The 57,671-nt window shown below is 71.5% G+C and carries 46 protein-coding genes and 2 pseudogenes (2 of these 48 only partly in view); 27 read left to right on the top strand and 21 right to left on the bottom strand.

The genetic code is table 11. The features are described from left to right. The 6 genes and pseudogenes from RNB18_RS20175 to RNB18_RS20150 form a co-directional block, all read left to right on the top strand. Window positions 1-14, top strand: the final stretch of a protein-coding gene (locus RNB18_RS20175; protein WP_311715468.1) for an SAM-dependent methyltransferase. It extends 784 nt beyond the left edge of the window; only the last 14 of its 798 coding nucleotides appear in the window; its start codon lies off the left edge, out of view; the stop codon is at window positions 12-14. A gap of 253 nt (window positions 15-267) precedes the next feature. Beyond that, a complete protein-coding gene (locus RNB18_RS20170; RefSeq protein WP_311715467.1) occupies window positions 268-1,278 on the top strand; it encodes a substrate-binding domain-containing protein in 1,011 nt (336 codons plus the stop codon). A 69-nt stretch (window positions 1,279-1,347) separates the two neighbouring features. Next, window positions 1,348-3,273 (top strand): annotated as a pseudogene (locus RNB18_RS53715) (nitrate- and nitrite sensing domain-containing protein); the annotation flags it as partial. Between the two features lie 1,357 nt (window positions 3,274-4,630). Next, on the top strand, window positions 4,631-5,053 hold the full coding sequence (locus RNB18_RS20160; RefSeq protein WP_030313681.1) for a roadblock/LC7 domain-containing protein: 423 nt from the start codon (window positions 4,631-4,633) through the stop codon (window positions 5,051-5,053). 1 nt (window position 5,054) lies between these two features. Continuing rightward, window positions 5,055-5,414, top strand: coding sequence for a DUF742 domain-containing protein (locus tag RNB18_RS20155; RefSeq protein ID WP_311715465.1), 360 nt, complete (start codon window positions 5,055-5,057; stop codon window positions 5,412-5,414). Beyond that, complete coding sequence (locus tag RNB18_RS20150; protein ID WP_311715464.1) at window positions 5,401-5,994, top strand: GTP-binding protein; 594 nt, start codon at window positions 5,401-5,403, stop codon at window positions 5,992-5,994. Before RNB18_RS20155 ends, RNB18_RS20150 begins: the two co-directional genes overlap by 14 nt. A 9-nt stretch (window positions 5,995-6,003) precedes the next feature. Here RNB18_RS20150 and RNB18_RS20145 read toward each other — a convergent pair whose 3' ends face one another. Next, window positions 6,004-7,512: a M81 family metallopeptidase gene (locus tag RNB18_RS20145; RefSeq protein ID WP_311715463.1), complete on the bottom strand. Its 1,509-nt coding sequence runs from the start codon at window positions 7,510-7,512 to the stop codon at window positions 6,004-6,006. 52 nt (window positions 7,513-7,564) lie between these two features. Continuing rightward, the gene (locus RNB18_RS20140; RefSeq protein ID WP_311715462.1) at window positions 7,565-8,758 is read right to left on the bottom strand and encodes an ROK family transcriptional regulator; all 1,194 of its coding nucleotides are present in this window, start codon (window positions 8,756-8,758) and stop codon (window positions 7,565-7,567) included. A 180-nt stretch (window positions 8,759-8,938) separates the two neighbouring features. Here RNB18_RS20140 and RNB18_RS20135 point away from each other — a divergent pair, with 180 nt between their 5' ends. The 5 genes from RNB18_RS20135 to RNB18_RS20115 are packed head-to-tail and all read left to right on the top strand — an operon-like array spanning window position 8,939 to window position 15,054. Next, window positions 8,939-10,684: a peptide ABC transporter substrate-binding protein gene (locus RNB18_RS20135; protein WP_311715461.1), complete on the top strand. Its 1,746-nt coding sequence runs from the start codon at window positions 8,939-8,941 to the stop codon at window positions 10,682-10,684. Next, window positions 10,684-11,643: an ABC transporter permease gene (locus RNB18_RS20130; protein WP_311715460.1), complete on the top strand. Its 960-nt coding sequence runs from the start codon at window positions 10,684-10,686 to the stop codon at window positions 11,641-11,643. Before RNB18_RS20135 ends, RNB18_RS20130 begins: the two co-directional genes overlap by 1 nt. A 26-nt stretch (window positions 11,644-11,669) precedes the next feature. After that, the gene (locus tag RNB18_RS20125; RefSeq protein ID WP_311715630.1) at window positions 11,670-12,542 is read left to right on the top strand and encodes an ABC transporter permease; all 873 of its coding nucleotides are present in this window, start codon (window positions 11,670-11,672) and stop codon (window positions 12,540-12,542) included. Beyond that, window positions 12,539-14,158: an ABC transporter ATP-binding protein gene (locus RNB18_RS20120; RefSeq protein WP_311715459.1), complete on the top strand. Its 1,620-nt coding sequence runs from the start codon at window positions 12,539-12,541 to the stop codon at window positions 14,156-14,158. The genes RNB18_RS20125 and RNB18_RS20120 overlap by 4 nt, the downstream gene beginning before the upstream one ends. Next, complete coding sequence (locus RNB18_RS20115) at window positions 14,155-15,054, top strand: ROK family protein (RefSeq protein ID WP_311715458.1); 900 nt, start codon at window positions 14,155-14,157, stop codon at window positions 15,052-15,054. Before RNB18_RS20120 ends, RNB18_RS20115 begins: the two co-directional genes overlap by 4 nt. A gap of 102 nt (window positions 15,055-15,156) precedes the next feature. Here RNB18_RS20115 and RNB18_RS20110 read toward each other — a convergent pair whose 3' ends face one another. After that, on the bottom strand, window positions 15,157-16,122 hold the full coding sequence (locus tag RNB18_RS20110) for an ABC transporter substrate-binding protein (RefSeq protein ID WP_311715457.1): 966 nt from the start codon (window positions 16,120-16,122) through the stop codon (window positions 15,157-15,159). A 369-nt stretch (window positions 16,123-16,491) separates the two neighbouring features. Here RNB18_RS20110 and RNB18_RS20105 point away from each other — a divergent pair, with 369 nt between their 5' ends. The 4 genes from RNB18_RS20105 to RNB18_RS20090 are packed head-to-tail and all read left to right on the top strand — an operon-like array spanning window position 16,492 to window position 20,668. Beyond that, complete coding sequence (locus RNB18_RS20105; RefSeq protein WP_311715456.1) at window positions 16,492-19,170, top strand: ATP-binding protein; 2,679 nt, start codon at window positions 16,492-16,494, stop codon at window positions 19,168-19,170. After that, the gene (locus RNB18_RS20100; protein ID WP_311715455.1) at window positions 19,167-19,643 is read left to right on the top strand and encodes a roadblock/LC7 domain-containing protein; all 477 of its coding nucleotides are present in this window, start codon (window positions 19,167-19,169) and stop codon (window positions 19,641-19,643) included. Before RNB18_RS20105 ends, RNB18_RS20100 begins: the two co-directional genes overlap by 4 nt. A 19-nt stretch (window positions 19,644-19,662) precedes the next feature. Continuing rightward, a complete protein-coding gene (locus tag RNB18_RS20095) occupies window positions 19,663-20,079 on the top strand; it encodes a DUF742 domain-containing protein (protein ID WP_311715454.1) in 417 nt (138 codons plus the stop codon). Continuing rightward, the gene (locus RNB18_RS20090; RefSeq protein WP_311715453.1) at window positions 20,066-20,668 is read left to right on the top strand and encodes a GTP-binding protein; all 603 of its coding nucleotides are present in this window, start codon (window positions 20,066-20,068) and stop codon (window positions 20,666-20,668) included. The genes RNB18_RS20095 and RNB18_RS20090 overlap by 14 nt, the downstream gene beginning before the upstream one ends. A 37-nt stretch (window positions 20,669-20,705) precedes the next feature. Here the strand turns inward: RNB18_RS20090 and RNB18_RS20085 are convergent, their stop codons facing one another. The 5 genes from RNB18_RS20085 to RNB18_RS20065 all read right to left on the bottom strand — a co-directional run bounded on the left by RNB18_RS20085 (window position 20,706) and on the right by RNB18_RS20065 (window position 25,980). Next, window positions 20,706-21,374, bottom strand: a complete 669-nt coding sequence (locus tag RNB18_RS20085; protein ID WP_057611116.1) for an ABC transporter permease — start codon at window positions 21,372-21,374, stop codon at window positions 20,706-20,708. Further along, the gene (locus RNB18_RS20080; RefSeq protein WP_311715452.1) at window positions 21,371-22,060 is read right to left on the bottom strand and encodes an ABC transporter permease; all 690 of its coding nucleotides are present in this window, start codon (window positions 22,058-22,060) and stop codon (window positions 21,371-21,373) included. The genes RNB18_RS20085 and RNB18_RS20080 overlap by 4 nt, the downstream gene beginning before the upstream one ends. After that, window positions 22,060-23,202 (bottom strand): ABC transporter ATP-binding protein, encoded by a 1,143-nt coding sequence (locus RNB18_RS20075; protein WP_311715451.1) that lies wholly within the window; start codon window positions 23,200-23,202, stop codon window positions 22,060-22,062. Before RNB18_RS20075 ends, RNB18_RS20080 begins: the two co-directional genes overlap by 1 nt. A 72-nt stretch (window positions 23,203-23,274) precedes the next feature. Beyond that, the gene (locus RNB18_RS20070; protein ID WP_311715450.1) at window positions 23,275-24,465 is read right to left on the bottom strand and encodes an RES family NAD+ phosphorylase; all 1,191 of its coding nucleotides are present in this window, start codon (window positions 24,463-24,465) and stop codon (window positions 23,275-23,277) included. Window positions 24,466-24,522: 57 nt separating this feature from the next. Then, on the bottom strand, window positions 24,523-25,980 hold the full coding sequence (locus RNB18_RS20065; protein WP_311715449.1) for an alpha/beta fold hydrolase: 1,458 nt from the start codon (window positions 25,978-25,980) through the stop codon (window positions 24,523-24,525). A gap of 232 nt (window positions 25,981-26,212) precedes the next feature. Between RNB18_RS20065 and RNB18_RS20060 the strand changes: the two genes are divergently transcribed. Then, window positions 26,213-28,243, top strand: a complete 2,031-nt coding sequence (locus RNB18_RS20060; RefSeq protein WP_311715448.1) for an ArnT family glycosyltransferase — start codon at window positions 26,213-26,215, stop codon at window positions 28,241-28,243. Window positions 28,244-28,314: 71 nt separating this feature from the next. On the opposite strand, the gene RNB18_RS20055 is transcribed toward RNB18_RS20060, so the two are convergent. Genes RNB18_RS20055 through RNB18_RS20045 form a run of 3 tightly spaced genes read right to left on the bottom strand, consistent with a single transcriptional unit; the run spans window position 28,315 to window position 31,109 of the window. Then, window positions 28,315-29,034, bottom strand: a complete 720-nt coding sequence (locus RNB18_RS20055) for an FAD:protein FMN transferase (protein WP_311715447.1) — start codon at window positions 29,032-29,034, stop codon at window positions 28,315-28,317. 10 nt (window positions 29,035-29,044) lie between these two features. Then, entirely contained in the window at window positions 29,045-29,758 is a 714-nt protein-coding gene (locus tag RNB18_RS20050; RefSeq protein WP_311715446.1) for an FMN-binding protein, read from the bottom strand. Window positions 29,759-29,768: 10 nt separating this feature from the next. Beyond that, window positions 29,769-31,109 (bottom strand): ferredoxin reductase family protein, encoded by a 1,341-nt coding sequence (locus tag RNB18_RS20045; RefSeq protein ID WP_311715445.1) that lies wholly within the window; start codon window positions 31,107-31,109, stop codon window positions 29,769-29,771. Between the two features lie 153 nt (window positions 31,110-31,262). On the opposite strand from RNB18_RS20045, the gene RNB18_RS20040 reads away from it, so the two are divergent. The 3 genes from RNB18_RS20040 to RNB18_RS20030 all read left to right on the top strand — a co-directional run bounded on the left by RNB18_RS20040 (window position 31,263) and on the right by RNB18_RS20030 (window position 34,478). Beyond that, a complete protein-coding gene (locus RNB18_RS20040) occupies window positions 31,263-31,952 on the top strand; it encodes a response regulator transcription factor (protein ID WP_266509420.1) in 690 nt (229 codons plus the stop codon). Beyond that, the gene (locus RNB18_RS20035; protein ID WP_311715444.1) at window positions 31,949-33,406 is read left to right on the top strand and encodes a sensor histidine kinase; all 1,458 of its coding nucleotides are present in this window, start codon (window positions 31,949-31,951) and stop codon (window positions 33,404-33,406) included. The genes RNB18_RS20040 and RNB18_RS20035 overlap by 4 nt, the downstream gene beginning before the upstream one ends. A gap of 70 nt (window positions 33,407-33,476) precedes the next feature. Continuing rightward, window positions 33,477-34,478 carry an NAD-dependent epimerase/dehydratase family protein gene (locus RNB18_RS20030; RefSeq protein WP_311715443.1) on the top strand — a complete coding sequence of 334 codons (1,002 nt, stop codon included), beginning with the start codon at window positions 33,477-33,479 and terminating at the stop codon, window positions 34,476-34,478. 90 nt (window positions 34,479-34,568) lie between these two features. Here RNB18_RS20030 and RNB18_RS20025 read toward each other — a convergent pair whose 3' ends face one another. Further along, on the bottom strand, window positions 34,569-35,681 hold the full coding sequence (locus RNB18_RS20025; protein ID WP_311715442.1) for a sensor histidine kinase: 1,113 nt from the start codon (window positions 35,679-35,681) through the stop codon (window positions 34,569-34,571). 3 nt (window positions 35,682-35,684) lie between these two features. Next, on the bottom strand, window positions 35,685-36,398 hold the full coding sequence (locus RNB18_RS20020) for a response regulator transcription factor (RefSeq protein ID WP_311715441.1): 714 nt from the start codon (window positions 36,396-36,398) through the stop codon (window positions 35,685-35,687). A gap of 103 nt (window positions 36,399-36,501) precedes the next feature. Here RNB18_RS20020 and RNB18_RS20015 point away from each other — a divergent pair, with 103 nt between their 5' ends. The 3 genes and pseudogenes from RNB18_RS20015 to RNB18_RS20005 form a co-directional block, all read left to right on the top strand. Next, window positions 36,502-37,212: a glycosyltransferase family 2 protein gene (locus tag RNB18_RS20015; RefSeq protein WP_311715440.1), complete on the top strand. Its 711-nt coding sequence runs from the start codon at window positions 36,502-36,504 to the stop codon at window positions 37,210-37,212. After that, window positions 37,209-37,817, top strand: a complete 609-nt coding sequence (locus RNB18_RS20010) for a TIGR04282 family arsenosugar biosynthesis glycosyltransferase (RefSeq protein ID WP_311715439.1) — start codon at window positions 37,209-37,211, stop codon at window positions 37,815-37,817. Before RNB18_RS20015 ends, RNB18_RS20010 begins: the two co-directional genes overlap by 4 nt. After that, window positions 37,814-38,464 (top strand): annotated as a pseudogene (locus RNB18_RS20005) (class I SAM-dependent methyltransferase); the annotation flags it as partial. The gene RNB18_RS20010 and the pseudogene RNB18_RS20005, both read left to right, overlap by 4 nt. A 176-nt stretch (window positions 38,465-38,640) precedes the next feature. On the opposite strand, the gene RNB18_RS53710 reads toward RNB18_RS20005, so the two are convergent. Both RNB18_RS53710 and RNB18_RS20000 read right to left on the bottom strand, forming a co-directional pair. Next, window positions 38,641-39,078, bottom strand: coding sequence for a hypothetical protein (locus tag RNB18_RS53710; protein ID WP_359376970.1), 438 nt, complete (start codon window positions 39,076-39,078; stop codon window positions 38,641-38,643). Next, complete coding sequence (locus RNB18_RS20000) at window positions 39,078-40,304, bottom strand: molybdopterin-dependent oxidoreductase (protein ID WP_311715437.1); 1,227 nt, start codon at window positions 40,302-40,304, stop codon at window positions 39,078-39,080. The genes RNB18_RS53710 and RNB18_RS20000 overlap by 1 nt, the downstream gene beginning before the upstream one ends. A gap of 114 nt (window positions 40,305-40,418) precedes the next feature. Between RNB18_RS20000 and RNB18_RS19995 the strand changes: the two genes are divergently transcribed. Then, window positions 40,419-41,741 (top strand): hypothetical protein, encoded by a 1,323-nt coding sequence (locus RNB18_RS19995; protein WP_311715436.1) that lies wholly within the window; start codon window positions 40,419-40,421, stop codon window positions 41,739-41,741. A 4-nt stretch (window positions 41,742-41,745) separates the two neighbouring features. Here RNB18_RS19995 and RNB18_RS19990 read toward each other — a convergent pair whose 3' ends face one another. The 5 genes from RNB18_RS19990 to RNB18_RS19970 all read right to left on the bottom strand — a co-directional run bounded on the left by RNB18_RS19990 (window position 41,746) and on the right by RNB18_RS19970 (window position 50,553). After that, window positions 41,746-44,634, bottom strand: a complete 2,889-nt coding sequence (locus tag RNB18_RS19990) for a SpoIIE family protein phosphatase (protein ID WP_311715435.1) — start codon at window positions 44,632-44,634, stop codon at window positions 41,746-41,748. A gap of 121 nt (window positions 44,635-44,755) precedes the next feature. Beyond that, window positions 44,756-45,892 carry a C40 family peptidase gene (locus tag RNB18_RS19985; RefSeq protein ID WP_311715434.1) on the bottom strand — a complete coding sequence of 379 codons (1,137 nt, stop codon included), beginning with the start codon at window positions 45,890-45,892 and terminating at the stop codon, window positions 44,756-44,758. A 100-nt stretch (window positions 45,893-45,992) separates the two neighbouring features. Continuing rightward, window positions 45,993-46,544, bottom strand: coding sequence for an RNA polymerase sigma factor (locus RNB18_RS19980; protein WP_311715433.1), 552 nt, complete (start codon window positions 46,542-46,544; stop codon window positions 45,993-45,995). A gap of 48 nt (window positions 46,545-46,592) precedes the next feature. Then, a complete protein-coding gene (locus RNB18_RS19975) occupies window positions 46,593-47,258 on the bottom strand; it encodes a M15 family metallopeptidase (protein WP_311715432.1) in 666 nt (221 codons plus the stop codon). Window positions 47,259-47,352: 94 nt separating this feature from the next. Next, window positions 47,353-50,553, bottom strand: a complete 3,201-nt coding sequence (locus tag RNB18_RS19970) for an AfsR/SARP family transcriptional regulator (protein ID WP_311715431.1) — start codon at window positions 50,551-50,553, stop codon at window positions 47,353-47,355. A 559-nt stretch (window positions 50,554-51,112) separates the two neighbouring features. On the opposite strand from RNB18_RS19970, the gene RNB18_RS19965 reads away from it, so the two are divergent. The 4 genes from RNB18_RS19965 (at window position 51,113) to RNB18_RS19950 (ending at window position 57,100) form a co-directional block, all read left to right on the top strand. Next, a complete protein-coding gene (locus RNB18_RS19965; protein ID WP_311715430.1) occupies window positions 51,113-52,102 on the top strand; it encodes a hypothetical protein in 990 nt (329 codons plus the stop codon). A 129-nt stretch (window positions 52,103-52,231) separates the two neighbouring features. Continuing rightward, complete coding sequence (locus RNB18_RS19960; protein ID WP_311715429.1) at window positions 52,232-52,699, top strand: hypothetical protein; 468 nt, start codon at window positions 52,232-52,234, stop codon at window positions 52,697-52,699. Between the two features lie 239 nt (window positions 52,700-52,938). Continuing rightward, window positions 52,939-53,979: a lysylphosphatidylglycerol synthase transmembrane domain-containing protein gene (locus tag RNB18_RS19955; RefSeq protein ID WP_311715428.1), complete on the top strand. Its 1,041-nt coding sequence runs from the start codon at window positions 52,939-52,941 to the stop codon at window positions 53,977-53,979. 49 nt (window positions 53,980-54,028) lie between these two features. After that, window positions 54,029-57,100, top strand: coding sequence for a beta-N-acetylglucosaminidase domain-containing protein (locus RNB18_RS19950; RefSeq protein WP_311715427.1), 3,072 nt, complete (start codon window positions 54,029-54,031; stop codon window positions 57,098-57,100). Window positions 57,101-57,181: 81 nt separating this feature from the next. Here the strand turns inward: RNB18_RS19950 and RNB18_RS19945 are convergent, their stop codons facing one another. Beyond that, a protein-coding gene (locus RNB18_RS19945) for an SIS domain-containing protein (RefSeq protein WP_311715426.1) crosses the window boundary here: on the bottom strand, window positions 57,182-57,671 show its 3' portion. Its footprint extends 275 nt past the window's final position; the window shows 490 of its 765 coding nt (coding positions 276-765); its start codon lies beyond the right edge, outside the window — the gene reads right to left on this strand; it ends in the stop codon at window positions 57,182-57,184.

Genomic DNA, 57,671 nt, shown 5'->3' with positions numbered 1-57,671 from the left:
GGCGCAAGCCGTGACGCGGGTGATGCGGCGGGGGACGAGGATGGGGCCATGAACGCCACCCCGCTACCGCCACCTCCTCCTGCCCGCAGACGTGAAGATCATTACGATGCGGGACCGAGAAGTCATTACAAGGGGCTGATCACTTGACTACCGGCGGTCACACGCGGTTGGCTCCTGGCCAGTGAAGGTAAAACCGGCCGACGCACCCGCGTTCCGGCCACCCTTTCGCGTTCCGCCTGCTCGGCCGCACAGCGAGGTGCCGCTCCCATGAACACTCCTCCCCCACCTCGGACTCCCCCGAGATCCCTGCGCGTGGCCGCCCTCACCTCCGTAGCCCTGCTGCTGCTCGCCGGATGCTCCAGCGGCGACTCCTCCCTCGGGTCGGGCAAGGGCGCGGCGGAGGGGGCGGACGCCGCAGGGCTGAAGGTCGCCCTGATCACCCACGGCGGCGAGGGTGACGCCTTCTGGGAGCTCGTGCAGAAGGGTGCCGAGGCCGCCGCCGCGAAGGACGGGGTCGATCTGACATACGCGAACGACTCCGACCCGGCCGGCCAGGCCCAGCTGGTGCGCGACGCGATCAGTGACCGGGTCGACGGCATCGCGGTCACCCTGGCCAAGCCGGCCGCGATGAAGGCACCGGTGGCCGCGGCGCGGGCGGCCGGCATCCCGGTGGTGGGTCTCAACTCCGGTATCGACGCCTGGAAGTCGCAGGGGCTGCTGGAGTACTTCGGCCAGGACGAGAGCGTGGCCGGCGCCGCCGTCGGGGACAAGCTGAACGGCCTGAAGGTCAAACACGCGCTGTGCGTCATCCACGAGCGGGGCAACGTCGCCCTGGAAGCGCGCTGCGCCGGTCTCAAGAAGACGTTCCGCGGCGAGACCGAGAACCTGTACGTGGAGGGCACCGACCCCGAGGCCGTGGACACCGTGCTCACGGCCCGGCTGCGGCAGGACCCCGGCATCGACGAAGTCGTCACCCTCGGCGCGCAGTTCGCTCTGGACGCCGTGGAATCGGTGAAGGCGGCCGGAAGCAAGGCCCAGGTCTCCACCTTCGACCTCAACAACGACCTGGTCAAGGCGATCCGCGCCGGGAACGTACAGTTCGCGGTGGACCAGCAGCCGTATCTGCAGGGCTACCTCGCGGTGGACTCCCTGTGGCTGTACAGGACCAACGGCAACGTCAGCGGGGGCGGTGTGGCTCCCGTCCTCACCGGGCCCGCGTTCGTCACCCGGACGAACGTCGCCACGGTCGCGAAGTTCGCCGCGGCCGGCACGAGGTGACCTCCCTTCGGAACGACAACTCGCCTCCGAACACCCCACTCCGCTCTCCCTGACCGCCCAAGGACGACCATGCCCGATCGGACAGGTGCCCGGCGCCGCCTCGGCTCCATACGTCTCTCCCTCATCATGCTGGCGCTGGTGCCCAGCGTCACTCTCGCCGCCATGTGGGGCGTAACGACCACGCAGTTGTTCTCGGAGGGCCTACGGCTGCGCTCGCAAACCGAGCTCAGCCGGTCGACCGGCGCGATGGGCACCGAGGCCACGCTCGCGCTGCAGGGGGAACGCGCGGTGTCCGCCGCCTGGCTGGCCAAGGTGCCCGGCTCCCGGGCCGCCCTGGACGAGAAACGCGCGGCCACGGACGCGGCGGTCGCCAAGCTGGTCCGGCAGTCCGACGAGATCCAGCAGGCGCCCGCGCGCATCGCCGACCAGCTGTACTCGGTGCTCGGCTCGGTGGGCAGCCTGGAGTACTACCGCGACCAGGTGGACCACCCCACCGACATCACCGCCCAGCAGGCCCTCGACCAGTACACGTCGATCATCGACGACCAGATACACGCCTTCCAGCAGCTCTCGCAGGTCGACGACGGCGACCTCACCTCGCAGGCCGGACCACTCGTCGCCATCGAACACGCGGCGGAGCTGACCTCGCAGGAGGATGTGGCGCTCACCCTGGCCTGGTCGTCCGGGCATCTCGACGAGAAGGCCTGGGAGCAGTTCGTCCAGCTGGTGAACACGCGCCGGTGGCTCGTCGAGGACCAGATCGTGCCCGCGCTGAGCGGCACCGCGAAGACGCAGACCGAGCGGATTTTGGCGAGCCCGGACTGGCGGGCCCTGACGGCCGTCGAGGACCAGGTGCTCGCCGCGCGTCCGGCCGCCGGGACGGGACAGGTGGCCCTGCCGGACCTGCGGAAGCGGTGGACGCCGGCGATGGACAAGGTGTCCGTCCGTTACACCGCGCTGATCCGGCAGCAGACGTCCGGGCTGCTCACCCGCAGCGCGGACAAGGCGCACGAGCAGCTGCTGACGGCGGCCTCGCTGAGTGCCGGCGGGCTCATCGCGCTGCTGCTGTGCCTCTTCATGTCCTGGCGGATCACCCGTTCGCTGTCCCGGCGGCTGCGCGGCCTGCGGGAGGCCACGCTGAGTCTGGCCCAGGAGCGGCTGCCGGACGTGGTCGCACGGCTGGACCGGGGCGAGAAGGTCGATGTGGACCGGGCCGCACCGGAGTTGGACTACGGCTCGGACGAACTGGGGCAGGTGGCCCAGGCGTTCAACGCGGCCCAGCGAACGGCCGTGGTGACCGCCGTCGAACTCGCCGACACCCGGCGGGGTTTCCAGAAGGTGATCCTCGGGATCGCGCGGCAGAGCCAGAACCTGGTCAACCTCCAGCTCAGCCGGCTGGACACGCTGGAGCGCGAGCACCAGGACCCGGACGTGCTGGCGGGGCTGTACGAACTGGACTCCACGGCCAGCCAGTTGCGGCGGTACGAGGAGAACCTGGTCATCATCAGCGGCGGGCAGCCGCGGCGCAGCTGGACCGAGCCGGTCGCGCTGATCGACATCCTGCGCAGTGCGGTGGGTGAGGTCGCCCAGTACCAGCGGGTGGAGGTGCACACGGAGGAGGAGGTCTGCCTGGCGCCGCCCGCCGTCGCGGACGTGATCCACCTCCTGGCCGAGCTGATCGAGAACGCCACGCTGTACTCCCCCGCGCCGAGTCCCGTCTCGGTACGGGCGGGGCTGGTCGCCAAGGGTCTTGCCGTCGAGGTCGAGGACCGGGGCCTTGGCATGTCGGAGGACGAATACGCCTCCTTCAACGCCCACTTGGCCGAAGCCCCCAAGTTCGACGTCGTCGCCCTCGCCGACGACCTCCGCCTGGGCATGTTCGTCATCGCCCGCCTCGCCAACCGCCACGGCGTCCAGGTGACGCTGCGGTCCTCGCCGTACGGCGGAACGACGGCGATCGTCCTCCTCCCGCACGAGATCGTCGTACGGGAGGAGGACGAGGCGGAGAACCTGGTCGGAGCCGTCGCCGGTGTCGGGGCCACGACGGGGCCGGGGCGTGTGGAGAGCACGCCCAACGGAGACCGATCGACAGACGCCGGGAACGCAAGGCCCTTGGCGCGTATGGGGCTTGGGGCGGAAGCAAGGGTGCCGGCGAGCACGGCCCGCTCGACGGGGTCCGCGGAGGCGAGAGACCTGGCTGGTGCGTCGGGGTCGGCGGAGGCGGGGGGCCCGGCTGGTGTACCGGGAGCCGCGGACGCGGGAGCCCCGAACGGTGCCTCAGGGTCAGCGGACACGGGAGACCCGGCCGGTGCGTCGGCCACCACGGACGCGGGAGACCCGACCGGTGCCTCGACCACCGCGGGCCCGGGAGACCCGACTGGCGTGTGGGGGGCCGCGGACGCGGCAGGTTCGGCTCGTACGACGGAGTCGGCGGACGCGGGAGACCCTGCTCGACTACCGGGAGCCGCGGACGCGGGAGGCCCGACCGGCGCCTCGACCACCGCGGACGCGGGAGACCCGACCGGCCTGTGGGGGGCCGCGGACGCGGCAGGTTCGGCTCGTACGACGGAGTCGGCGGACGCGGGAGACCCTGCTCGACTACCGGGAGCCGCGGACGCAGGAGGCCCGACCGGCGCCTCGACCACCGCGGGCACGGGAAACCAGACCGGCGGGTCGGGGGCCGCGGACGCGAGAGGTTCGGCGGCCCCGGCGATGAGCGCGTCGCGTCCGGTGGGCGCCGCCCGCCCCGACGGGCTCGCGCCTCTCCCCCGGCGGGTGCCGCAGACCAGTCTGGCTGCCGAGCTGAGGGAGGATGCCCCGGCCGTCGGCGAGCAGGAGGACGCCGACGCCGACGAGTTCACGGCGGACCACGCGGCCTCCTCGCTCGCCGGATTCCAGCTCGGGACGCTCCGCGCCCGGGACGAGGACGACGTCCTCGACACCCCGGAGAACGCGACCACGGCGACCAGCACCGGGACCGACCCGCTCGGCACCCCCGAGGGCGGGTTGCCCGGCACCCCGGCGATCTCTGCCCCCGCCGGGGAAACCCCGCTCGGCACCCCCGAAGAAACGAGCCCCACCGACCGGAACGGTCTCCCCAGTGCTCCGGGCGACCCGGACGCTGCCAAGGACACTCCCGCCGTCGAACCCCTGCGTGGCACCCCCGAAGAAACAGCCCCCGCCGACCAGCACCCTCCCGGCACCCCCGAAGAAACGGCCCCCGCAGACCCGGAACAGCCGACCGGTGCCGCCGCCGAGCCGGCCCCCGCCGAGGCCGCACCCCCCGGTACCCCGCACGACGCGGCCCTCGCCGCTCGTAGTCCCCGTATCGATCGCTCATGAAGGACACGCCATGACACGCCCCACCCCCGCCACGCACACCCAGCTGGACCAGTTGCTCACCGGACTCGTGGAGCGGGTCGCCGACGTGACGCAGGCTGTCGTGCTCTCGGAGGACGGGCTGGTCGTCAGCAAGTCCACCGGGTTCCTGCGCGACGACGCCGAGCGGCTGGCGGCGACCGCGTCCGGTCTGATGAGCCTGAGCAAGGGCGTCAGCATGGACTTCCGGGGCGGCCCGGTGCGCCAGGCGCTCATCGAGATGGCCAACAGTTTCCTGATCCTCACCTCCGCGGGGCCCGGCGCCCATCTCGTCGTGCTCACCGGGCCGAACGCCGACGTCGGCGTCGTGGCGTACCAGATGAACATGCTGGTGAAGAAGATCGGCGAGCACCTCAGCGCGGCACCACGGGCCGGCATCGGCCCCACCGGCGGGTGAGGTGACCGACAGCGATGCGGCGGGCAGGCTGGTGCGACCGTTCGCCCTGACCGGCGGAAGGACGCGGCCCAGCCGTGCCGATTTCACCCTCATCACGACGGTGACCGCGGTGGACCCGCCACCGGAACTCGCCCCCCGCCCGCAGGCCGAGCAGTCCCGCATCCTGCGCCGGTGCGCCCGCCCGGTCGCCGTGGCGGAGCTGGCCGCGCTGCTCGACCTCCCGGTCAGCGTGGTCGTGATCATGCTCTGCGATCTGCTGGAAGCGGGCCTCATCACCGCGCACCCTCCACGCCCCGTCTCGCCCCGCACCCCGGACCTGGATTTGTTGCAGAAAGTGAGGGAAGGCCTTGGCCGACTCTGACCCGCTCGCCACCGAGACAGCCGGTACTCCCACCGCACCCGACACCGTCAAGATCCTCATCGCCGGGGGCTTCGGGGTCGGCAAGACCACCATGGTCGGGTCGGTCAGCGAGATCGCCCCGCTGCGCACGGAAGAACCCCTCACCGTCGCGGGCCTGGGCGTCGACGACCTCGCCGGGATCGAGCAGAAACGGGCCACCACCGTGGCCATGGACTTCGGCCGGATCACCATCAGCGACGAACTCGTGCTCTACCTCTTCGGCACCCCGGGCCAGCAGCGGTTCTGGTTCATGTGGAACGACCTCGCCGTCGGCGCCCTGGGCGCGGTCGTCCTCATCGACGTCCGGCGCCCGGAGTCGAGCTTCGCCGCGGTGGACTTCTTCGAACGCCGGCGCATCCCCTTCGTCGTCGCCGTGAACGGCTTCGAGGGCCAACACCCGTACCCGGCCGAGGACATCAGGGAGTCCCTCGCCCTCCCGGAGGGCGTCCCGGTGGTGTTGTGCGACGCACGGCGACGCGAGTCGTCCCGGGACGTGCTGATCGCCCTCCTGGACCTGCTGATCGCCGCGGCGGTCGACTAGCGGCGCACCTTACTCGTCCGGCCCGGTCAACTCCTCGTCCGAGGACGGGATCAGCCGAGCCGTGAGGCCCGGGTCGGGCATCTCGCGATCGAAGGGGAACATCGGCCGGCGGATACGCCGGTGGCCGAGGCGCGGCAGGTCCTGGTCGACGCCGCCCGGGGTGAGGGCCATCTTCCAGTCGGCGGCCATCGCGAACAGCTCGGGCTCCAGATACCCGATCTTGACGAGGACGAGATCCGCCTCGCGCGGCGCCAACTCCAGGTCCGTGAAGTCGTGTTCACAGTGGTACGGCTTTCTCAGGCGCGTCAGGATCACGTACACGCTTCCCACCCGCAGCACCGCCTCGGTCACCGCGTGCTGGTCACCGTGCCGGATCGCGTGGACCACACCGGTCAGCGTGAGCGGGCCCGCGTGACGGTCGTCGACCTCGGCACCTGCGGTCACCGTGACCGTTGCACCGACGCCGGCCTCTACGGCCGTGTCGACGGCGGCCGGGCCCGGGAGCGAGGCGTAGATGACCACCGGGCCAAAGGGATCCTTGAACTCCGGGCGGGCCAGCACCTGTTGGAGCCCCCAGGTGACGTCGCCGGCGCCGCCCGCTGTCGGGTTGTCGCCGGTGTCGCTGATGAAGTACGGCCGCTTCCGCGAGGCCAGCGCCGCGTCCAGGCACTCCTCGAGCGTGCCGGTCGGGGCGACGAAGTCGAAGTCGTGGCGGGCCTTCCAGAAGCCGCGGGCGAGCCGTTCGGCACCGGTCGTCACCACGTCCGCGGAAGAGCCCGTCACGACGACCGCGGCCCGGTTGCGGGGCTCGTCCGCCCACGCGTAGCCGACCCAGATCGCCGCGTCCGTGACTCCGTCGGTCGCCTCCACCTCCGCCACGGCGGCGTAGACGCTCTTCGCCGGCTCGATCCGGGTTGAGGTCTGTTCACCGGCCAGGAGTACGGGGACCGGGATCCAGGCCTTGACCGGGCGGGCGGCGCCGCTGGTGAGATGGTGCACGAGGTTGCGGGCGGCCCGCTCCTTCGTCTCCATCGCGTCCTCGTGCGGGGCCATGCGGTAACAGGTGATCAGGTCGGTGGCATGGGCGAGTTCCCGCGAGACGTTGCCGTGCAGGTCCATGGAGGCGGAGATGATCGTGTCGGGGCCGGTGATCTCCCTTATGCGGCACAGGAGTTCGGCTTCGGCGTCGTCCACGCCCTCGACGGTCATCGCGCCGTGGATGTCGTACCAGAGGCCGTCGATGGGGCCCAGTGCCCGGAGACGGTCGAGTAGTTCACGGGTCAGCTCGGCGTAGGCGCCCGCCGTCACCGTACCGCCGGGCAGTGCCTTGCCGACGAGGGTTCCTCGCCAGTCTGCGGCCCCGCGCAACGGCTGCCCCGGGGCCAGGAAGGGGTACCGGGTGAGGACTTCCGCACCGCGCAGGGGGTGGAAGGCGGGGGCTTGCGTGCGGGCCGGAGAGAACGTCGAGGACTCGATGCCGAGGCCTGCGATGGCGATTACGGGGCGGGATGAAGGCACGGTTGCTCCAAATCCGTTGTTGTCTGCGAGTTCGTCGTGGCTGGTCGCGCCCCTACAAGCCTCCGGTGACCGTCTTCATCGCCTGCGCCAGCGCCCGCTGCAGCGCGAACTGGCCTGCCCCCGCCAACCCGGCATCGGCGCCCAACGACGTCCGCTCGATCACCAGGTGCTGTGTCACCAGCGGATGGCAGCCCTCGTACAGCTGGCTTCGCACGGCCGCGACGAACGGCTCCAGCGTGGAGAGGATGCCGCCCAGGTACACGGCGTCGGGGTTGAAGAAGTTGACGTTGGCGGCGAGAACCTGGCCGAGGTAGCGGCCGGCCTGGCGGACCGCGCGGGTCGCTTCGGGGTCGGCGTCGAGGGCGAGGCGTACGACGTCCTCGGTGCTCGCCACCGGCAGGCCCCGTTCCCGCAGGATCCTGACCAGTGCCGCGCCCGAGGCGACCGTCTCCAGGCAGCCCGTGTTGCCGCAGGAGCACGGGGTGTCCTGGGCGGCCTCGACGCGGACGTGGGTGATCTCCCCCGCCCCTCCGGTCGCGCCCCGGTACAGCCGCCCGTCCGCGATGACGCCCGCCCCGATCCCGGAGCCCACCTTCACCATGATCGACTGCCGGTGCTCGACGGGCCGGACACTGTGCTCGCCCACGGCCATGCAGTTGGCGTCGTTCTCGACGGCCACCGGGACGGCGAAGCGCTCCTCGAACCAGTCCCGTACGGGGAAGCGGTTCCAGCCGGGCATGCGCGCCGGAAGGGTGACGAGGCCCGGCTCGACGTCGACAGGGCCCGGCAGGCACAGACCGACGCCCCGCAGCTGCTCCCGGCCATGCCGGTCGATCAGAGCCTGAAGAGTGTCCGCCAGGCCCGGCAGCGCGGCCTCGGGCCCGTCCGCCGTGGCGAACGGCACGGTCGACACGTCGGTGAGACCGCCCCCGGGGTGCACGACCCCGACATGCGCGTGCTTTCCGCCGAGGTCGGCCGCGACCGCGTATCCGTCGCTGCCGCCGAGCCGGAGCACCTTGCGCGGCCGCCCGCCGGTGGAGGACCGGGTGCCCTCCTCGGCGACCAGGCCGTGCGCGAGCAACTGGCCGACCGCGAAGGACACGGTCGAAGGTGCGGCGCCGAGCAGTGCGGCGAGTTCCGTACGGGTCGACGCCTGCCCGGAGGCGAGGAGTTCGAGGACGCTCTCGGCGAGCGAGGAGAAGCCGGAGCCGTGCCGTCGATGCGGTGGCTGACTTTTTTCAAGCATGGTCGAAGTTACTCCCGAATTCGACGGCCCAGGCGCCGAGCGTAGGCCCGAAAACCCTCTCTGTGCTTTTTTCAGAACAGCAGAAACAGGCTTTTTACAGCGGCACGCCTATTTCTTCCAACAGAGGGGGCGTTCACTTGCTCCACCCCGCTTCCACTTCCCTGGTCCCAGGAGCACGCCATGCCCCCTGCCCGCACGAGACTCCTCGCCGGTGCCGCCGCCCTCAGCGCGGGCACCCTGCTGCTCACCGCCTGTTCGGGGTCGAGCGGCACGTCGTCGTCCTCGCACGACACGATCAACTACGCGCTGCCCGCGAACTTCACCCCGAACTGGATCCTGCCGGTCGGCACGGCGGCGCACCTCAACACCAACAACATCTCCATCGCGAACACGCTGTGGGAGCCGCTCATCGCCTATGACGGCTCGACCGGCAAGATCGGCTGGAACAAGGCCGGTTCGGTCGCCACGGACGCCAAGTTCGCCGCGGACAACAAGAGCGTGACGATCACCCTGGGCGACCGGCACTGGAGCGACGGGAAGCCGATCACCTCGGCGGACGTGAAGTTCTGGTTCGACCTCATCAAGGCGAACAAGTCCGAGTGGGCGGGCTACAACCCCGGCAAGGCGCCGGACAACTGGACGTCCTTCAAGGCGGTCGACGCCCGCCACTTCACGATCACCTTCGACAAGGCCTACAACCCGCAGTGGATGCTCGCCAACGAGCTGAACTCCATCACCCCGCTCCCGCAGCACGCCTGGGCCGGCGGCCGGGATGCCAAGCAGGCCTGGACCTACCTCAACGACGCGGCGAAGAACATCTCCGGATACGCCTCGAACCCGCTGTGGAAGACCACCAGCGGCCCGTACTCCGTCAAATCCTTCTCCACCGCCGGCAAGGTGGTCCTCACCGCCAACAAGAAGTACGACGGCGGCGAGAAGGCGAACATCCCCACGGTGAATCTGCTCCCCTTCACCACCGCCGACGCCGAGAAGAACGCCCTGCGCTCGGGCAGCGTCGACTACGGCTACATCGAGGCGACCGACCTCGACCAGAAGGACAGCTTCACCGCGCAGGGCTTCAAGGTGGAGCCGTGGTCGGGCTGGGCGATCACCTACATGCCGTACAACTTCAACAACCCGGCCATGGGGGCCGTGTTCAAGCAGCTCTACGCCCGTCAGGCCATCCAGCACTCCATCGACCAGGCAAGTCTCGCGAAGGTCGTCCTCAACGGGACGGCGGTACCCGGCTACGGTCCCATCCCGCAGGGACAGGCCTCGGACTTCCTGTCGTCGGTGCAGAAGGACAACCCGTACCCGTTCTCCAACGACACCGCCAAGTCCCTCCTGGCCAGCCACGGTTGGACCGAACAGGGCGGGGTCATGACCTGCTCCGAGCCCGCGAAGTGCGGTGAGGGCGTCGCCAAGGGCACGAAGTTCGAGATGCAGGTGCTCTCGCAGTCCGGCTCCGCGGTCACCGACAACATGATGAGCGCGATCCAGTCCTCGCTCGCGAAGACCGGCATCAAGTTCTCCATCAAGACCGCTCCGGTCAACTCGGTGCTCTCACAGACCCCGCAGTGCACGTCGGGTCAGTCGATCTGCAAGTGGCAGCTGAGTTTCTTCGGCACGGCGGGCAGCTGGTACTTCAACGCCTTCCCGACCGGTGACTCGCTGTTCCAGACCGGCGGCGGTTCCAACTTCGGCAACTACTCGAACCCGGACGTCGACAAGCTCGTCTCCGCCACCACGACATCGAGTTCGAACCAGGCCATCCAGGACTACAGCGCAGCCCTCGCGAAGGACCTGCCCGTCATCTGGCTGCCCGAGCCGGACTACCAGATCTCCGTCCTCAAGAACGGGCTCGGCGGCTTCTCCCAGGACTCGCTGGCCAACTTCCACCCGGCGCAGTGGAAGTGGATCGGCTAGTGGACACGGTCCTCTATCTCGTCCGTCGGCTTCTTCAGGCCCTCGCCGTGATCCTGATCGTCACGATCGTGGTCTTCTGCCTGCTGCACGCGCTTCCCGGGGGTCCCGCGCGCGGGATCCTCGGGCCCCAGGCGACGGCCGGGCAGATCGCCGCGTTCAATCACGAGCAGGGACTCGACCGGTCCCTGCCCGTGCAGTACGTCCTGTATCTGCGCGAGTTGGTGCAGGGGGATCTCGGGACGTCGTACACGCTGAACGAAGCGGTCTCGCGGCTGATCGAGCAACGGTTGCCGAAAACCCTGGTGTTGACCGTGCTGTCCGCGATGGTCGGGCTGGTGCTGGCTGTGCCGTTGGGTATGTGGCAGGCGGTGCGGCGGAACAAGCCGACCGACTATGTCATCACCACCCTGAGCTTCGTCGCGTATTCGACGCCGGTGTATTTCCTGGGGCTGCTGCTGATTCTGCTGTTCACGCAGACGCTTCGGTGGTTTCCGTCGCAGGCGCCGCAAGGGGACACGTTGGGGCAGGTGCTCGCGGATCCCGCGGGGCTGGTGCTGCCCGTGGTCACCGGGGCCGCGTCCATGGTGGCCGTGTTCAGCCGCTATATGCGGGGCGCGACGCTGGAGAACCTCTCCGAGGACTATGTGCGGACCGCGCGGGCGGGGGGTGCGGGGCAGTACGCGGTGCTCTTCCGGCACGTTTTCCGCAACTCGCTGACGCCGGTGGTGGCGATGCTCGGGTACTACGTGCCGGTGCTGTTCGGGGGCGCGCTGGTGGTGGAGCAGTTGTTCAACTACCCGGGGATGGGGTTGTTGTTCTGGTCCGCGGCCCAGTCGTCGGACTATCCGGTGCTGCTCGGGTGTGTGCTGGTGATCTCGGTGGCGACTGTTGTGGGGACCTTGCTTGCTGATGTGGTGCAGCGGGTTGTCGATCCTCGGGTGAAGGAGGGGCGGGCGTGAGTGTTCAAAGCGCGGGCCGGTGGGGGCTGATCGCGCCCCGCGGCGGAGCCGCAAATGGACGCAGCCCCGCGCCCCTGAGAGCGCGCTTCGCGCGCAATCGGCTCGCTGTGGCCGGGGCCGCTGTTGTCGTTCTCTTCCTGCTGTTCTGTTTCGTCGGGCCCCTCGTGTACTCCACCGACCAGACCCACACCGACCTCACCCAGGTCAACCTCTCGCCGAATTCAGCCCATTGGCTCGGTACCGACGCCGTCGGACACGACCAGCTCGGGCGGCTCATGTACGGGGGGCAGGTGTCGCTGCTCGTCGGGCTCGCCGCCGGCGTCCTCGCCACCGTGATCGGGACGCTGTGGGGTGCGGTAGCTGGGTATGCGGGCGGCTGGGTGGACGCCGTGATGATGCGGGTCGTCGACGCGGGCATCGCCATCCCCGCGCTGTTCATCCTGCTGGTCGTGTCCGCCATCACCAATCCCGGGACGGCAGGGTTGATTCTGGTCCTCGGACTGGTGTCCTGGCTGGTGCCGTCCCGGCTCGTTCGGGCCGAGACGCTCACTCTCAAGAACCGGGACTATGTGCTGACTCTGCGGGCGACCGGCGGCACGCACGGGCGGGCCATCCGCCGGCACATCCTGCCGAACTCGGTGTCCACGATCGTCGTCGCGGCCACCTTCCAGATCGCCGACGCGATCCTGCTCATCGCCTATGTGTCGTATCTCGGGCTCGGTGTGCAGCCGCCGAAGACCGACTGGGGCGGCATGCTGTCGGCCGGGCTGACGGCCGCGTACTCGGGGCGCTGGTGGCTGATCGTTCCGCCGGGCCTCGCGATCATCCTCGTCGTGTGCGCGTTCAACGCGATCGGCGACGGGCTGCGGGACGCCTTCGACGTGAGGGGACGCGCGTGAACATCCTGACCATCGAGGACCTCGGGGTGACCTTCTCCACGGAAACGGGTGACGTGCCCGCCGTCCGTGGCGTGTCGCTGCACGTCCGGCCGGGCGAGACACTCGCCCTCGTCGGCGAGTCCGGGTCCGGGAAGTCGACGGTGGCGCTCGCCGCGATGGGGCTGCTGCCGGGCAACGCGCGCGCCTCGGGGCGGGTCGCGGTCGACGGTACGGAGATCGTGGGGGCCTCGGAGGCCTCGCTGGCCCGGCTGCGGGGGCGGACCGCCTCCATGGTGTTCCAGGAACCGGCCACCGCCCTCGATCCGCTGACCCGGGTCGGCGCCCAGATCGCTGAAGTCGTACGGAACCACCGGGACGTCTCCCGGTCGGAAGCCGCCCGTGAGGCGGTCGAGCTCCTGCGCCGCGTCGGGATTCCGGAGCCTGAACGGCGGGCCTCGGCGTTCCCGTTCCAGCTGTCGGGCGGGCAGCGGCAGCGGGTCGTCATCGCCATGGCGATCGCCAACTCGCCCAGTCTGCTGATCGCGGACGAGCCGACCACCGCGCTGGACGTCACCGTCCAGGCCGAGATCCTGGATCTGCTACGGCGGTTGGCGGCCGACTCGGGCACCGGCGTACTGCTCGTCACGCACAACATGGGCGTGGTCGCGGACTTCGCGGACCGGGTCGCCGTGATGCTGCGGGGCGAGGTCGTGGAGACGGGGCCCGTGGAGCAAGTGCTGTTGCGGCCCGAGCACGCGTACACGCGGGGGCTGCTGGCGGCGGTGCCGCGGCTGAGGTTCAGCGGCGAGGACGCACCCCCGGCGGAGGAGCCCCCGGTGGTGCGACTCCGTGACGTGTCCGTGCGGTTCGGTCGGGTCCAGGCCCTGGACGGTGTCTCTTTCGACGTCCGTCCCGGAGAAACCGTCGGGCTCGTGGGCGAGTCCGGGTCGGGCAAGTCGACCGCGGCCAGGGTCGCACTCGGACTCGTCGCGCCCGCCGCCGGCTCGGTGTCCCTGTTCGGGGCCGACCTGGGCCGGGTCCGGGGCCGGAAGCGGCGGGCGCTCCTGTCCGGTGTGGGTGTGGTGCTCCAGGACCCGGTGGCCTCGCTGGACGCGCGGATGAGTGTGGCCGAGTGCGTGGCAGAGCCCCTCAGGGTGCACCGCAGGGGGATGTCGGGAGCCGAGCGGCGGGACCGGGTCGCGAAGGTGCTCGAACTCGTGCGGCTGCCCGGGGAGTTGGCGGGGCGGGGGCCGCGTGAGCTGTCCGGTGGTCAGCGGCAGCGGGTGAGTCTCGCCCGGGCGCTGGTCCTCGAACCCCGGCTACTGGTCGCGGACGAGCCGACGAGCGCGCTGGATGTGAGCGTGCAGCGGACCGTGCTGGAGGTGATCGCCGAATTGCAGCGGGAGTTGGGGTTCGCCTGCCTCTTCGTCTCCCACGACCTGGCTGTCGTGCAGGAGTTCGCGCAGCGGGTCGTCGTCATGCGGGACGGGCGGGTCGAGGAGCAGGGGCCGACCATGTCGACGCTGTTGCGCCCGGAGACCGAGTACACCCGGCGGCTCATCGCGGCCGTACCCGTGCCGGATCCGGTGGTGCAGAGGCGGCGGCGCGCCGAGCAGCAGGCCGAGGTCACCGCGTGAGGGCGGTCGCGGGTGTCGACATCGGCGGTACGAGCACCCAAGTGGCCTTGTTCACCGATGACTTGACGGTCGTCGACCGACTGGAGGTGCCCACGCCCGCGGCTGCCGGCGGGGGCGCGATGGTCGGCGCCGCGCTGGACGCCGTACGTCTGCTGCTCGACCGTACGGAGGCACGGCTGCTCGGGGTCGGGGTCGGGGCGGCGGGTGTGGTGGACACGCGGGACGGGCGGATTCTGGTCGCCAGCGATTCCTTCCGGGACTGGGCCGGGTTCGCGGTGACGGCGGCGTTCGAGGAGGCGCTCGGTGTGCCGGCGTTCCTCGACAACGACGTCAACGCGTTCCTGCGCGGCGAGGCGACGGCCGGGGCGGTGGCGGGCGAGCCCGATGTGCTCGGGATGACCCTCGGTACCGGGGTCGGCGGAGCGCTGTGGCTGGACGGGGCGCTCTACGGCGGGCCGCACGGCGCGGCGGGCGAGATCGGGCACATCCCGGGCTTCGGCGACCTGCCGTGCACGTGCGGCGGGCGGGGCCATCTGGAGACGCTGGCGTCGGGGCGGGCGATCGCGGCGCGGTACGGGGAGCGGACCGGGCGGGAGCTGAGCGCGCGCGAAGTGGCGGCGGCCTCCGACCCGGACGCGCTCGCCGTGTACGAGGACGCGGGCGCCGCCGTCGCTCGCGCGCTCCTCGTCACGGTGGGCCTGCTGGATGTCACCACCGTCGTGATCGGCGGAGGCGTCAGCCGCGCCTGGACGCTCCTCCAACCGTCGATCCTGCGGGCCCTGGCCACCGAACCGCCGGTCAGCGGGCAGCCGGTACGGGTGGTGCCCTCACTGCTCGGCGGGGACGCGGTGGCCGTGGGCGCCGCGGCCCGGGTCCGGGCGGAACTCGGAGTCTGACCTGCGAGCCGGCCGGGACGAGAACCGAGCCCCGGCGCGGGCCCCCTGTGGAGAAGGCCCTCCCCTACTGGGGTGGCCACCCGCGCCGGTGCTCGACCGAGGTCAGCCCAGGCCGTTCGTCTTCAGCCACGCCTTCGCCACGTCCAGCGGGTCCTTGTTCTCCAGCTGGACCTGGGAGTCCATGTCGAGGAGCGCCTTGGTGTCCAGCTTGGCGGAGACCGCGTTGAGCGCGGCGACACCCTCCTGGGTGAGACCGGACTTGTAGACCAGCGGAGTCACGTTCGCGAAGCCGAAGAGGTTCTTCGGGTCCTGGAGGACGACGAACTTCTCCTTGGTGATGGTCGGGTCGGTCGTGAAGATGTCCGCGGCCTGCACGGTGTTCTTCTTCAGCGCCGCCTGGGTCAGCGGACCGCCCGCGTCGAGCGCCTTGAAGGACTTGAACTTCAGGCCGTACTCGGACTCCAGGCCCAGCAGACCCTGCTGCCGGGTCTGGAACTCCGGCGAACCGCCGATGACCAGGTCCGCGGCGATGTCCTTGAGGTCGGCGAGTGTGGATTCGGTGGTCAGGCTGTACTTCTTCGCGGTGTCCGCGTTGACCGTGACCGAGTCCTTGTCCTCCGCCGGCGCCGAGTCCAGCAGCGTCAGCTTGGAGTCGAGCTTGGCCTTGGCCGCGGCGTCCACGGCCTGCGCAGACTCCTGCTTGGCATCCTTGTCCAGGTAGGCGAGCAGCGAGCCGTTGTACTCGGGCAGGACGGTGATGGAGCCGTTCTTCAGCAGGCCGTAAGTGGTCTCGCGGCTGCCGATGTTGGGCTTGTAGGTGACCTTGATGCCCTTGGCCTTCAGGGCTTCACCGTAGATGTCGGCGAGCAGGATGCTCTCGGCGAAGTTGTTGGAGCCGACGACGACGGTGTCGCCGTTGGCGGCCCCGGCCGTGTCCTCGCTCAGCGGGTCGGAGGTGTCGTCGGAGGACCCGCATCCCGCCAGCAGGACCGTGGCGGCGGCGAGCGCGACAGCGGCCACGCCGGGGTTCTTCCTGATGGACCTGCGGTGTGCGGCGGTAAAAGTCACGATTCCCGTTCCGGAACTCAGGGGATGCAAGGCGGTTCAAGGACGTTCAAGGGGGGAAGCCCTTGCACTGATCCAATCCAGCCTGTTCTCGGTCAGTCAAGACCGGCCTGGTCACAATTGGTGCCAACCCATGGTCGATTGTGAAGGAAGAGCGAAACCGGCACGCGGGATGCAGCGCGGGTTGTAACGGATTCTTGACTCAGGGCGGCGGCAAGCGCTGTCCGAAGAGGCTGTAGTCTCGCCGAAGTTGGCGCCGGTCACACAGGCGTGCAGGAGCCATTCAGGTGTCCCTACGCACCGTCCCGTAGCGATCAGTATCGGTCATATGCGTTCTCGCGCGCCGGCCGAGACACCCACGAAGGAGGGCTGGTGTCCACGAACGAGGTGGGCGCGTCCACCCGGTCGGCACCGTCGCCGTCCCGGGGCGGCACCCGTGGCAGCGGTAACCGGGGCATACGGGACTTCGCCGAGCGCTGGCCGTTCCGGCGCAAGCTGAACATCCTGGTCGGTGTGCCTCTCGCGGTGGTCGCCGTGCTGCTGACCTATCTCTTCGCCGACCAGGTCGGCCAGTCCCGGGACGCGTCGGACGCGGCCCAGCTGGTGCGGGACAGCGCCGAGGTGGCCAAGCTCGTCGGGCAGTTGGAGGCCGAGCACCAGCAGGCCGTCCTGCTCTCCGTGCGCCACCAGGCCACCTGGGACGGCGCCACCCCCTCGCAGTCCGCCTACCGCGAGGCCCAGATCCGCGTGGACAACCAGGTCGAGAAGGTCCACGCGACCTTCGGCGGCCGGCTGCCGGACGAGGAGGCCCAGGCCCTGCTCGAGGTCAACGGCCTGGAGGACCTGCGCAACACCATCGAGAAGGCCTATCTGCCGGCCGACAACATCGACCCGGCCTACAGCGACGCCGCCAAGGGTCTGATCGACGGTCTCGGGCTCGACCGCAACCCGGCGCTCGCCGCCACCTTCACCGGCAACCTGCTCGACTCGCTGCTGCGCGCCGACGCCGCCCACGGCGCCTTCGAGACCGGTGTGTTCTCCGCGACGACCGGCGACTCCAACGCCCTCATCGAGCTGATCGGCGCGATCGGCTCCTACGACGAGTACACCCACCAGGTCGAGCGCTTCGGCCGGTTCGCCACCGCGGAGCAGGCCGAGGAACTCGGCGACATCGAGCACAACACCGCCCAGGCGACGATCGCCCGGCAGTACGCCGAGCTGCAGATCGACCCGGGCTCACTCCAGGCGGAGAGCCCGTCCGCGATCAAGAACGCCTTCCAGACGGCGCTCGACTCCTACCCGGACTACCGCGCCCAGGCCCGGACCCGGCTGAAGACCACCACCTCGCTCATCGACCAGATCGCCGACCGCGCCGACACCGCCTCCCGGGACGCGCGCTCGAACGCCGCCTGGCTGCTCGGCTCGGCTCTCCTCGGCTTCGTGCTCTGGCTCGCCTTCTCGGTCGCCGTACGACGCTCGGTGGTGCGCCCGGTGCAGGCGCTCACCGGTGCCGCCAGGCAGGTCGCCGAGGTGGCGGGCCGTGAGCTCGCCCGCGTGGCCGACGACGACACCGAGGACACCGGGACGCCGCGGCTCCAGGAGATGCCGGTCACCGCGAAGGACGAGATCGGTGATCTCGCAGACGTGTTCAACCAGGTGCAGACCACCGCGGTCGCGCTCCTGGAACGCCAGGTGCTCAGCCGCCGCAACGTCGCCGAGATGTTCGGCAACGTCGGCCGCCGGGTCAGCAACCTGACCACCCGGCAGCTGGCCCTGATCGACGCCGTCGAGCGCGGCGAGACCGACCCGGCGCTCCTGGAACGCCTCTACAGCATCGACCACATCGCGGTCCGCCTGCGCCGCAACGCCGACAGCCTGATGCTGCTCGCCGGCATCCGCGAGACCGTCCTCGACTCCGGGCCGCTCGCCCTCACCAACGTCGTCCGCGCCGCGCTCGGCCAGATCGAGGGCTTCCAGCGGGTCTCCCTCCAGGTCGGCACGGAGGTCATGGTCGAGCCCGACATCATCGGCGACCTCACGCTGATGGTGGCCGAACTCGTCGAGAACGCCGTGTCCTTCTCGCCCGCCGGCAGCCCCGTCGAGGTGATCGTCAAGGACAGTCACGAGGGTGCGCTGGTCGTGATCTCCGACCACGGTCTCGGCATGAGCGCCGAGCGCCTGGAGGAGGAGAACGCCCGCCTCATCCGCCGCGAGCGCCTCGACCTCGTCCCGACGAAGGTGCTCGGCCTGTTCGTGGTCGGCACGCTGGCGCGCCGCTGGGAGGTAAGCGTCACGCTCACCCGCACCCCCGGCGGCGGCGTCACGGCCGAGGTGACGATCCCGTCGTCCCTGCTGCTGACGATGAGCCCGCTGGCGGTTGCCTCCGGCGGTTCGACGGCGATGGCGGGTACGGCGGCGGAGTCCCGTACGGCACCGGCGGCGGGCGCGTCCGCCACCACCGGAACACTCCCGGACTCGGCCGCGGGTACGGTACCGGCGGCGAACGTCACGGCGGCGCGGCCGGCGGCGAACGTGGGCGGCACCGCGGACGCCGGGTCCGGTCAGGGTGCCGTGCGGCCCGCCGAAGCCGGCGTCCGGGGAGCCGGTCCCAGCGCATCGAACGGGTCCCCCGCTCCCGCCGGCGGCGAGCCCGCCCCGCTCCCCCGCCGTGTCCCCCACCGCGACATCCCCTCCGACACAGCCCCGTTCATCCCGCAGGCCCGTACCGGCGAGGCGGCGACCGCCGAGGTGACCGGGAACGGTGACGAAGGCGACGGCGCCCGCCCCCTGCGTCGCCGCGTGCGTGGCGCCACGCTGCGCACCACCCTCGGTGCCGACGCCGTGTCCCCGGCGGCCCCGCCCCGGCCCGCGGACGCCGAGGCCGTGCGTGACGCGCTCGACGAGTTCGAGGCGGCCGTGGAGCGCGCCCACCGGGACAGCGAGACCGGCAGCCACCGCAGACCGGTGTTCGAGGACGACGTGGCAACCCACAAGACCGCATCCAACCCCCCGCACGACCAGAACCACTCCCCGGAAGGAGCGGAGCAGTGAGCACGTCCACAGGTGACACGCCTACGGAAGGCACCACGCCCGCCGACCTGCAGGCCGCCGCAGCCGACTTCACCTGGCTGCTGAACCGTTTCGCGACGGAGACGGCGGGCGTCGTCGACGCCATCGCCGTGTCCTCGGACGGGCTGCTCATCGCGGTGTCGGAACTACGCGAGCACGCGGACTCCGAACGCCTCGCCGCGATCGTCTCCGGCATCACGAGCCTGGCCGCCGGCGCCTCCGGCAACTACGGCCTCGGCGGCCTCAACAAGGTCATCATCGACCTGGAGGGCGGCCACGTCCTCGTCTCCGCGATCGGCAGCGGCGCCGTGCTCGGCGTCGTCACCGACAAGGAGGCCAAGCTCGGCAACATCGCGTACGAGATGACGCTGTTCGCGAACCGTGCCGGCAGTGCGCTCAGCCCCCAGCTGGTGCTCGAACTGAAGAACAGCGTCGGCGCGACGTCGAAGCGCTGACCGAGGAGGAAGCGCAGTCATGGCGGACGGCAGCACGCCTCCGAGCTCGGAGCCGGGCGGTCCCGTGCCCGCCGTACGGCCGTTCCTCGTCACCGCCGGCCGGGTGGCACCCGATCCGTCCGGCCGGACGATGCCCGTCGAGACCCAGGTGGTGGCCACCGTCGAGGGACTCGCCGTGCTCGACCGGCTCGCCTTCGAACAGCACGACATCGTCGCCGCGTGCCGGATACCGCAGTCCATCGCGGAGATCGCGGCCCGGCTGCGGCTGCACCTGAACGTCGTGCGGATCCTCGCCGAGGACCTGCGCACGGCGGGGCAGCTGACGGTGCACGTGCCCGACACAGACGTCACCCACGACGCCTCCGTCCTGCGCAGGCTCATCGACGGCCTGCGCGCCATCCCCGACTCCCGAGGGGTACTCCGTGACACCGACTGAACCGGCCACCCGGCCCTCGGCCGTGCCCTCCGCCGCCGTACGACCGCCGCTGCCGGTCAAAATGGTGATCGCGGGTGGCTTCGGGGTGGGCAAGACGACCGCGGTCGGCTCGATCTCCGAGATCGAGCCGCTGACCACCGAGGCCGCCATCACCGAGGTCGCCGCGGGCGTGGACGACCTCAGCCACACCCCGCGCAAGACCACGACCACGGTCGCGATGGACTTCGGCTGCATCACGGTCGACCCGACCCTGAAGCTGTACCTGTTCGGCACGCCGGGGCAGGAGCGCTTCGGCTTCATGTGGGACGACATCGTCGAGGGCGCGCTCGGCGGCCTGGTCATCGTCGACACCCGCCGCCTCGACGACTGCTACGCCGCGGTCGACTACTTCGAGCACCGGCAGATCCCGTTCGCGGTCGCCGTCAACGCCTTCGACGGCAGGGTCGAACACACCCTGGACGAGGTCCGCTGGGCCCTGGACGTCAACGACCGCGTCCCGCTGATCGTCTTCGACGCGAGGGAGCGCGGTTCGGTACGGGACGCGCTGCTGGTCGTCCTGGAACAGGCGTTGGCGCGCACGGAGGCTTGACGGGGCCGGGGGAATCGGAACTCCCCCGGCTCTTCGCCTAGTTGCTCCGGAGCACTCCGCGCGAGACCGTGAGCCGGGTGATCCCCCAGAACAACGCCAGCGTCCCCAGCGCCATCAGGGCGACCAGTGCGGCGCCGCCCACGACCTTCTCGTAGTTGCGCTGGTAGAGACCGTCGACGATGTACCGCCCGAGCCCCCCGAGAGACACGTACGCGGCGATCGTGGCCGTCGACACGATCTGGATGGCCGCCGACCGCAGTCCGCCGAGAATCAGCGGAAGGGCGACCGGAAGCTCGACCCGGAAGAGCACCTCCACCTCGTGCATGCCCATCCCGCGGGCCGCGTCCACCGGGGCGGGATCCACCGACCGCATCGCCTCGTAGGTGGTGACCAGGATCGGCGGCACGGCGAGCACGACCAGCGGGATCATCACGTTGATCAGCCCGAACCCGAGCGACAGGGTCATCAGCACCAGCAGACCGAAGGTGGGCAGGGCCCGTCCGGCGACGGCGATGAAGGCCAGCGCGTTGCCGCCCCGCCCGTAGTGCCCGGTGACGAGCCCCACCGGCAGCCCGATCGCCGCGGCGATGGCGAGGGCCTCCAGGGTGTACTGGACGTGCTCCCCCAGCCTCGTGGGAATCCCGTCATAGCCCTGCCAGTGTGCGCTGTCGCTGAAGAACGCGTTGATGAAGTTGAGGATGTTCACCGGGCGGCGACCTCCGGTTCGGGCCGCTCCGCGCGCCGCGCACGCGCGCCGCTCGGCATCCACGGCGTCAGAAGCAGTCGTACGACGACCAGCAGCCCGTCGGCGAGGATCGCGAGGACCGCCATGGTCACCACGGCGTTCACGGCGAGTTCGGGCCGGTTGTAGATGTTCGCGTCGTTGATGAGGTTGCCGAGCGCTCCCTGGTTGCCGATGAGCGCGCCGACACTGACCAGGGAGATGCTCGACACGGTCGCCACCCGCAGCCCCGCGATGATGGCGGGCACGGCGATCGGCAACTGGACCTGGATGTAACGGCGTACGGGTCCGAAGCCCATGGCCGTCGCCGCGGCGATGGTCTCCTGCGGCACCGAACGCACGCCGTCGACGATCGCCGGAACCAGGATGACGAGCGTGTAGACGGTGAGCGGGATCATCACCGTGAGCTCGGTCTGACCGGTGTAGTCGATGAGGACCACGAAGAAGGCCAGCGACGGGATGGCGTACAGCACGGTCGTCACCCACAGCACCGGCGGGTACAGCCACCGGAAGCGCACGCACAGCTGGGCGAGCGGCAGGGAGATCAGCAGCCCGGCGAGGACCGGCAGCCCGGCCTCCCGGATGTGCAGGCCGATGAGACCGAGCCAGCTGTGCTGGAGGTCGCTGGGGATGTCGAAGAAGCCGTCCATCAGCCGACCTTGGAGTCCGGGACGGGGGCGTCCGTACGGCCCTGCGCGTGCGCCCCGCGGATCGCCTCGCCGATGGCCTGCTGGGAGACCACCCCGGCCACCCGGCCCTCGGCGTCGACACCGACGGCCCACCCCGTGGGCGAGAGCACGGCACAGTCCAGCGCGGCCCGCAGCGAGTCCGTACCCGCGACGAACGGCCGCCCGTACGACAGCAGTTGCTCGACGACGACGCTCCCGGCGGTCAGCTGTCCCGGCTCGCTCCAGCCGAGGGGCTTGCCGTCCACGTCGGTGACGAGGAGATAGGGGGCCTCGGCCGTCTCCCGCGCGGCGATCTGCTCGGCGGTGGCGTCGACCGCGACGACCGGTCCGGTGAGCAGTCGCAGGCCCGCGGAGGGGAAGAAGGAGAGCCGGCGGATGCCGCGGTCGGTGCCGAGGAAGTCCTCGACGAACGCGTCGGCGGGGCTGGAGAGCAGTTCGGCGGGCGGCGCGTACTGGGCGAGCTTGCCGCCGGTGCGCATCACGGCGACCATCGTGCCGATCTTGACGGCCTCGTCGATGTCATGGGTGACGAAGACGATGGTCTTGCCCAACTCGTCCTGGATGCGCAGGAGTTCGTCCTGGAGACCCTTGCGGACGACGGGGTCGACGGCCGAGAACGGCTCGTCCATCAGGAGTACCGGCGGATCGGCGGCGAGCGCCCGCGCCACACCGACGCGCTGCTGCTGTCCGCCGGACAGCTGGTAGGGGTACCGCTTGGCGAGCGAGCCGTCGAGCCCGACCCGCTCCATCAGCTCCCGTGCCCGGGCCCGCGCCTTCTCCTTGCCCCAGCCCAGCATCCGGGGCACGGTGGCGATGTTGTCGACGATCGTGCGGTGCTGGAAGAGACCGGCGTTCTGGATGACGTACCCCATGGACCGGCGCAGCGTGTTGACCGGCTGCTGCCGGCTGTCCTTGCCGTCGATCAGGATGGTCCCCTCGCTGGGCTCGACCATCCGGTTGATCATGCGCAGGGTCGTCGTCTTGCCGCAACCCGAGGGACCGACGAGGACGGTGATCGAACGGTCGGGGATCTCCAACGAGAGCCGGTCGACCGCCACCGTGCCGTCCGGGTACCGCTTGGTGACTGAATCTATCCGTATCAAAGCGCCGAATACCCTTCGGGTCTGGCAGAAGTTGTCCGCATTCGGCCAGTCCGGGAGGCCGTCCGGCAGAGTCTAGACGGCTTGTGTTACGTGACTGCGGTCGAGGTCTTCCACCCTTTCGGACCCCTCGATCAGCCGCAGAGTGCCCTGGCCGTCGACGGCGTCCGGTTCCAGGCACTGGGTGGTGTCGACGAAGAGGGCGTAGTTCACACCGCCGTTGTGCGCCGAGCGGAAGCGGATGCCGTCGACATCCAGCTCGGCGGACTGGCGGAAGTAGTCGGTCAGGTACTGCGTGGGGCGGTAGTCGCGGTGCTTGCGGCCGTCGTAGAAGACCGGTCGGCTGAGGTCCCTGGCGAAGTCCCGGAGGAAGACGAGGGAGTCGCGGCGCGCGGCGTGCCTGCGGTCGAACAGGCTCGGCGGTTCGGGGATGTCCACGAGGTCGAGGAGCCGCAGCGGGCGGGTCGTCTCGAAGGCCGCGACGGCGGCGAAGGGGCGGCCGTCCCGCGCGGAGATCTCCACGACGGCCGTTCCGGCGGCGGCGGAGCCGTAGAACAACGGAACGCCCGCACGGCTCATACGGTTCTCCGCCGCGCGCTCGGGGGGTACCGAGCCGATGTCGGCGGCCCGGTAGCCGGGGAGGGTCTTGTCCGAGCGCATCCGGCCGCGCCAGATCTTCACGCCCGGTTCCATGCGCATGACCAGATTCTCGTCACGGACGATGCCGGCGATCCGGCCCATGAGGGATTCGAGCCGGTCCCGGTCGGAACCGGGTGACGGGTCGCTGCCGGGTAAGTCCAGGTCGCGCGCGGCCACCGTCCGGCACAGCCCCTCCCAGCTGTCCCGCACCGCGCTGGAGCGGGGCACGTACGCGACCGGGTCGCCGTCCCACTCCCGCCGGTCGATGTACTCCTGGGCGGCCTTGAGCACATCGGTGTCGAGCACCGGCTCACAGGCCTCCGCGACCGCCTGTGCCGGATCGGGCGGCACCTTGTGGGAGTCACCGTGCGGCCACTCCACGGGCGCGTCGGCCGGGCAGCCGTATCCGGACAGCGCGAAGAGGACGGTGTCGGCGAGCCGGCCGACCAGGACGACCTGCGCGGGGCCGCGCGCGTCCTCGGGGCAGAAGGCGCACCTGCCCTCGAACGTCGCACCCCGGAGTTCTTCGTCCAGATACGGGTCATGGATGTGGGCGAAGCACAACGCCCTGTCGTCCACGGCCGGTTTCCGGTGCGCGGCCCCGTCGTCGCCGTCGGCGCTCTCCATGTGTCAACGGTACAGGCGGCGAATCGGCCCAGCAGCGCGAACCACCGGAGGGCGCACCTAGGCGGCCTCGTTCTCCGCCTTCTTGGCCAGCAGCAGATCCTTGATCAGGTCGAAGCTGCGCCTTCTGCGGGCGGCGAAGTGGATGCTCCACGAACTGTCGTCGGACAGTTCGGTCATCAGCGCGTCCCAGACGAGCTCGAAGCTCTTGGCGAGCGTGATGTCGCCGCGGCCGGACCCGAGCAGGGGCAGGCAGATGGAGCTGAGGGGCAGGTTCAGCTCGATGCGCTCCCGGCGGGCCACCTTGAAGATGTTGTGCGTGGCCCGGGTGATGGCGTGCCGGTTGACGGTGTAGTCGCCGGTGCCGTCCACGGGGGTGACGACGGCCGCGTGGTAGATGCGGCGGACGTCGCATTCGGCGAGCGCGCCGGAGGGTGTCGGCGCGACCGTGCCCTCGAGGACCGGAAGGCCGTAGCGGGCGTGGGCGCGCAGCCACGCGATGAGGCTGTCGCCTGCCACGTCCTCGAGGATCTCGCCGCCGGCTCCTTTGATGGCGGCGGCCCGGCGCAGACTGCCCGAGGTCGAGGACTTGAAGAACTGCGACATCTGCAAGTAGATGTTCTCCGAGGACACGATGATGTCGATACCGGACAACTGTTCCAGTGGACCTCCGTGTATGAAGAATGGAGTGGCGGAATCACCGGTCCGTACGACCACCGGTCCGAACATCTGGTGTTCCGCCAGGAACTCCTCTCCTTGCGCTGCCGATTTCGAGTGAGTGGGCTCACCCGAAACGGACTCCTCGGGAAAGGGCTCCCGCAGGGCCTTGTCCAGATCGCCCAGCAGGGCGCGTACGAGCCGCCCGTCCGGGCTGGGCTTGATGACGGAGAAATGGTCGCCGGGCAGTACCCCGGTCTCGGGGAAGACGCTCACGGCCGAGGAGTGCGAGACCACGTTGTCGCTCTCACCGGCGTAGGACACGAGGGGGATCGGGCAGCGGTCGCTGGATACGTACCGGGCGTGCACGATGCCCGTCATCACCCTGCGCTGCGCTTCCTGCACCGAACCGTGGAGCGGCCTCAACTCACGTTCCTGCGTGTTGCCGATGGCACCCATGAGACCGCGGCGCGCCAACAGGAGGAGATCCGAACCGTTGTTGGGGCAGGCGAACATGACCACGCGCCGGATCCGGGCGAGTTCCCACCCCCGTCCTTCCTCGAGCATCCTCGACAGGTATCTCTGGACCACGAGTCCGCCCTGGCTGTGGGTGACGAACACCAGGCGCTCGTGGGAGATCGGTTGGCCGTCGAGATAACTCCTGAGGCTCCCCGCGACGGTGTCGAGGGTCGGCGATTTGCGCAGCGGATTCATCGATGTACGGGTCGTTGCGTAGTCGAAGAAAAGTAAATCGAAATCCTGTGCAATGCGGGGTATCCCGGATAACTGCGCCCTGAGGTCGCGCCAGGTGTCCGACGAGGAGAACAGCCCATGGACGAAGACGATCGCGGCCCTGACCATACTTCCCCCCGTTGATGCGTTCCGCGCCCCCGGGCGGCCCGTTTCAGCTCCCAGGAATATAACCGTCCCGGGCCCGCGCCAACCGTCGTTTCCAGGTGCCGCGGCAGGGCCGGCTGTGGGCACCCTGTGAGTCCCCTGATTCTCATCCTTCGTTCAGCGAAGCCACAGGGATCACCCAGCACCGGGCCCGATGGTCATGACAACCACCGCTCGGAGACCTGGAGTACGTGCCATGACGACCCTCGCCCCACCGCCCGCGCCGACCACCCAGGACGGCCGGCACCGGGCCGCGCCGCCCGCCGCGAGCAGCCGGCTGCGCGCACTGTTCACCGGTCCCCCGGAGGATCCGCGCTGGGCCCGCCCCGCTCTGTGGGTGATCCTCGTGCTGGCCACGGCGCTGTACGCCTGGAACATGTCGTCCGTCAGCGGCAACACCTTCTACAACGCGGCCGTCTACTCCGGCACCAAGAGCTGGAAGGCGTTCTTCTTCGGCGCCCTGGACGCGGGCAGCTTCATCACGGTCGACAAACCGCCCTTCGCGCTGTGGGTGATGGGGCTCTCCGCCCGCGTCTTCGGCTACGGCACCTGGCAGTTGATGCTGCCGATGGTCGCGCTCGGCACCGGCTCGGTGGCCCTGCTGTACCGCATGGTCAAGCGGGACTTCGGCGCCGTCGCGGCCACGATCGCGGCGCTCGCGCTCACCCTCACGCCGATCACCGTCGCCATCACCCGGGACACCAACCCGGACCCGGTCCTGGTCTTCCTGATGCTGCTCGGCGCGGCCGCGCTGATGAAGGCCGTGCGCACCGGGCGGCTGCTGCCCCTGGTGTGGTCCGGGGTGGCGATCGGCTTCGCGTTCAACACCAAGATGATGCAGGCGTACGTCGTCCTGCCGGCCTTCTTCCTCGTCTACCTCTGGGCCGCTCCGCTCGGCCTGGGCCGGCGGATCCGCAACCTCGCGGTCGGCACCGTCGCGCTGGTCGTCTCCAGCGCCTGGTGGATGGTGGTCGTCGACCTCGTTCCGGCGTCCTCCCGGCCGTACATCGGCGGCTCCACCGACAACACGGTGTGGGACCTGGTCATCGGCTACAACGGCTTCGGCCGGATCTTCGGGGCGAGTTCCTCGGTGGGCTCGCAGGGCAACGGCGCCAGTTTCGGCGGCGAGGCGGGTCTGTACCGGCTGTTCAACAGCATCATGGGCGGCCAGATCTCCTGGCTGATCCCCTTCGCGATCGTCGCCCTGATCGGCGGTCTGGTGCTGCGCGGCCGGGCTCCTCGCACGGACGCCGAGCGGGCGGCGCTGCTGCTGTGGGGCGGCTGGTTCGTCCTGCACTACCTGACCTTCGCGCTCGCCGAGGGCACTTTCCACCCGTACTACGTCACCGCCATGGCGCCCGGCATCGCGGCCCTGGCCGGTATCGGCGGCGTGACGCTGTACAGGGCCTTCCGTGAGGGTTCGGCGGCGGTGGGGGTCCCCCCGCGCGAGCGAGTTCGAGCGTGGGGGAGGGTGTGGGTGCTGCCGGCGGCGATCGCGGGCAGCACGGTCTGGGCGGTCGTCCTGCTCCAGCGGGTCTCCGGCTCCGGGACGCTGTACACGGTCGCCGAGGTCGTGGCCGGGGTCGCGGGTGCGGTCGCCGTGATCGGGCTGCTGCTCGGCCGGTTCACCGGGCGGCAACGGCTGACGGGCATCGCGGCCCTCGCGGCGGTCGTCGCCCTGCTCGCCGGTCCCGCCGCGTACTCGGCGTCGGCGGCCGGCGCCGGCACCAACGGCACCAACCCGACGGCCGGTCCGAGCACCGGCGGCATGGGCGGGGGCGGCGGCATGGGCGGGGGCCAGCGGCCCAGTGGGAGCGGCGGCCCGGGCGGCTCCAGCAGCTCCAGCTCCAGCAGCCGGTCCACGGGACAGTCCGCGTCCGGCCGTACCGCCGGAGGCATGGGGGACACCCAGGTCTCCTCCGCGATGATCTCGTACCTGAAGAAGAACCAGGACGGCGCCACCTGGCTGGTCGCGGTCGCCACCGACCAGACCGCCTCCTCGATCATCCTGGAGTCCGGTGAGCCGGTGATCTCGATGGGCGGCTGGTCCGGCTCCGACAACGCCATGACCCTGGCCAAGCTGAAGAGCCTCGTGAAGTCCGGAAAGCTGCACTACATCGTCGTCAGCGACAGCGGCCAGGGCTCCTCGAACTCCGAGATCTCCACCTGGGTCAAGAAGAACGGCACGGCGGTCTCCGCCTACAGCGGCTTGTACCGCCTCGGCTGACCGGCACGTGGACACGCAGAGGGCGGGCCGCCGGTGAACAACCCGGCGGCCCGCCCTCGTCACGTGTCCTGTCAGGGCACGGCCGGAAAGCCCGGCGTACGCAGCACCCGGCGCTCCGCGTCCACCGCGAAGACCTCGCAACCCTCCAGGGAGGCGGCCCAGTCGACGCCCTCGGGGCCCATGGCGAAGGCCGCCGTGGCGACCGAGTCGGCCTCCGTGAGGGTCGGGGCCACGACGGTGAGGCTGAGGAGGCCCGTCGCCGCACGTCCGGTCCGGCCGTCGACGATGTGGTCGCCCCGCTCGTAACGCGCGGACGTCGCGACCGCTCCGCCGTCGAGCGAGAGGACCGTGCACAGTTTGTCGGCGTGTTCGGGGTGCCGTACGCCCACCCGCCAGGGGCCGCCCGCGGTGACCACGTCGCCGCCGGCGTTGAGGACGAACCGCGTCGCGCCGGCCGCTGTCAGCAACTCCGCCGCCCGCTGCACCGACCAGCCCTTGACCACCGCGCAGGGGTCGAGACGGCGACCGGGCAGCCGTACGTCGAAGGCGCCGCCCGTGGCGACCCGGTAGTGCTCGCACAGGTCGAGGATCTCGGTGAGGTCCGCGCTCGGGGCCGACAGCTCGCCCCGGTCGTACCGCGACACCTCGCTGTCCTCCTTGAACGGGCTGAACCGGGCGTCGACCTCGCGCAGCCACGCGAAGACCGCGTCCGCCGCCGACTCGGGGACGTCCTCGTCGTCGACCCGCAGCGAGACCGGGAACCCCATGACGTGTTCGACGCGGTGCAGCATGGTCGGTACCTCAGCCCCTCGCGTCGATCGCGGCCTGGAGGGACTCCTTGTAGGCCTCGCTGGTGATGGTCGCGCCGGACACCGTGTCGATGTCCGCGCTCTGCGCCTCCAGGGTCTCCGCCACCAGCACCGGCACGGCGGCCGTCGTCTGCGGGTGGTTCGGCTGCTGGAGCATCTTGACGGCTGTGATCTTCGTACCGGAGAAGGTCACCTGGACCTGTACGGGACCCTTCTCCGTGCTGAGCGCCGAACCGTCGACGGTCTGGGAAGACGCCTCGGAAGCGGAAGCGGAAGCGGACGCCGAGGGCGAGGCCGACGCCGCCTTCGCGTTGTCGTCGATCGCGGCCTGGAGAGACTCCTTGTAGGCGTCGCTGGTGATGGTCGCGCCGGACACGGTGTCGATGTCCGCGCTCTGCGCCTCCAGGGTCTCCGCCACCAGCTTCGGCACGGCGGCCGTCGTCTGCGGGTGGTTCGGCTGCTGGAGCATCTTGACGGCTGTGATCTTCGTACCGGAGAAGGTCACCTGGAGCTGCACAGGGCCCTTCTCCGTGTCGACCGTCGTGGTCGTGACCACGTTCGTACCGGACGACCCGGAGGACGAGGAGGACGTCGAGGGCGCCGGAGTGGTGGCCTGGACGGTGGAGGACTCGGCCGACGGCTGGTAGAGCCACACGGGGACCAGGCCCGCGATGCTCAGGACGACGACAGGTATGGCTCGTTTCACGGTCTGTTCCTCATCCCGCCAGGCTGAAGCGCTCGAAGTGGATCTGCGGCTTGGGCACGTCCAGCTCGCGCAGGCTGCCCAGGACCGCGTTCATCATCGGGGGCGGTCCGCACAGGAAGACGTCCCGCTCGGCGATGTCCGGCACGAGACGCGCCAGCTCGCCCGCCGCCAGCTTGTCGGGCACCGGCGGGCCGGTGACCAGGTGGAGTTCGGCGCCCTTGGCGGTCGCGAGGTCGCGCAGCTCGTCGTAGAGGACGGCGTCCCGGTCGGAGCCGACGCGGTAGATGACGACGGCGTGGCCCTGCACCTCCTCCAGGAGGGCCCGGATCGGGGTGACGCCGACGCCGCCGGCGATGAGCACGGACTCGGGCCGCGTGCGGTGCAGGGCGGTGAAGGCGCCGTAGGGGCCCTCGGCGAAGACGCGGGTGCCGACCTTGACGTGCCGCAGGGCGGCGCTGCCCTCGCCTGCCGCCTTGGCGGTCAGGCGCAGTGTCCTGCCGTCGGGGGCGGCGGAGAGGGAGAAGGGGTTGGCCTGCCACCAGCGGTCGGCGGTCAGGAAGCGCCACAGGAAGAACTGTCCGGCGCGGGCGGGCAGTTGGTCGAGGTCCTTGCCGCTGATGTAGATCGAGACGACGCTGTCGTTCTCGGGCACGACGGCCGTGACCCGGAACTGGTGACGCCAGTTCCGCCACAGCGGAAGCACCGCGCGGCCCAGGACGACCGAGCCGAGGGCCACGCCCCAGACGCCGTACCAGTACCCGGTGGCGACGGAGGAGGACGTGAAGGTCGTGCCGACGGCGACCTGGTGGGTGAAGGCCAGCACCACGGCGACGTACGTGTACAGGTGGACGAAGTGCCAGGTCTCGTAGGCGAGACGGCGCCGGGCGTACCGGGCGGAGACCGCACCGACCACGATGATCAGGCAGAACGCGACGACCGCGCGCAGGACGCCCTCGGTGGTCTCGGCGAGGTCGACGATCTCGCCGATCGGGCCCACGTCGGTGCCCTCGGCGTAGCCGAAGCTGATGAAGACGACGTGCGCGAGGAGCGTCCACAGGAGGCCGAAGCCGGTCCAGCGGTGCCAGGAGGTCAGCCGGTCCATGCCGATGCGGCGGTCGAGCCAGGGCAGCCGGGCCACCAGGACCAGCTGGAAGGCCATGACGAGCGCGGCATACAGGCCGGTGAGGCGGCCGAGCACGATGAGCGCGTTGGAGGCGAAGCCGGCCTGGGCGAAGAACCAGGCGACCACCGCCGCGTTGGCGGCCAGCACGGCGTAGAGCCCGGTGCGGGCCACCACCCTGGGGCGTTGTATCGCCGTGGGGGGCGCAGGGGGCGATTGGACGGTCGTCACGGGTCGTAGCTCCTTGATCGGGGCCTCTGGATAACCGAGCTTCTCCGGCGGGAGCTGTCGATTCGCTGTCGTACAACTTTCAAGAGGTTATCGATGTGGCCGGGGTGCCGACCCGGCCATGGCTTTCCGGCCGCTGTGAAGCACTATGAGCAGGTGGAAAAAGTACGACTCCTCGTCGTGGACGACGACCCGCCGATCGCCGACCTCGTGGCGACCGTCGCCCGCTACGAAGGCTGGGAGGCGGTCACCGCGAACTCCGGTGAGGAGGCGCTGAGCCGCGCCGCGGAGTTCCGTCCCGACATCGTGGTGCTCGACCTCATGCTGCCCGACATCGACGGCTTCGGCGTCCTGGAGCGGCTGCGGCGCTCGGGCACGATGGTGCCCGTGGTGTTCCTCACGGCGCGCGACGCGGTCGCCGACCGGGTGGCCGGACTGACCCGGGGCGGGGACGACTACCTGGTCAAGCCGTTCGCGGTGGAGGAGCTGATGGCCCGGCTGCGGACCGTGCTGCGGCGCAGCTCCGGGCCCGGCTTCCAGCGCTCGGTGCTCACGGTCGCGGATCTCACGATGGACGAGGACACCCGCGAGGTGCGCCGCGGCGACAAGCTGCTCACCCTCACCCCGACCGAGTACGAGGTCCTCAGGTACCTGATGCGCAAGTCGCCGACCGTGCTGACCAAGGCGCAGATCCTCGACCATGTGTGGGAGTACGGCTTCGGCGGCCGCTCCAACGTCGTGGAGCTGGTCGTCAGCCGGCTGCGCCGCAAGCTGGACGACACGGGCGAGCCCCTGATCCACACCGTGCGGGGCTTCGGGTACGTCATCCGGCAGGCGGCCGAATGAGATCGTCTTTCGGTCGGCTGCGTTCGGCGTACCGGAGGATGCGGCTCGGTACCCGTCTCGCGCTGGGACTCGGGGCGCTGGCCCTGGTGGTGTTCGCGGTGGTGGGCACCGCCCTGACCACGTACATGCGGGACTATCTGTCGGCCCAGCTCAACGAGCAGCTCTCGCTCGCCCAGGTCGCCCAGTCGAAGAGCATCGCCGAGTCCGGCACGCTCGCCGGCAAGAAGTACTGGAGCTGGTACTACGCGGTGTACGACGTCAAGGACGGCACCCCGCGGCTGCGCAAGCCCGAGGACCCCTCCGACCTGCCGGAGGACGTCGACGAGTTCACCGGCGTCGCGAAGTCGCAGACCCTCGCGCACACCGAGGTCCTGGCCACCGTGCACCTGAGTGGCCAGGGCGAGTACCGGCTGCGCGCCTGCGAGGTCGAGCCCGGGGTGGTCCTGGTGAGCGCGGCTCCCATGGACGACATCGACGCCACGGTACGGCGGCTGATCACGGTCCAGGTCGTCGCCTTCGGGCTCGCGCTGCTGGCGCTCGTGGTCGTCGGCCGCAAGCTGCTGCGCCGGGGCCTGAAGCCGCTGAGCGACATGGCGCACACCGCGCACGGCATCGCCCTGCACGACCTGACCGAGTCGGCGGCCCGGCTGCCGCTGCGTGCCGACAAGCGGGGCGGCGGTCCGGAGATCGAGGAGCTGCGGACGGCGTTCAACACCATGCTGGAGCACATCGACGACTCGCTCGCGGTCCGCGCGGAGGCCGAGCAGCGGCTGCGCCGGTTCGTCGCGGACGCCTCGCACGAGCTGCGCACCCCTTTGATGTCCGTACGGGGCTATGCGGACCTCTTCCAGTACGCCGCCGCGAACGCCCCCGAGGAGCGCGACAAGCACCTGGCCCGGCTGCGCGCCGAGGCCGCCCGCATGGGTTTCCTCCTGGACGACCTGCTGCTGCTCGCCCGCCTGGACGCGGCGGAGGTGGAGACCCCGCTCAGGCCCGTCGAGACGGACCTGGTGGAGCTGGTGGAGCTCGCGGCCGACGCCTTCCGCGCGAGTCGCCCGGACCATCCGCTGACGGTGACGCCGGGTCCCCTGGCCCTGAAGCTGCGGCTCGATCCGCAGCGCGTCCGCCAGGTCCTCGACAACCTCCTCGCCAACGCGGCCATGCACACTCCGCCGGGCACGCCGGTCTCCGTCGGGGTCCGCGTCCGGGACGGTCACGCCCGGGTGCGGATCGCGGACGCGGGTCCCGGCATCCCGGCCGCCGACCAGGAACGGGTCTTCGACCGCTTCTACCGCGTCGACAAGGCCCGCAGCCGGGACCGGGGCGGCAGCGGTCTGGGCCTCGCGGTGGCGAGCTCCCTGGTCCGGGCGCACGGCGGCACGATCGAGCTGGCCGCCGAGCCCGGCTCGACGGTGTTCACGGTGTCGCTGCCGCTGAGCCTCACGCGGCCGTGAGTCTTACGAAGCCGTGACGTGACGGGCGCGGTCCGGCCGTCCGGGCAGCTCACGGCCCTAGCGTGAGGGCATGCGCGTACTGGTCACCGGCAGTGCCGGTTTCATCGGGTCCCAGATCGTCGAGGCGCTCGTGGCACACGGTCACGAGCCCGTCCTGTACGACGTCCGGGCCGACCCGGCGTCCGACGTACGGGACCCCGACGCCGTCCGCCGTGCTCTGACCGGGGTGGACGCGGTGTGCCATCAGGCGGCGATGGTCGGCCTGGGCGTGGACTTCGCCGACGCCCCGGAGTATGTCTCCCACAACGACCTCGGCACGGCGGTGCTGCTCGCCGCGATGGCCGGGGCGGGGGTACGGCGGCTCGTGCTGGCCGGGTCGATGGTGGTGTACGGCGAGGGCCGCTACACCTGCGCCCGGCACGGGACCGTACGGCCGGGTCCGCGAGCCGTCGCCGACCTGGACGCGGGGCGCTTCGAGCCGCCGTGCCCGGTGTGCGGCGCGGCCCTCTCCCCCGGCCTGGTCGGTGAGGACGCCCCGGTCGATCCCCGGAACGTGTACGCGACGACCAAGCTCACCGAGGAGCACCTGGCGGCGTCCTGGGCGCGGGCCACGGGCGGGTCGGCGGTGGCACTGCGCTACCACAACGTCTACGGACCGGGCATGCCCCGCGACACCCCGTATGCCGGCGTCGCCTCCTTCTTCCGCTCCGCGCTCGCCCGCGGCGAGGCCCCGCGCGTCTTCGAGGACGGCTGTCAGCGCCGGGACTTCGTGCACGTGCGGGACGTGGCCGCGGCCAACGTGGCGGCGCTGGAGGCGAGTTCGAGGGGCGGCGCGCTCACCTCGTACAACACCGGAAGCGGCGAGCCGCACACGGTGGGCGAGATGGCCCGCGCGCTGGCCGGGGCCCACGGCGGGCCCGAGCCCGTGGTCACCGGGGAGTACCGCCTCGGGGACGTACGGCACATCACGGCGGACTCGGCGCGGCTGCGGGCGGAGCTGGGGTGGAAGGCCGAGGTCGGATTCGCCGAGGGAATGCGGGAGTTCGCGGGCGCCGGGCTGCGCGGCGCGTAACCGCGGTGGACCGGTGGTGCCGCCCGCGAAAGAAAGCGGCCGCGGGCGGCACCACCTCTGACTCGGCAAGCGGGCCGATCGCGTCGTCGGTCAGGAGACGGTTTCGGGCAGCAGCACCTCGAAGCGGCAGCCGCCGGGGACGTTGCGGACCGTGGTGCTGCCCCGGTGGGCCTCGACGATGCCCCGGACGATGGCGAGCCCGAGTCCCGCCCCGGCGGGCGGTGTCCGGGCGTGCGTGCCGCGCCAGCCGGTGTCGAAGACGCGGGGCAGGTCCTCCTCGGGGATGCCGCCGCAGCCGTCCGTGACGGACAGGACGACCCCCTCGGCGCGGTGTTCGGCGGCCACCGCGACCGTCCCGTCGGCGGGCGTGCGGCGGATGGCGTTGACGAGGAGGTTGCCCAGCACGCGGCTCATCTCCTTGCCGTCCACCTCGACCGGCACGGCCGCCACCCGGTCGCCGACCAGCCGTACTCCGTGTTCGCGGGCCAGGGGGTCGGCGCCCGCGAGGGCGTCCGAGACGAGGTCGTACAGGGAGATCCGGCTCGGGCTCAGCGCCAGCGTCCCCGCGTGGATGCGGGAGAGTTCGAAGAGGTCGCCGACCATGCCGTTGAGGCGTTCGACCTCGGTGCGGATCTGCCTCAGGTAGCGGGCGGGGTCGGCGGCGACACCGTCCTCCAGGGCCTCGGACATCGCGCGCAGGCCGGCCAGCGGGGTGCGCAGGTCGTGGGAGATCCAGGCGACGAGTTCACGCCGGGAGGACTCCAGGGCACGTTCCCGTTCCCGGGACTCGGCGAGCTTGGCACTGGTGGCCTCCAACTCCCGGCTGAGTTCGGTGAGTTCGGCGGTCGTGGGCCCGCCGGGTGAGGTGAAGTCACCGCCGTCGCCGAAGGAGCGGGCGGCGAGCGCGAGGGCCCGGCTGCGGGCGGCGACCCAGCGGCCGAGCAGCAGGGCGGTGGCCAGGGAGACCACGGCGGCCATCAGGACGACGGTCGTGACGACGCTCAGGTCGTGCCCGGACAGGAACATGGCCTGGGCGACCGCGAGGGTGCCGGCCAGCATCGCGGTGACGCCGACGGCGGCGACGACGGTGAGGTGCAGGGAGAGCGAGCGCCGCCGGATCATCAGCAGCACGCACGCGCCGAGGACTCCGGCCGTGACGGCGCCGAGGAAGGCGTAGAGGGCGATGAGGAGCATGTCGTTCACGGGTCACACCTCCGCGTGTGAGCCGTCGAAGCGGTAGCCGACGCCCCACACGGTCTGGATCAGGCGGGGCCTGGCCGGGTCGTCCTCGACCTTGCCCCTGAGCCGGCGCACATGGACGGTGACGGTCGACAGGTCGCCGAAGTCCCAGCCCCACACCTCGCGCATCAGGTCCTCGCGGCTGAAGACCCGGCCGGGGTGCCGCAGGAAGAAGGCGAGCAGGTCGAACTCCCGGATGGTGAGGGCGAGTTCGGTGCCGTCCTTGCGGGCGCGGCGGGCCGCCGGGTCCATCGAGAGTCCGGCGGCGCCCAGGTGGCCGGACGGCTGGGAGGGCCGGGAGCGGCGCAGCACGGACTCGACGCGCAGGACCAGTTCGCGGGGGCTGAACGGTTTGGTGACGTAGTCGTCGGCACCGACCTCCAGGCCCAGGATCCGGTCGTCCTCGTCGCCGCGCGCGGTGAGCATGATGACCGGGACGGGTCCGCGGCCCCGCATCCGGCGGCACACCTCCAGACCGTCCATGCCGGGCAGCATCAGGTCGAGGACCACGAGGTCCGGGCGGTTGGCGGCGGCGCGGGCGAGTGCGTCGGGGCCGTCGGCGGCCCGGTCCACGAGGTATCCGGCCCGGTCCAGATAGCCGGCGACCACCTCGGCGACGGTGGGGTCGTCGTCGACGACGAGGACCCGGGGCCGGGTCGGTGTGTACTGCTGCTGCTCCATGTCGCAAGCCTCGCACCGCGGGTGCGCATGTGCCGCCGACGGCCGCCGACGTCCTTGTTTCGTAAGGAGCCGGAGTCGGGTTCGTCCGTTTTGCGCTCGTAGGGTGAACGTCGTGACGACCCCTTCCGCAAACGAACCGGCGGCGTCCGTGGACGTCGTGCTGCCCTGTCTCGACGAGGCCCGGGCCCTGCCGTGGGTGCTGGAACGCATCCCCCCCGGCTGGCGCGCGCTCGTCGTCGACAACGGCTCCACGGACGGCTCGGCCCGTATCGCCCAGGCCCTCGGCGCGACCGTCGTCCGCGAGGAGCGGCGCGGTTTCGGTGCCGCCTGCCATGCCGGGCTGACCGCGGCCACGGCCGACATCGTGTGCTTCTGCGACTGCGACGCCTCCCTCGACCCCTCGGATCTGGTGCCGTTCGTGGACGAGGTGCTGGCCGGCGAGGCGGACCTCGTGCTCGGCCGGCGCCGTCCGCAGGCCCGTGGTGCCTGGCCGCCGCACGCCCGGGCGGGCAACTTCGCGCTCGCCCGGCTGCTGCGCCGCCGGACCGGTCTGCGCCTGCACGACCTGGGCCCGCTGCGCGCCGCCCGGCGCGGGCCGCTGCTCGCCCTCGGCCTCACGGACCGGCGCAGCGGCTACCCGCTGCAGATGGTGGTGCGGGCGGCCGACGCGGGCTGGCGGATCGCCGAGCACGACGTCCCGTACCGGCCGCGCACCGGCGCCTCCAAGGTGACGGGCACCTGGCGGGGCACATGGCAGGCGGTGCGGGACATGAGCCAGGTCCTGTCCGAGTCGGAGACGGGGGTGCGGGCGTGACCACGCTGCTCGTCATCGCCAAGGAGCCGCGGCCGGGGCGGGTCAAGACCCGGCTCACCCCGCCGTTCACCCCCGAGGAGGCGGCCGCGCTGGCCGAGGCGTCCCTCGCGGACACCCTCGACGTCGTGGCCCGCACCCCGGCCCGCCGCCGGGTCCTGGTCCTGGAGGGCGCGCCGGGCCCCTGGCTGCCGCCGGGTTTCGATGTCGTACGGCAGTGCGCGGGCGGCCTCGACGAACGGCTGGCCGCGGCCTTCGCGGGCTGCGACGGCCCGGCCCTCCTCATCGGCATGGACACACCTCAGGTGACTCCGGAACTGCTCACGGTGGACTTCTCCGACTGCGACGCGTACTTCGGGCCTGCCGAGGACGGCGGCTTCTGGGCGCTGGGTCTGGCCCAACCGGATCCGTCCCGACTGCGCGGAGTGCCGATGTCGACACCCCGGACCGGAGCAGCCCAGCGCGCCCGGCTGACCGGCCTGCGGGTACGGCAACTGCCGCCGCTGCGGGACGTGGACACGGCGTACGACGCGGCGCTGGTGGCGAAGGCGGCACCGGACGGACGGTTCGCGGCGGAGCTGGAACGACTCGCTGGGGCGGGGCGATGAGGGGGCCGGGGGTTGCGGAGGCGGGGCCCCGACGGGCGGACGGAGAGAGCGGCGCCGGCCCCGGGTCGCACGGCGAGGCCGACAGCCCGCGGCGGGGCGGGATCGGCCGGCAGCGAGACGCCGACCCAGCACCACACGAACCGAACCTGACCACCACACCCGACACCGGGCCCGGAGCCCGGCCACCCGGCACCGGCGACCCGCGGCCGCACGCCACGGACGCCCCCTCCCACGACGGCACCTGGTCCGCCGACCCCTATGCCCAGGCGCTCCGCACCGGTCAGGGCCCCCTGTTCCTGCGCCGCTCCGACGGATGGCTGCTCCTGCTCGAACTGGAGCGGTGGTGCGCGGCCGCGGACGCCGCGGACCTGGAGGTGTTGCGGCGCTGCGAGGGCGCGGTGCTGGACGTCGGCTGTGGTCCGGGGCGGCTCGTCGCCGCGCTCGGTGCCCGCGGTCGGCGGGTGCTCGGCATCGACGTGAGCGAGGCGGCCGTCGCACGGACCGTCGCGCTCGGCGGGCAGGCCCTTCGGCGGTCCGTCTTCGAGTCCTTGCCGGGCGAGGGCCGCTGGGGCACCGCGCTGCTGATCGACGGCAACGTCGGCATCGGCGGCGATCCCCAGGCCCTGCTCGACCGGATGGCCCAACTCCTCGCTCCTGGAGGCCTGTTGATCGCGGAGACGGTCACCGACCCGGACATCGACGAGCGGGTCCAGGTGCGGGTCACCGATGCCCGGGGAGCCACCGGCAACCCGTTCCCGTGGGCCCGGCTCGGCAGCCCCGCCCTGCTGCGGCACGCGGCCCGCACCGACTGGGCGCCCGTGGATCAGTGGACGGCGGGCGGCCGTTCCTTCGTGTCCCTGCGCCGCCGTACGACGAAGACCACCGCCGAACCACCGAACAGCACAGCCGTCACCAGCAGCCAGCGGGCCAGGAAGCCGTCCGGGGACAGGCCGGTCGCGGAGGCGTAGCGGTCCGCGACCCGCCCGCTGATCAGCGGGAACCACACGAGCAGGAGCAGGAGAGAGAGGGCGGCGGGGACCCGGACGTACATCACGTGCCGCCCCGCCGTCTTCACGAGCGCCCGGTCCGCCGCCGCGTACAGCGGCAGCAGCACCACGTCGTGCACCACGGCCGCCCCCACGAACCACAGCGCGACCCCGAACCAGTCCCCCGCAAGGAGCCGCACCCCCGCGTACCCCGCGAGGGCGAACGAGCAGACGAGCAGGAGGAGTTGGAGAGGACTGCCGAGAGGGATCCGCATCACAGGTCTCCGAACGTCAGCCGGGCCACCCACTTGGTGTTGAGCACACCGGGCGCCGCGGGCACGATGATCCGGGCCGGGTGGCCGTGGTCGGGGGTCAGGTCCTCGCCGTTGACGGACAGGGCCAGCAGGGACCGCGGATCGGCGACCTGGTTGGCGCGCAAGGCGGCCCGCCGGAAGGCGCCGTGCCGTTGCAGCGACTCCACGAAGACGTCCGGCGGATCGTCCTCGTACCCGACGAGCGCCGCGAGGTCCCGCAGCCGCACCCCGCGCCACCACTGGTCGGAGGTGGACCAGCCCTCCACACAGGCGATGGGCAACGACGAGCTGTGCAAAGGAAGTTGGAGGAGTTCCGCGCGGCCGAGACGGACGGTGCGCCCCGCCCGCCCCACGACGACGAGCCGCCAGGCCTCCTCGCTCGTCTCACCCGGATCGATCCCGGCGTACGCGGCGGTCTTGTTGATCTGGAAGCCGCCCGGCCCGGAGCCGGGTTCGGCGCCCCCGTGCGGGGCGAGCAGGGCGGTTCTGCGGAGCACGCCGTCGAAGTTCTGCCCGGCCGTGGTGGCGAACAGCAGCAGCGAGCCGCTCCCGACGAACCAGAGGGCGCCGCGCCGGGACACCGTCGGCGGGGCGGGGTTCGGGGACACCAACTCGGTCTTCTCCTCATGGAGTCGGCGCAGATTCCGCCAGGCGAGCGGCGCCTTCAGGACGGCATGGGCGACGAACGCGCTGAAGAAGACCCACGCGCCGTAGAAGTGCAGGGGATAGAAGGAGCCCGGGAAGACGTAGTCCAACTGGACGTTGAGCACTCCGGTCACGAACTCGAAGAGGGCACCGCCGACCAGCAGCAGCAGCGAGATCCGCTCCAGGGCGTGCGCGAGCGACCGCGCGGGCGGCAGCGTGAACAGCTTCGGTACGACCGACCACAGCTTGGCCAGCAGGACGGGGATCAGGGTGATGCCGAGGGTGACGTGGATGCCCTGGTTCAGCCGGTACAGCCAGTGCGGGTCGGTCGGCCAGGAGAAGAGGTAGAAGCCGAGGACGCCCTTGTCCGGGGTCTTGTCGTTCACCGGCGAGAGGTCCGGGTTGTAGGCGGCGTACGACAGCAGCCCCGTCACGAACAGCAGAGTGATACCGCCGAGGAGCACGACCCCGAGGACCGAGGTGAGCCAGGGGCCGCGCAGCGGACTGCGCCAGAAGGAGGGTGCGAAGGGAGACCGTGGCATGCCCCGACGGTAGGCCCGCGCCACCTGGGAAACGGGTCCGCGAACCATGACGAAACTCTGACGTCCTCGCATGTCAGCCGTCCGGGGGAGGTCCTGCGGCCTAGCGTCGTCCGCGTGAACCGGGACCTCCTTCGTGACCTGTACGCGGCCGTGTGCGCCGCGCTCCTCGTGCTGACCGCCGTACTGGTCGGCGCGGCGATCCAGCACCGGGACGGCTCGCTCCGCGTCGGCTGGCCGCCCCTGCTGGCGAGTTGGGACCCGCATGTCGGCCCCGGCACCCCGGCCGCGGTCGTCGTCGCGGCCGCCGTGGTGGCATACGGCCCCTCGCTCGCCGCCCGCCTCCCCTGGCGCCCGCTGCTGTTCGCCGTCTGGGGCACGGGGACGGCCTGGACCTGGTCGCTGGCCCTCGTGGACGGCTGGCACCGGGGCGTCGCCGAGCAGCTGACCACCAGGAACGAGTACCTCCCGGCCGTCGGTCGCTTCCACGACATCCCGGCGGCCCTGCGGGACTTCACCCGGCACATCCTGATCGACTCGCCGGACAACTGGGGCGCCCACGTCGCGGGGCACCCCCCGGGCGCCACCCTCACCTTCGTGCTGCTCGACCGGATCGGGCTGGGCGGCGGGGGCTGGGCGGGAACCTGGTGCATCACCCTCGGCACGACCGCGGCGGTCGCGGTCCTGGTCGCCGTACGGACCCTCGCCGACGAGTCGCTCGCCCGCCGCGCCGCGCCCTTCCTGGTCCTGGCCCCGGCCGCGGTCTGGGTGGGCACGTCGGCCGACGGGTACTTCGCGGCGGTGGCCGCGTGGGCGGTGGCGCTGCTGGCCCTTGCGGTGCGGGGGGTCCGGCCGGGGCTGAACGGCCTCTGCTCGGGGTTGTTGTTCGGGCTGACCGTCTATCTGTCGTACGGCCTGACGCTGATGGCCGTCGTCGCGGGGGCGGTGCTGTGGGTGGGGCCCTCCCGTCGACCCCTGTGGTTCGCCCTGGCCGGCTTCGTGGTCGCGCCGGTCGTCTTCACCGCGCTGGGGTTCGAGTGGTGGGAGGGGTACCGGATTCTCGTCACCCGCTACTACCAGGGGGCGGGCGGGGTTCGGCCCTACGGGTACTGGGTGTGGGCGAATCTGGCGTGCACGGTGCTGATCGTGGGGCCGGCGACCGTGGCGGGGGTGCGGCGGGTCGTCGTTCGGCTGCGGCCGGGTGGGGGCTGGTCGCGCAGTTCACCGCGCCCCTTGGCGGTGTTGGTGCTCGCCGCCGCGCTGGCCCTGCTCATCGCCGATCTCTCCGGGATGAGCAAGGCGGAGACGGAACGTATCTGGTTGCCGTTCGCCGCATGGCTGTTGCCCGCTTGTGCGTTTCTGACGGGGGTGCGGGGCTGGCTCGTCGGGCAGGCCGTACTCGCACTGCTCCTGAACCATCTGCTGCTCACGGGGTGGTGAGCCCTCACGGCAGCGGCAGTTCGGTCCAGATGACCTTTCCGTCGGGGGTGTAGCGGGTCCCCCAGCGCTCGGTGAGCTGGGCGACGAGGAAGAGACCACGGCCGCCCTCGTCCTCGGTGCGGGCGCGGCGCAGCCGGGGCGAGGTGCCGCTGCCGTCGGAGACCTCGCAGATCAGGGCACGGTCCCGGAGCAGCCGTAGCTGGACCGGGCCGGTGGCGTGGCGGATGGCGTTGGTGACCAGTTCGCTGGCGACGAGTTCGACGGTGAACGACAGCTCGTCCAGGCCCCAGGCGGCGAGCTGTTCGGTGACCGCGGCGCGGGAGCGGGAGACGACCGCCGGGTCGCTCGGCAGCTCCCACTGGGCGACCCGATCGGGGCCGAGTGCGCGGGTGCGGGCGACGAGGAGGGCCACGTCGTCGCTGGGGCGGGCCGGGAGCAGCGCGTCCAGCACGGCCTCGCAGGTCTCCTCCGGTGACCGGTCGGCACGGGCCAGGACGGTACGCAGCCGCTCCAGGCCGGCGTCGATGTCCTGGTGCCGGTCCTCGATCAACCCGTCGGTGTAGAGCACCAGTTGGCTGCCCTCGGCGAGTTCCAGCTCCACCGTCTCGAAGGGCATGCCGCCGAGCCCGAGGGGCTGTCCCGAGGGCAGGTCGACGAACTCGACGGTGCCGTCGGGGCCGACGACCGCGGGCAGGGGGTGTCCGGCGCGGGTGAGGGCGCAGCGCCGGGACACCGGGTCGTAGACGGCGTACAGGCAGGTGGCCCCGACGATGCCGGAGTCCGCCTGGCTGCTGTCCACCGCCCAGCCCTCGCCGCGGTCCAGGCGGCCCACCAGGTCGTCGAGGTGGGTGAGGAGTTCGTCGGGCGGCAGGTCCAGGGAGCAGAAGTTGTGCACGGCGGTGCGCAGCCGGCCCATGGTGGCGGCCGCGTGCAGTCCGTGACCGACGACGTCGCCGACGACCAGCGCCACCCGTGCCCCGGACAGCGGGATGACGTCGAACCAGTCGCCGCCGACACCGGCCTGCGCGGGCAGATAGCGGTAGGCGACCTCGACGGCGCTCTGCTCGGGGCGGCCCTTCGGCAGCAGGCTCCGCTGGAGGGCGAGTGCGGTGTTGTGCTCGCGGGTGTAGCGGCGAGCGTTGTCGATGCAGATCGCCGCGCGTCCGGTCAGCTCCTGGGCGAGGGACAGGTCGTCCTCCTCGAAGGGGGCGGGGTGCTCCGAGCGGTAGAAGCTGACCACGCCGAGGGTCGTGCCGCGCGCCCGCAGGGGCACGGTGATCAGGGAGTGGATGCCGGCGGTGAGCACCCGGGCGAGCCGCGCCGGGTCCTGGGCGAGCCAGCCGCCCGCCTCCGCGAGCACCGGTTCGAGCACCGCCCGCCCGGTCTCCAGGCTGCGGGACTGCGGGGTGGAGGGCACGTAGCCGACCTGGTCGCCGACGCCGTACAGGTCGGGCTCCTCGCGCACGCTGCCCACGGCGACCCGCCGCAGCGGGGTGTCCGCGCCGAGCGGTCCCGGCTCCTCGCCGTGCAGCACCGGGTCCGGGAGGTCCACGGACGCGAAGTCGGCGAACCGCGGTACGGCCACCTCCGCGAGCTCCTCCGCGGTCCGTGCGACGTCCAGCGTGGTGCCGATCCTGATCCCGGCCTCGTGCAGCAACTCCAGGCGCCTGCGCGCGAGTACGGCGAGCCGGCCCACACCGGGGTCGCCGAGGAGGAGCAGACGGTCGTCGGTCACGGGCTCGGGGGCGGAGGGCTGCGGGGACGGGAGGAGAAGCGTGGGGAGGGGCGGTGACGTGGGCGAACCGGGCAGGCCGGTGGCCGTCGCCCGCTTCTTCGGCGTGGTGATCCTGGAGGTCGGCACCGCGACGGCGGCCTCCGTCGCGAATCCCGGCACCGGCACCACCCCGGCCACGATGGCCGGTCTGTCGACGGTCCCCGGCCCCGCGAGCCCGACCGGCCCCACCCCCGCACCGCCCAGAATCCGCGCCTCGACCACGACTCCCGTCTCCCCCGCCGCTCCCCGCACCTGGCGGCGCAGCAACAGGGCGCTGCGGCCGCCCGACAGCATCACTTCGTCGAGGGTCCGGTGCGGCGCGGCGATGAGCTCCTCGGCCTTCTCCCGCAGGACGGCCAGATCGATCCGCCCGAGGCGAGCGCCCGACCCCTCGCCGTACCGCCCCGGCCGCGTGGCCGCGGGCTGCTGCGGCCACCCGTCGGCGGCCCGCCCGGCGCGCCGGTATGCGGCGAGCAGCGCCCGTTCCCGCTGCGTGGCCTGTTCCAGCAGCCGCGCCTCGATGTCACGGGCGGCCTCGCGGACCAGCCGCAGCATGAGGGGGTCGCCGTCGTCCCGCAGACAGGTGAGATCGAGTACGGCCTCGATGTGCCCGCTGAGCGGGTTGCGCACCGGCGTGCCCGCACAGGCGAAGGGCTGGAGGCAGTCCGCGAAGTGCTCACGCCCCACGACGTAGACGGGTCCGCGCTCGGCCAGCGCGGTGCCGACCCCGTTGGTGCCGACGACCTGCTCGGAGGCGTCGAAGCCCGGGGCGAACCGCACGTCGTCCAGCCGCCCCCGCAACAGCCGGTCGCCGCCGAGCCGCTGGACCATCCGGCCCTGGCTGTCGCAGAGCGCGATGGTCATGCCGACCTCGGACAGCGAGCCGGTGAGCCGTTGCAGCACCGGCTCGGCGGCCCGCAGGAAGGTGTCGTCCAGGGCCAGACCGGGTGCGTACGGCACCAGCAGCCGGTCCGGCTCGAGACCGACGGACCTGCACCGCTTCCAGGAGTCGAGCACCGCGCCCCGGACGTCCGCGTCCACCCGGGCACCGGTCAGGAACCGTTCGTGGGCGTCGACCAGCCCACCGATGTCGTCCCAGGTGACGGACAACGGAATCACTTCCCTCACCCGGAGGCGGCCCGGTCGCTCGCCGCCACTCGGCTCGCCCCCCGGCGCCCTCCAAGCCCCTACACCGTAGACCCCTTGTGACGTGCATCACAACACCCGTCGGGAGGGGGCGTCAGCAGGTGGCCACGCCGTCCAGCCAGGCCGGGCCCTTGATGTAGATGTTGGTCATCCACGAGCCGTCGGTCAGTTTCGACCAGGCGTCGTTGGTGTAGCCCTCGGCCGTCACCTCCTGGGCGTGCTTCTGGCAGACCACGTTGACCGTGGTCGGCTGCGCGAAGTAGTCGACCACACCGGCGTTGACGTTGGGCTCGCTGTGGGTGCGCACCCCGGTGCCCCAGGTCTGGAAGGCCTTGCTGCCACCGGACGGCGGCGGGGTGCTGCTGCCGCCGCAGTCCGGTATGCCGGGCAGCCACGCCGGGCCCTTGATGTAGATGTTGGTCACCCACGAGCCGTCGGCGAGCTTGGCCCAGGCGTCGTTGGTGTAGCCCTCGGCGGTCACGGTCTCGGCGTGCTGCTGGCACTGGACCGACACCTGGGTCGGTCCGGGGAAGGTGTCGACGACGGCGGAGCCCACGCTCGGCGTCCTGTGCGTGCGCACTCCGGTGCCCCAGGTCTCGAAGACCGTGCCGCCGTTCGCAGGCGGCGGGACGGGGGTGCCGGAGCCGTTGATCCGGATTGCGCCCGCGTAGTCGCCGCCGGTGCGCACGGACGTGACCCTGATGTGGGTGCCCGACTCGTACGCCTCGACCATCTGGCCGCCGCCCAGGTACATCGCGACGTGGTGGATGTGGCCGCTGCCCCAGAACATCAGGTCCCCCGGCAGCAGCGGGGCGGTGCCCTGCCCGGCGGAGAACCGGGCGGAGGCCTGCGAGCTGTGGAACTGGTCGTCGGCCGTGCCGTTGAGCAGGTCCTTGCCGGTCGCCCGGTAGTACGCGTACCGCATCAGGCCCGAGCAGTCGAAGCCCTTGCGCTCGCCGTCGTGGAGGCTGTCCGGGTCGGAGCCGTCGTAGAAGCCGTAGCTGGCGCCGGGTGTGGCGGCGTGGCCGCCGCCCCAGCTGTACCAGACGCCGATCTGCGAACAGGCCGCGTCGACGGCGGCCTGCGCGGTGGCCGAGGCGCCGGGCGCGAGGACACCGCAGGTGGCGTCCTGGGCGGCGTGGGCCGGGGCGGAGAAGAACGCGGTGAGCGCCAGCGCCGAGGCGCCCAGGAGCGCGCCGCTGGTCCGACGGCGCGTACTGATGGTCTTCAAGGGACTCTTCCTTCGTCGAGGTGGTGTCGGCGGGAGGCCGGTGACGCCGGTGGGAGACGCGGGTGGCACACCCCACCCCCGTGGGGGAGTGCCACCCGGGCTAGTGGTGGAGGGCGGCACGCATCTTGGCGAGGCCGCGCAGGCGGTTGCGCTGGACCGTGCCGCGATGGGCGCCGAGGCGCTCCCCGGCGGTGTCGTGGGTGAGTCCCTCCAGGTCCACGAGGATCACCGCGGCGGCCTCCTTCTCGGAGAGCATGCCGAGCAGCGCGAGCGCCGTCGCGGAGGCCTCGTAGGAGGCGAGTCCGCCGTCCCAGCCGGCTTCCGGCAACTGGTCTGTGGTGCGCTCGCGGCGGGAGGGGTGCTGCCAGGAGTCGCGCAGCAGGTTGAGGGCCACGGCGCAGGTGTAGGCGTACGGATGCTGCTGCCGCGTCAGGCTCTGGGAGCGGGCCCGCCGGGAGAGCCGCAGATAGGTCTCCTGGAGCAGGTCGTCGGCGTCGTGCGGATTGCCCGTCAGTGCCAGCAGCCGTCTTCGCAGACGTGGCATGTCGGCCGTGAAGGACGCGTCGAAGTCTCCCGGGGTCATCCGGTTGTCCGGGCCCGTCCGGTTGTCGGCCTCGCGCGGTGGTGGCGGACAGGTGGCATGGCTGTGCATTTCTTTCCCCCTTCGTGGTGTGCTTCGTGCGCTGTCCCGCTCCGGTGGTCAGGCCGGAGGGCGGGGCGGGTCGACGGGGCCGTAGCGAGCGGCCGGCACGCGGCGCAGCAGGGCCCAGTACCGGTCGCCGTACGACCAGTGCCACCACTCGGTCGGGTAGTTGACGAACCCGGTCGCGGTGAGCACCCGGCGCAGCAGGGCCCGGTATTCGCGTGCCTCGGCGCCGATGCCGGGCGCGTCGGTGCGGCAGGCGCCGGCGCTCTCCTCCGGGGTGGCGTTGACCTCGGTGCCGAGCGGCAGTTCCCGGCCCGTGCGGTCGCACAGGGTCAGGTCGACGGCGCCGCCACTGACGTGCGGGGCGACCTCCGGCGGCGAGATGTACGCGCTCGCCAGCTCACGGATCCGCTCGGGAGCCGCGTCCGGGTGAGCCTGCCGCATGGTCTCCGCGTACTGCTCGAAGTACCGGCGCTGGAGGTCCGGCGGCCGGTACCCCTCCACCACCAGGAACCGGATCCCGGCGGGCAGCAGCCGCTGCGCCCGCACGAGCCGCTGCAGCGCGCCGACCCGCAGATGGGCGTAGCTCCCCTCGTCGTCGGCCTGCCGGGCGTCGAGCCGCAACCGGCCGTCCTCCCGCAGATCGACGAGCGGTTCCCCGCACTCGTCGTGCGTCACCGCGGCAACCCTGGGATCCGCGAGCGTGATGATGTCTGTCACGAGAAGAGCGTCGCGGGGTCCTCTGCAAATGCTCTGCAGATCGCCTGCAAGCGGTGGGCCAAGGGTTCCGCAGCGCTTCGCGCCCACTTCGCTCCTACGCCCGCTCCAGCGCCTCCCGAGCCCCCAACTCCCGGAAAACTCCCATCGCTTCGGCACGGGCGCCCGAAGCCGCCCCCGCCTCCCCGTCGGCCTCCCACACCTCAGCCAGGTCCCAGAGGGTCCGCGCCCGCCACAGCGGCAGCCGCAACGCCTCCCACAGCGACAGCGCCCGCTCCAGCGGCCCCCGCGCACTCCCGGCGTCACCGGAAGCCAGAGACCACTCCCCCAGCGTTCGCAGCACGAGTGCCTCGCCGAACCGGTCCTGTCGCTCCCGCGCCAGCTCCAGACACCGCCCCAGCCGTTCGCGCGACTCGTCCAGAAGACCCAGCCGCAGCTCCACCTTCGCCAGCGACTGCTCCGTGTACATCACGCCGAACGTGTCGTGGAGGCCGACGAAAACCCGCAGCACACCCCGCAGCAACCGTTCGGCGTCCTCGTACTCCCCCTCGGCCCGGTGGCAGAGGGCCAGCGCGCGCAGGTTCAGCGCCTCCCCGTGCCGGTCGTGCTCCGCGCGATACAGCTCCAGGGCCTGCGCGAAGGCCTCACGGGCCGCGGGGCCGTCGCCCTGTTCCCGGTACACGTAACCGAGGCCGTACAGCACCCGGGCCCGGGCACCGCGGTCGTCGAGCCGCCCGTACCGCTCCAGCGCCGCGTCGAGCAGCTCCGACGCCTCGGCGTAGCGGGCCTGTTCACGCCGGGCCGTGGCCATGCCGAGCAGGGCCTGGGCCGTCCCCTGCGGTCCGTCGTCCTGTGCCTCGAAGAGTCTCAGGGCGTCGCGGTAGTAGGCGTACGACTCCTCGAACTCGTCCTGCTCGTAGCGCAGTTGACCGACCCCGGTGAGCAGCCACGCCTCCCCCTCGCCGTCACCGCTGCGCCGCACCGCCGCCATCGCAGCGGTGTGCGAACGGGACCAGGCGTCGAACTGGTTGTACAGCGCGACCGAGCTCGCGATCAGCGCGCCGGCGAGATCCCGGGCGGCGCGGTCCATCCCGTGGTCGGCGCAGTACTCCACCGCCGCCAGCAGACCGGCCTGTTCGGCGGCGAACCAGGCCGCGGGACGGCTCAGCAGATCCTCCTCGGCCTGCGGATCGAGCGGGTCGACGGGCCGTACGGCGGCCGGTTCGGGGAAGTAGCGTGCCGTGCCGCCCGGGCCCCGCGCGGCGGCCTTCTCGGCCAGCCCGAGCCAGCACTCCACCAGGCGCCGCACGGCCGCCGCCCGCTCCTCGGCGCTCTCCTCCGACAGACAGCGCTCGCGGGCGTGCTCACGGGCCAGGTCGTGGATGCGGTAACGGCTGCGGCCGGTGCCGTCCACGCCGATCACGTCGATGAAGTGGCAGTCCACCAGCCGCTCGACGGCCTCCTCTGCCTCCTCCGTGCCGATGTCCAGCAGGGGCGCGGCGATCCAGGCCGCGAAGTCGGGCAGGTCGAGCAGGGCCAGCCGGCGCAGGGCGCGCCGCTCCTGCGGATCGAGGTCGGCGTAGCCCAGTTCGAGGCTGGTGCGCAACTCCAGGTCGCCTGCGCGGAGTTCGTTGAGCCGAAGGCGCTCGTCCCGCAGGCGGGCGGCGAGCCGGCCGGGCACCCAGTGCGGCCGGGCCGCGAGCCGCGCTCCGGCGATGCGCACGGCGAGCGGCAGGCGCCCGCACAGGGCGACGATCTCGGCGGTCTGTTCCGGCTCCGCGCGGACGCGGTCCGCTCCGGCGACCCGTCTGAGGAGCTCGAGTGCCTCCTCCTCGTCCGGGACGCTCAGATCGAGATGGGCCGCACCCTCCAGCGCCACCAGTCGGCGCCGGCTCGTGACGAGCACCGCGGAGCCGGGGCCCGGCGGCAGCAGCGGCCGTACGTGCGCCTCGCCGGCGGCGTTGTCGAGGATCAGCAGGATGCGGCGGTGGCCGGTGTACGTGCGGTACAGCCCCGTCAGTTCCTCGACGGAGCTCGGCAGCGTCGCCGGTTCGGCGCCCATGGCCCGCAGCAGCCGGGCGAGGGCGTCGGCGGGTTGCAGCGGGGCGGTGTCGGCGGCCCGCAGGTCCACGAACAGGCGGCCGTCCGGGAAGAGTTCCGCGGTGCGATGGCCGACGTGGACGGCGAGGGCGGTCTTGCCCGTTCCGGAGCGTCCGGAGATCACCCCGATCGGCGGGGCGGTACGGCCGGGGTCGTCGACCCGGCCCAGCAGCGAGACGGCCCAGTCGATCTGGTCCGACCGGCCGACGAAGTCGGCTATGTCCGGGGGGAGATGGGACGGGGCGGGTCTCGGGGACGGCGCGTCCGGTCCGGTGCCGACCGCGGTCGTGGGGCTCGTGGTCCGCTGCCGGGCCTTCGAAGCGGCGGCGGCCTCCTGCGCCGACGGGCCGGAGCCGGAGCCGAGCGGTGAGGGGTCGTGGGGGCGTGCGCCGGAGCCCGGCGGAGCGGAGTCGTCGCGTCCGGAGCCGGTGCGGGAGCCGGTGCCGAGCAGCGAGGAGTCGTTGGTCAGCACGGCCTTGTGCAGCGCCCGCAGTTCCGGCCCGGCGTCGATGCCCAGCTCCTCGCGCAGGACCTCGCGGCCCTCCTGGTAGGTGCGCAGGGCGTCGGAGACCCGTCCGGTGCGGAACAGCGCGGTCATCAGCTGGCCGCGCGGGCGTTCCCGGAGAGGGTGGGCTGCGACGTGCGCGAGCAGGGGCGCGATGGTGCGGTCCGCGCGGCCGAGCTCCAGCTGGAGGCCGAAGGACTCCTCCTGGGCGACCAGCCGCAGTTCGCCCAGCCGGGCCGCCTCGATCCGGGCGAACGACTGGCCCAGCCCTTCCATGGCCTCCTGACCCCGCCAGAGCCCCAGTGCCTCGGACAGCAGCTCGGAGGCCTCGTCCGCGCGGCCCCGGGCGGCCTCGGCCCGGCCCGACGTGAGCAGTTCCTCGAAGCGACGGGCGTCGACCTGGGAGGCGTCGAGGTCGGCGACGTATCCCGGCGGCCGGGTGCGGATCACCTCCGCCTCACCGACGCGGGCGAGCGCGCGGCGTACCGCGGAGACATGGGTGGCGACGAGGGCGGTGGCGGTGGCGGGCGCCTGCTCGTCCCAGACACAGTCCACGAGCCGTTCCGTGGAGAGCACCTCGCCCAGATGGACGACGAGTACGGACAGCACCGCCAGGGGTCTGACCCCGCCGAGCGGGGCCCGTCGGTTCCCCTCCCACACCTCCACCGGACCCAGTAGACGTACCTGGAGCATGGTCCCCCGATCGCCGCACCGCCCACCCCACGGATACGCGTTCGACGATATCGACGGGCACTGACAGTTCATGGCGTGGTCACAGCCGCCCTGGCCGGATCCGACCGGCCCGCCACCCCGGGGCGGACCTCGGACGGGGCCTGGAACCCGGAACGGGCGGTGCACCTGTCGGCTTCCCCGCCGAACGGTGGTTGGCCGGATTTCGACAGTGGGCGCAGGTCCTGCTCGTCCGAGGGACGGCTGGGCGGGGCCGCTCGTATGAGGGCCCGCCGGTATTTCCTGCGTCGGAGATTCGTGTGCGTCCCGCGACACGCAGTTCTGACCGCCGCTCTGCCGGCGGGGACGGCAGCGCGTCGGTCAGTTCCGGACGGTTCTCCGCCTCGTCGTCACTCTGCAGGTTTCCGCCACCCGAGACAGAGAAGACCCATCGCGCGCCGTCCTCGTATGACCGCCGACTCAAGAAAAAAATCCGCGGCCCGAGGGTCATACGGACGCGCCTTCCGGGGCGTCAACGGCTCGTAAGAACAACCCAGTTCGACTTCACCCCGGGAGCATGCCGATGAAGCGCGCCGATGTCCCGCGCCGGATGGTGGTACCGAGTGGACGCAGCACGCGACGCGCGACCACCACGGTGGGCGCGATCGCCGCGCTGGCCTCGCTCGTGCTGACCGGTTGCACGGCGGCCACCGATGCGGCCCACCGCGCCTCACCGGCCGCACAGACCGAGGCCACCACGGCCGGCGAGAAGCTCACCTACGCCCAGGACCTGCGGATCTCCGACGCCGAGCAGCACCTGATCACGGTCTGCATGAGGAAGCGGGGTTTCCGCTACCGGGAGGCAAAGCCGCTGAGCCTGGAGGAGAGCCGGCCGGTCGGCTACGTCCAGGACGACGTCGACTGGGCGCGCAGCCACGGCTACGGCAGCCGGATCACGGCGAAGGAGGACCGCGCCCGCCTGCGCAACCCCAACATCGCCTACCACAAGTCCCTTTCCCGCTCGCGCCAGAAGGCTTTTGACATCGCGATGGACGGCGGCCGGGACGCCGTACTGCTGAAGTCACCGACACCGTCCGGCGGCACGATCACCAAGCAGTCCGGCGGCTGCGCCCGCCAGGCCGAGAAGATGCTGTACGGCGATCCGGCGGCATGGTTCCGCTCCGACGTGGCCGTCAGAAACCTGCGCCCCCTGTACGTGGGCAAGCTGCTGGGCGACGAGGAGTTCAAGAGCGCGGTGGCCGCCTGGTCGCGCTGCATGAACAAGGCGGGCCACCCCTTCCCCGACCCCGATGCGGCACGCCAGTCCACACGCGAGCCCAGCGCGCAGCAGACCCGGGCCGAGGAGGCCAGGACCTTCGCGAACGAGACCCGGATCGCGGTCGCCGACGCCACCTGCGCCCGATCCGTCTCCCTCCGCTCGATCGGCGAACGGCGCGAGGCCCACTACGTCGGCGAACTGACCAAGAAGTACGGCCACGCCCTCGACGCCCACCTGCGGATGCAGCGGCACGCCCTCACCGTCGCCGAGCGCACTGTCCCGGCCCGCACCTGATCCGGGTCGCCCCGGCCCTCGACATCCGTGACCCCGCGTCACGGACGGACCCGCGACGACGCTCGCGGATCGTCACCTCACCATCCCACCCACGCCTCCCACGAGGCGCAAGCAGAACAGGAATCCGTCATGCGCAAGCTGACCGTCTCCCTTGCCACCCTGGGCCTCGCGGCCCTCGGCATCGCCATCCCGGCCACCGCCCACGCGGGCCCCGGCTGCAACGCCAACTGGAACTCGCACGGCCGCGACGGCAACGTCCGCGCCTGGGACGGCACCGACTGCGGCGGGGAACTCCTCGGCGTCACCCCCGGCAACGACCCCGAGTGGGACGACAACCTCGGCCCCTTCCAGGGCAACGACGTGAACCGCGCCTCGTCTGTCATGAACAGCGGTTTCGTCGGCGGCAAGGACGTCGTGGCCTTCTACTGGCGCGGCCAGTACGACGACACGTCGTACGGCTGCCTCCTGCCGGGCGAGAAGTACGTGGACGACCTCAGCCGGAACCACTACACCAACAACGTGAACATGAACAACTCCATCGAGTCGCACGCCTGGGTGACCTCGACCGCCTGCGCCCCGGGCTCCTTCATCAGCTGAAGCCCCTTGTCGCGACGGTAGTTCCCTTGACCGCCCCGGCATCCCGAAAGGGTGCCGGGGCGACCCGTTTCCGCACCGACGCCCCACCCCGTTTCGCCCACCCGCCCGCACCCCTTCGACTGCCGGACATTTGAACGTCACACCGAGCGGGAACGTTTCCCTCGTCCCCTCTGCATCGCCTTGCCTCCGTCATGCCCCGTGTCCCGCACGGGGCATGACGCGAAAGGACGACGTGCGCCGTGTCCCTGCTTCCGCTCGAAGGTCCCCCGGGGCCGCTCCCCGCCCCCGTCCCCGCCCCGCTCCCGATCAGTGCTCCGGCTCCCGCTCCCGCCGGTTCCCGCCGCTCCCCGACCCGTCTCACCCGCCGCCTGCTCACCCTGCTCCCCGTCCTCCTCATCGGCATCTGGGCGGCGCTGGACTGGCGTGCCCTGTACGACGGCACCGCGCGGCTGGCCACCGCCGACCCCTGGTGGCTGCTCATCGGGCTCTTCTACACCTGCCTGGGCTGGGTGTCCGCCTCCGTCGTCCGGCAGGGTGCCCTGCCCGAGCGGCTGCCGTCGGGGCTGCTGGTCGCCTCGCAGTTCGCCGCCGGCGCGGCCAACCATGTGCTGCCGGCGAGCCTGGGCGCGCATGCGGTCACCCTGCGCTTCCTTCGGGGGCAGGGCATCCCGCTGGGCCGCGCCACCGCCTCGCTCGCCCTGTACTCGCTGGTCAGGCCGATCGCCAAGACGCTCGTCCTGATCGGCTTCCTGGTCGCCATGCCCGGTCTGCTGCGGCTCGGTGAACTCGTCCCGGACCGGCGCATGCTGTTCCTGCCCCTGGTGGCCGCGGGACTCGGGCTCGGCGGCACGCTCCTGGTGCTGACCCTCGTCCGCCCGCTGCGCCGCCCGGCGGTCACGTTCGTGCGCACCGCCCTGACCGACGCCCGCCGGCTGCACACCATGCCCAGCCGGGTCCTCGCCCTGTGGGGCGGCGCGGCCGCCGCGCCCCTGCTGCAGGCGAGCGTGATCCACGCGGTCGGCGCCTCGCTCGGCGTGACGCTGTCCTGGGCGCAGGTCGCGTTCGCGTACCTCGCCGCGAGCAGCGCGGTCGGATCCGTGCCCGCGCCCGGCGGCATCGGCCCGGTGGACGCGGCCATGGTCTTCACCCTCGCCGTCTACGGCGTCCCCGTGAGCCTCGGCACGGCGACCCTCATCGGCTACCGCGTCCTGACGGTGTGGCTGCCCCTGTTGCCGGGTGTGCTGTGCATGTCGGCCCTCGTGCACCGGAAGGCACTCTGAACACCCGGGCACCATTGAATGATGCATTCAACACTTCTAGCATCCTCAGGTGGATTCATTCATCAATCTCAGATGTGTGGCCGCCTCCCTGCTGCTGGCCCTGGGCCTCGCGGTACCGGCGGCCCCCGCCTCGGCCGACTCCCGGCAGACAGTGCCGGAGGTATGGCCGACCCCTCAGAGAATCACCGTCGGATCCGGCCGACTCCCCGTTCCCGACCGCGTCGTCGAGGTCGTCGGCGCGGGTACCGATCCCTCGGCTCGAAAGGTCGTCGAGGCGGCTCTCAAGGCCGCCGGAGCCGACCGCATCACCACGGTCGACGCCGGCGACCGGCCGCCCCCGTCCGACCTGACCGTCTACCTCGGCGGCCCCGGCGAGAACAGCGCCACCACCCATGCACTGAAACAGCTCCGCGCCGCCTCCCCGTCCGGTCTCGCCCCCGGCGGCTACGTCCTGGCCTCCGGCCGCAGCCACGGCCAGGCCCTCCTCGCCCTCTCCGGCGTCGACACCACCGGCACCTTCTACGCCGCCCAGACCCTGCGCCAACTCCTGGACGGCAAACGCGAGTTGCCCGTGGTCAAGGTCCGCGACTGGCCCACCGCCGCCCTCCGCGGAGTCATCGAGGGCTTCTACGGCACCCCCTGGACGCACGCCGAGCGGCTCGCCCAACTCGACTTCTACGGCCGGACGAAGCAGAACGTCTACGTCTACTCCCCCAAGGACGACGACTACCTGCGCGCCCGCTGGCGGGACGAGTACCCGGCCGCGGCGCTGGACCGGCTGAAGGAACTGGTCGAGCGGGCCGACGCCGACCACGTCCGCTTCACCTACGCCCTCTCCCCCGGCCTGTCGGTCTGCTACTCGTCGGACGCCGACATCAAGGCGCTCACCACCAAGTTCGACTCGCTGTACGCCATCGGCGTCCGCTCCTTCGCGATACCGCTGGACGACATCAGCTACACCAAGTGGAACTGCCCCGAGGACGAGCAGGAGTTCGGCACGGGCGGTGGTGCGGCGGGTGCCGCGCAGGCCCATCTGCTGAACACCGCCTGGAAGCAGTTCTCCGCCGGCCACACCGGACTCCAGCCCCTGGAAATGGTCCCCACCGAGTACTCCGACCTCGCCGACTCCCCGTACAAGAAGGCCCTCAGGGAGCAGCTCGATCCGTCCGTGGTCGTCGAGTGGACCGGCGTCGGTGTCATCGCGCCCACCATCACCGCCGAGCAGCTGAAGCAGGCCCGCGAGGTCTACGGCCACCCGATCCTGGTCTGGGACAACTACCCGGTCAACGACTACGTCACCAGCCGTCTCCTCCTCGGCCCCTACACCGGCCGGGAACCCGGCGTGGCGAGCGCCGCCGTCGGCGTGACCGCCAACCCGATGGTCCAGGGCGAGGCGAGCCGGATCGCCCTGTTCACCTCGGCCGCCTTTCTGTGGAACCCGACCGCCTACGACCCGGGCAAGGCGTTCGCCGCCTCGGTCCAGGACCTGGCAGGACCCCACGCCGCCAAGTGGCTGCGGATCTTCGCCGAGAACAACTACTCCTCCCAGCTCGATCCGACCGAGTCCCCGACCCTCACCCGGCTGATCGCTGCCTTCCGCAAGGCCTACCAGCAGGACAGCGGACTCGACCGAGCGGCAGCCCGGTTGAAGGCCTACTTCGCCGACATGGCCGCCACTCCCGCGCAGTTGCGCGCCCGGCTCGCCAACCCCGGGTTCCTCGACGAGACCTCCGCCTGGCTCGACAAGCTCGGCCGCTACGGTGGCGCGGGCGGGACGGCCGTGGATCTGCTGCTGGCCCACAAGCGCGGTGACGCGGACGCCGTCTCCACGTACTGGAAGCAACTCCAGCAAGAACGCAAGGAGTTGGACGCCATTCCGCAGCAGGTCTCGCCGGGCGTGATGGACCAGTTCCTCTACACCACGATGCTGGAGAACGCCCCCGATCCCGGCGTGGACGCCTCCTTTACGCCCAGCTCCGTTTCGGTCCGGCCCGGAGCCTCCACCACGGTCACCCTCGACTTCTCCGACGCGCAGGCCAAAACCGTGAGCTGGAAGCTCGACGTGCCCGACGGCGTCACCGCCTCGCCCTCCGAGGGCACGGCCACGACCCCGGACGCCAAGGTCACCGTCACCCTCACCGGGAAGACCGAGGGCGTCCACTCCGTCGTCGTGTCGGGCACCGGCATCCTGGACCGCACTCTCCCGGTCCAGGTCACCGACGGCACCGGCACACCCCGAGCCCTGACCGCCGACTTCAGTGGCGCGTCGGTGAGTTCCATCGACCTGTCCTCCGGCACGACCAGGAACATCGCCGTCGGCAACAACCCCGGCGAGGTCGTCGTGAGCGCGGACGGGCATACCGCGTACGCCGCCAACCAGGGCTCCGACACGGTCAGCGTGATCGATGTGGCGAGCGGCACGGTCACCGCCACGGTCGCCGTCGGCAAGGTCCCCGCCGGACTCGCGCTCACCCCGGACGGCGGCACACTCTGGGTCGCCAACTACACGGACGGCACAGTGCAGTCGATCGACACGGGCACACTGAAGACCGGCACGCCGGTCCCGGTCGGCGACGGCCCCGAGAACATGGCGATCACGCCCGACGGCAGAACCCTGTACGTGGCCGACATCCACGACAACACGGTGAGCCCCGTCGACCTCGCCACCGGCAGGGCGGGCGCGCCGATCCCGGTCGGCCCCAGCCCCTTCAACGTCGTGGCGTCCCCCGACGGCAGGACGGTGTACGTCTCCAACTCCGGCGGCTCGACGGTGACTCCGATCGACACCGCGACGAACGACCCCGAGCCCACCCTCCTGGTCTCCGGCCAGGCGTACGGCCTCGCCCTCTCACCGGACGGCCGGACCCTGTGGGTCAGTCCGAGCAACGGAGACACCGTCACCCCCGTCGACACGGTGACCGGCGCACCGGGCAAGCAGGTGACCGTCGGAAAGTCAGCGTTCGACGTGGCCCTGGACTGGAACGGCGGCGCGGCCTACGTCACGACGGCGGACGGCAACTCCCTGGTACCGGTGGACACCGCCACGAACACCGCCGGGTCACCCCTGACGACCGGCGCGTATCCGCTGGCCGTCGCCTTGACTCCGGTACCTGTCGAGTAAGGGCTAGCTGAAAAAGGGGCGCGGGGAACTGCGCGACCAGCCCCCACCGGCCGCAAGTTCCCCGCGATACCCCAGGCACCCCTAGCTCGCGGTACGCCGAACCCGCCCCGCGTACCGCTTCTCAAGCTCGAGGTTGCCCTCAAAGCCTCCGGGCACGTTGGCCGACACGTAAACCGGCGGACGCTGACCCGAGGCGAGCAACAGCCCCGAAGCCTCCGCAACCGCCATCTGCACCAGCATCACACCGGTCAAGGAGGACAGCGCCCCCACCGCCCCACCCCCCGGCAACGACAGCAACGCATCCCCGACCGGCGCCGCGTTGTCCAGCACCACATCCGCCAGGTCCACGAGCTTCTTCCCGCTCGCGTGCCCGGCCGGCACGGCCGCCGTGTGGGTGAGAGAGGTAATCGCGAGGATCTTGTGCCCCTGCTGCCTGGCATGCAGCGCCATCTCCACGATGACGTTGTTGACGCCGGAGTTGGAGATGATGACGAACAGGTCCCGGGCGTGCGGCGCGGCCAGGTCGTAGAGGCGGACGGCCACCCCCGGCTCACGCTCCAGCAGCGGGTCG

The sequence above is a fragment of the Streptomyces doebereineriae genome (assembly GCF_031845645.1).
Classification (GTDB): domain Bacteria; phylum Actinomycetota; class Actinomycetes; order Streptomycetales; family Streptomycetaceae; genus Streptomyces; species Streptomyces canus.
This window is presented reverse-complemented; position numbering and strand designations above follow the sequence as displayed.

Bases quoted from the DNA above. Each gene is read 5' to 3' on its own strand.
- RNB18_RS20170 (WP_311715467.1), top strand. From the start codon at position 268: ATGAACACTCCTCCCCCACCTCGGACTCCCCCGAGATCCCTGCGCGTG.
- RNB18_RS20160 (WP_030313681.1), top strand. From the start codon at position 4,631: ATGACACGCCCCACCCCCGCCACGCACACCCAGCTGGACCAGTTGCTC.
- RNB18_RS20140 (WP_311715462.1), bottom strand. From the start codon at position 8,758: ATGCTTGAAAAAAGTCAGCCACCGCATCGACGGCACGGCTCCGGCTTC.
- RNB18_RS20135 (WP_311715461.1), top strand. From the start codon at position 8,939: ATGCCCCCTGCCCGCACGAGACTCCTCGCCGGTGCCGCCGCCCTCAGC.
- RNB18_RS20095 (WP_311715454.1), top strand. From the start codon at position 19,663: ATGGCGGACGGCAGCACGCCTCCGAGCTCGGAGCCGGGCGGTCCCGTG.
- RNB18_RS20080 (WP_311715452.1), bottom strand. From the start codon at position 22,060: ATGGACGGCTTCTTCGACATCCCCAGCGACCTCCAGCACAGCTGGCTC.
- RNB18_RS20070 (WP_311715450.1), bottom strand. From the start codon at position 24,465: ATGGAGAGCGCCGACGGCGACGACGGGGCCGCGCACCGGAAACCGGCC.
- RNB18_RS20065 (WP_311715449.1), bottom strand. From the start codon at position 25,980: ATGGTCAGGGCCGCGATCGTCTTCGTCCATGGGCTGTTCTCCTCGTCG.
- RNB18_RS20060 (WP_311715448.1), top strand. From the start codon at position 26,213: ATGACGACCCTCGCCCCACCGCCCGCGCCGACCACCCAGGACGGCCGG.
- RNB18_RS20055 (WP_311715447.1), bottom strand. From the start codon at position 29,034: ATGCTGCACCGCGTCGAACACGTCATGGGGTTCCCGGTCTCGCTGCGG.
- RNB18_RS20035 (WP_311715444.1), top strand. From the start codon at position 31,949: ATGAGATCGTCTTTCGGTCGGCTGCGTTCGGCGTACCGGAGGATGCGG.
- RNB18_RS20030 (WP_311715443.1), top strand. From the start codon at position 33,477: ATGCGCGTACTGGTCACCGGCAGTGCCGGTTTCATCGGGTCCCAGATC.
- RNB18_RS20020 (WP_311715441.1), bottom strand. From the start codon at position 36,398: ATGGAGCAGCAGCAGTACACACCGACCCGGCCCCGGGTCCTCGTCGTC.
- RNB18_RS53710 (WP_359376970.1), bottom strand. From the start codon at position 39,078: ATGCGGATCCCTCTCGGCAGTCCTCTCCAACTCCTCCTGCTCGTCTGC.
- RNB18_RS20000 (WP_311715437.1), bottom strand. From the start codon at position 40,304: ATGCCACGGTCTCCCTTCGCACCCTCCTTCTGGCGCAGTCCGCTGCGC.
- RNB18_RS19980 (WP_311715433.1), bottom strand. From the start codon at position 46,544: ATGCACAGCCATGCCACCTGTCCGCCACCACCGCGCGAGGCCGACAAC.
- RNB18_RS19970 (WP_311715431.1), bottom strand. From the start codon at position 50,553: ATGCTCCAGGTACGTCTACTGGGTCCGGTGGAGGTGTGGGAGGGGAAC.
- RNB18_RS19965 (WP_311715430.1), top strand. From the start codon at position 51,113: ATGAAGCGCGCCGATGTCCCGCGCCGGATGGTGGTACCGAGTGGACGC.
- RNB18_RS19960 (WP_311715429.1), top strand. From the start codon at position 52,232: ATGCGCAAGCTGACCGTCTCCCTTGCCACCCTGGGCCTCGCGGCCCTC.